Raw genomic sequence first — 57,671 nt, forward strand, 5'->3', positions numbered from 1 at the left:
TTTACGGGAAGGAGCGTCAGCGTACCTGCACGCTGAGGCTGCGCTGGGTGTTCAGGCTGGTAGTCACGCAGCGTCAACGGCAGCTTCAACAACCGGGCGCGTTCAAGTAATAGGGCCGGATCGGCACACACCACCAGTTCAACAGGCCAATCCTGCTGCGCCAGTGCTGCCACCAAATCCGGCCCAACCCCGGCAGGCTCGCCGGGGGTGATCACGATACGTTTACTGCTGTGCATTGCTGCCATCGAGGGTCTTCACGTAAGCAGCAGCACGTTGTTCCTGCATCCAGGTTTGCGCTTCTTCGGCAAACTTGCGGTTGAACAGCATGCGGTAAGCGCGATCTTTCTGCGCCGCATCGGTTTTATCCACCTGGCGGGTATCCAGCAACTGAATCAGATGCCAGCCGAAAGAAGAGTGAACCGGTTCGCTGACCTGGCCTTTTTGCAGCTTCAACAGCGCATCACGGAAAGCAGGATCGTACATGTCCGGTGAACCCCAGCCTAGATCGCCACCCTGCAGAGCAGAACCCGGATCCTGAGAAAGCTGTTTGGCTTCATCGGCAAATTTCGCGGTACCATTTTTAATGGCGGTAGCCACTTCCTGCAGTTTTGCTCGCGCCTGCTCGTCAGTCATCACCACGGAAGGCTTCAGCAAAATATGACGGGCATGTACTTCGGTGACTGAAATCGATTGATTGCCACCGCGCATGTCGTTCACTTTCAGAATGTGGAAGCCAACACCGGAGCGGATTGGGCCAACGACATCGCCTTTCTTGGCGCTGATCAGCCTTTCTGCAAACAGCGTAGGCATTTCCTGCAGTTTACCCCAGCCCATCTGGCCGCCTTTCAACGCCTGAGAATCGGCAGAGTAGGTGATCGCCAGTTTACCGAAATCAGCACCGCTGTTGATTTCGCCAACCAGGCGCTTGGTCAGCGCTTCGGCTTCATCAACCTGCTTCTGTGACGGGTTTTCCGGCAGAGGGATCAGGATGTGGCTGAGGTTGACTTCAGTATCCCCGCCGTTCTGCGTGCCAACCTGTTTAGCCAGAGCCTCTACTTCCTGCGGCAGAATGGTGATACGGCGGCGAACTTCGTTGTTACGCACTTCCGAGATCAGCATTTCTTTACGGATCTGGGCGCGATAGGTGTTGTAGTTCAACCCTTCCGCCGCCAGGCGAGTGCGCATCTGATCGAGGCTCATGCTGTTCTGAGCGGCGATATCGGTAATCGCTTTGTCGAGTTCGGCATCAGAAATGGTGATCCCCATTTTCTGCGCCATCTGCAACTGGATGTTATCCATGATCAAGCGTTCAAGGATCTGGTGACGCAAGGTTTTATCGTCTGGTAACTGCTGGCCAGCCTGTTGAGCATTGAGCTTTACCGATTGCATCAAGCCATTCACGTCGCTCTCAAGTACTACACCGTTATCCACGACGGCGGCGACTTTATCCACTTCTTGGGGTGCTGCGAACGCGGTATTGGCACAAACGACCAATCCGAGAAGAAGCGTTCTCCAGTTCTTCATACATTTCCCATTATCTAGTCCGCAAATGCGGGTGAAAGTTGTCGTTTTTCAAGGTGTTCAATTTACCCAGCTTAGCTGGGGTATACATCAGAATGCGCGTTGATAAGGCAAGATGCCTGAACGCAGCATATCTGTGGTGCCAAGACTGTGATCGTTGCTCAGGCCACGGAGTTCAATGTTGAATGAAACTTTGTTGTCATATTTACTGACTTGATTCACGTTATCCCAATCAGTGATTTTACGTTCATAGCCCAGGTTAACTGCCCAGCAGCAGGTGTTGTAACGCACACCGACCAACTGGTTTGCTGTCTGTTTCGCCCGGGTATCATAGTAATAAGCACCCACCACCGCCCAACGATCGGCGATCGGCCAACTGGCGGTCGTCCCAACCTGCGAAATACCGTCCTGATAGCCCGGGTTTTTTATACCCGGCAAGGTTGCTGCAATATACTCCGGGCTGGCATAACGGTAGTTCAACTGGATCATGCGATTTGCATCCCGGCGGTATTCAATAACTGAATCCCCTAACGCAACACTGTCAAGGCGAGTATCGTACTGCACACCGCCGCGCAAGCCCCAACGATCGTCGATTTTCCAATAGGTGTCACCAGCCCAGACGACGCTACCGGTTTCATCCTTGTTATCAAAGTTACTGCGTTTATCACCCGTCCGAGAACGGTTGAGGTAATAGATTTGACCAACAGAAGCGTTGAAACGTTCAACCAGGGCATCATCATAAATGCGTGATGTGACGCCGGTTGCCAGACGATTCTGCGAAGCGATGCGATCCAACCCGCTGTAGGAGCGATCGCGGAACAGACCAGAATAGTCAGTTTGCAGCAGGGTTGAGTCATAGATATAGATGTCGCTTTGATCGCGGTAAGGAACGTACAGATACTGCATCCGTGGCTCAATGGTTTGGGTATAGTCTTGCACCCACTCCATTGGGCGTTCAAACACCACTTTCCCGTCGGTTTTTAGCTGCGGTACAACGCGGTTAACCGAATCATGGAGATTGGGAGCGCTGTTACCGGTGCGGTTCGTATAATCTGCGGCAAAGCTATTCGGAATATCCTGTTGATAGTGCGTTGCCATGAGTTTGGCTTCGGTGTTCAGGCTACCCCAGTTATTGCCCAGCGGCAGGTTGAGCGCAGGTTCAACATGCCAACGGGTCGCTTCCGGGTTGTTTGGATTCACACTGGAGAATTTGGCAACTTGACCATAAGTGTGGAAATCAAACGGGCCGACATCGTTTTTATAATAGTTGAGATCCAACTGGGGCTGCGCGCGGTAAGCATTCTGGTTGCCCGTGCCGTTGAAAATCTGGAACTGTTTTGATGCCAGCGTGGCGTCCCAATTTTCATCGGCATAGCCCGCGCTGAATTTCTGTGTGGCATAGCCATCGGTTGTGGAACCGTATTTGGAATCCAGATCGGTGAAATAATAGGGATCGCTGACCTTGGTGTAGTCGATGTTAAAACGCCACACCTTATTCATGACGCCGCTGTGGCCCCAATAAAACAGCCAGCGTTTGCTGTCGTCCATTTCGCCGTGATCGTCGGCAAACTGGCTATCGCTGGGTAACCAGTCGAATGCCAACGTACCCATGCCCGGTTGCAGCAGGTAGCGGAATTCGTTCTGCCACTGCAGGCCACGCCGCGTCATATAATGTGGCGTGATAGTGGCATCAAAGTTTGGTGCGATGTTCCAGTAATACGGCAACATGAACTCAAAGCCGTTATTACTGCCATATTTTGCGTTCGGGATCAGGAAACCTGAACGGCGTTTGTTGCCCACCGGCAGTTGCATATAGGGGCTATAAAACACCGGTACACTGCCAATCTTGAAGCGGGCATTCCAGATCTCTGCCACTTCTTCTTCGCGATCGTGGATCACTTCAGAGCCGACGACGCTCCAACTGTTATCGCCCGGCAAGCAGGACGTAAATGAACCATTTTCCAGAATGGTGTAGCGGTTCTGGCCGCGCATCTTCATTTTATCGGCGTTACCACGGCCCTGACGGCCCACCATCAGATAGTCACCTTTATAGACGTCGGTGTCTTTGGTGTTGAGGTTTGACCAGGCTTTGGGGCCTTTCAGTCTGATCTGATTATCATCGTAATTCACATTACCTGTGGCGGTAACGGTGCGAACCGGTTCCGCTTGCCCCTCTTTCTGCGTCTGGTTCATTTCAACCTGCTCCGCAGTCAGTGTGCTGTTACCCTGTTGAATGTTGACGTTACCGCTAAACAGGGCACTGCTCGGATAATTGGACTCTGAGTCGTCAGCAAGGATGGTCACAGGGAGGCTGTTTGGATCGCCGATGATGACAGGTTTATTGTAAGTCGGTACGCCAAGCAGACATTGCTCGGCCAGATCGGCCATTGCATGCTGGCTGTAAATCGCCGTCCAAATCAGTGTGGCCAGCAGTGTTGGGAAACTTTTTTTCATACGTGGTTTTGGTGTTCCGTCATCAGAGGCTCATGTCCGGCAAACGGTCAGAGACTATATTACTCATCCGCGTTGCGCTAGTGTTAAATCCTGCTGTTTGGCTGCGTCGTCGTTAGGCGCAGAGATGAATGACAGGTATGATAATCGAAATTTTGGGAAAAAGCGCCTTAACCCTTGCGCTAAACGGAGGGGAATATGCGGTTTATGATTGATAATTGAGGGGCCTATGCAGTATTGGGGCAAACTGCTCGGAGTGATTGTTGCCATTTGGTCTGGCGCGGGATTCTGGGGTGTAGTGTTAGGGCTGATTGTCGGCCATATGATCGATACAGCGCGTAACAACAAGCGTAGCCGAGGTTTTTTTACTGACCAGCAAACGCGGCAAACGCTGTTTTTCCGCACCACTTTTCAGGTGATGGGCCATCTGACCAAATCGAAAGGGCGCGTTACCGAAGCTGATATTCAGATCGCCAGCCTGTTTATGGATCGTCTGCAACTGCACGGCGAGGCACGTATCGCCGCACAGCAGGCGTTCCGTGAAGGTAAGCAGAGCCAGTTTCCGCTGCGTGAAACACTGCAGCAGTTTCGCAGCACCTGTTTTGGGCGTTTTGATCTGATTCGGATGTTTCTGGAGATTCAGATCCAGGCGGCGTTTGCCGATGGTTCGCTGCACCCCAATGAACGGCAGGTGCTGTATGTGATTGCCGAAGAGTTAGGGATTTCACGCGCGCAGTTCGACCAATTCCTCAGCATGATGGAAGGTGGGCGCCAGTTTGGCGGTGGTAGCTGGCAGGGGCAGCAAGGGGGCCATTCCGGTTACCAGCAGGCGCAACGTGGCCCGACGCTGGAGGACGCCTGCAAAGTACTGGGGGTTAACAGCACTGATGATACGGCGGTTATTAAGAGAGCTTACCGTAAGCTGATGGGTGAACATCATCCAGATAAGCTGGTTGCGAAGGGGTTACCGCCGGAAATGATGGAAATGGCCAAGCAGAAAGCGCAAGAGATTCAGGCAGCTTATGATCTGATCAAACGCGAGAAAGGCTTCAAGTGAGATAAAAGGGGGCGCGGTTGATACATTAACCGGGCTCCTTTTTTATTGTGGTCAGAAATCAGGTTCAGCACGGAAATGCATCGGCTTATGAGATGCAGGATGTGTGATGTGCAACTCTTGTGCGTGTAATTGTAAGCGCGGTGCCATCGCTTTGGCTGCCGGATGTGCATAAAAACCATCCCCGAGGATCGGGTGCCCTAAGGCCAACATATGCACGCGTAACTGGTGCGAACGCCCAGTGATCGGTTTCAGTAATACCCGCGTACTGCCATCGGCATCGCGTGAAAGCACCTGATATTCTGTTTGTGCCGCTTTACCGGTTTCAAAGCAGACTTTTTGCAGTGGCCGGTTTGGCCAGTCGCAAATCAGCGGTAGATCCACCCGCCCTTCATCATGTTCCATATGCCCCCACACGCGGGCAATGTAGGATTTCTTTGGCTCACGCTCACGGAACTGGCGTTTCAGCTCGCGTTCTGCGGCTTTGTTCAGTGCGACCACCATCACTCCGCTGGTTGCCATATCCAGGCGATGCACCGATTCGGCGGCGGGAAAATCAGCCTGGATGCGCGTCATCACGCTGTCTTTGTTCTCTGGCGCACGGCCAGGGACGGAGAGCAGCCCGCTGGGTTTATTGACCACGATGATGTGCTCATCCTGATAAATTACTATCATAGGTACCTGTGGTTATCTGAGCTTGGTGGCCTTAATAAAGTAACTCATTTTATTCTTTCTGTTAAACGTATTGTAAGGTTACAAGTGGAAAGGCGGAGAGACTATTCGGGGTAAGAAAATCCCTATAGCATCGCAGGCCAGTTGTGCCGTCATCCGCGAGGACATCGACCAGCCGATGACGGCTCGTGACCACAGCTCAATCACCACCAAGTAAAGCCAGCCTTTATTTCAGGCGCTTCGCAAAGTGTGTCGCGGCCATTTTGGATAATGGCCAACTCTTCGGCCTGTTCTGCTAATTGGCGCTTGAGCCGGGAATTTTCGGTCACAAGTTCTTGCTCATGCTCGGAAGCTGACAGGCTCTGCTGTTGCTTTCTATGCTAAGTATATAAAGTTGCGATTCGTAGAGACCGAGTTCGCGTATGGCTATGCCAATGCATTGAGCTAGCTTAAGTGCTTCGTTCCGAAAGGCGGGCGTGTGTTGTATACGGGGGCTTGTTTTTCTTTGCTGATGGTTTAGTCATGAGTCACCTCTGGGTTAAGAGTTTATTCACTTAGTGCCGTGCCCACTCTTGCTGGGTAAGACTGTTTTGAAAAACCTTGTTTAAGGGAAAAGAAATTAGCAAAGAGGTGTCACTGACAATTCTCTGATACTGCACCATACTCATTTTGACCGATTTAGTTATTTTATTCCTCATGCTTCAGGTCGCCCCTGTATGAACGGGGGTTTTATCAGTCACATTGATGTAATGCGATGAGATATTGGAAAAATTTTGAGAGCCTCCTGCCTATGAGTAATTTTCATAAAGATGAAGTATTGGGGCGCTTACGTCGCCATCACTATCTGTTGATAAACGGTGGCGGCATAGTGATTACTTTGCTCATCTTGTTCGCCAGTGGATTGGAGATTTGGGCGAGTGTCCGTGGATATCTGGCTAAGGTTCAAGTTGAAACATCCTTAAATAACAATAAATTATCAAATCAAATAGTACGTTCGACGGCTAGGGCCAGCGTTAATAGGCATGATGTCGTAAGGTCGTTGAATACGATCCGTCCTGTAAGTCAGGACACTCTTTTGCAATTTAAGGCGAATGACGACAGTTTGCTTTTTTATAAATCCTTCGACGAACAGCCGATTCTGGTTATGGGGACTCAACCTTTAACAAGTGTGGATGAACCCTGGTTTTATATCTCTGTGGCGCAAAATATTTCTCAACAGGCTTCTGCTGCTAGAGGGCACAAGAGTGGGGAGTTCAATGCTTATATTTACAGCACGGATAAAAGATTCTTTCTATTCACCGCAGTTCCTTGGGAACCGACTATTGCACATCATGTATTGTCCCAACCGCGTTCTGTCTTGCTGGAACAGTTAAGCCATGAGATAGATCAAGGCATTGCGCCCTTCGACGAATTAAGTCGTCCGCCACAGCCAATTTTACATTGGTTGCCTCCTTCTGTAAGCCTGTTGAACCATAGGCCCGTATTCCGGGTGGTCTCTATCATGTGGAAATCCAATACTGAAAAGTTTGGTACATTGGTATTTGAGGTGCCTATTGAGAGATTTGCAGATACATTGCCTCCGTCCAGTTTTGGTGGCGATAGCCTGATCTTAGATCAAAGCGGACGGATAATGCTGCCCTACAACAACCTTTCCGAGGGGAGACTGCTTAAATTGGCCCAACTAGTGCAAAAAGAAGGGTTGGGTAAGTCTCACCGAAGTTATTATCAAGATGGTCAATTTATTTATAGCTTAGGGCCTAGCCGGAACGGCTGGACAATGATTTACGCTCTCTCGTTGCGGCAGATTATTGCTGATATCAGGCTGCAACTCCTTGTCCCTGTTGTTTTTGGCAGCATTACTATCTTGGTGACTTGGATTTTATTACTGTTAGTGAAGCGACGCGTTTTGATGCCAGCAATGCAACAGTCTGAGCGGATTTTTGAAAGTGAGCAGCTTAATCGCACTTTTATTGAGACTGCTCCTGTCGGATTAGGGTTGCTGGCGTTAGGAAATGGCACTCTTTTACTACGCAGCCAGGTTATGGTGCAAATGCAGGAGCGGTTTCAAAACGGTTACACCAGCCTGCCTGCTGCGTTGGTTGAGTGTTTTCACCAACAACAGAGTGTCTATCAAGAAGTGCTTGTGCGTCGGGAAATCACCTTCGATACGCATGACGGGCAGCAGGTCAACCTGTCTGTCAGCATGGCTTTGGGTCGTTACCGAGGAGAAGATGTTCTGGTAGTGGCCTTTGTGGATATCACCGATAAAAAACAGTTGGAACAGTATCTGATTGCCGCCAAGGAGTCTGCTGACAAAGCCAATGCAGCCAAATCTTCCTTCCTGGCGGTGATGAGCCATGAGATCCGTACTCCTCTTAATGCCATTCTTGGCAACCTTGAACTGTTATCTCATTTGCCATTGGACGAACAGAGCGATCGCCTTGATGTGATCCGCCATGCTTCAGACAGCCTACTGTCCACTATCAATGATGTACTGGATTTTACCAAGATTGAGGCCGGTGAGATGCACTTGGAGCATATCGAGTTTGATATTCTTGAGGTGGTAGCTCAGGTTCTAGATATCTTTTCCCCGATAGCACAGGCAAAGGGGCTTACGTTGCGGGGTGAGTTAGGGGAAACCAGCACGTTGCCGCTGTTGGGCGATCCGACCTGTATGAGACAGGTGATCAACAATCTGTTATCGAATGCGCTGAAATTTACCGAGAAGGGGCAAGTCATACTGCGTATTAACGTAGATATGCCTACCTCCCTCATTCTGGTCGAGGTGGAAGATACCGGTATTGGCATGTCAGCGTTACAGCAACAACAGATGTTCAATGCCTTCAAGCAGGCTGATGAGAGCATTAATCGGCGCTACGGTGGTAGTGGGCTGGGGTTGGCACTGTCTAAGCGACTGGCGGAGGCCATGGGCGGGAATTTGTCCGCCACCAGTGAGTTGGGTAAAGGGAGCGTTTTCCAACTGTCGTTACCTTTATCTCAGGCTGAAACGCAGCCTGATCGCCCATTATTTAGCGGGCAGCAAGTCAGCGTATTGGCAATAATGCCAGAGTGTCGGTCATATCTAACCAGGGTATTGACGGCGTGGGGGCTGGAAGTACAGAGCTATCAACACCCTGCTCAGATTGATGATTTGGCGTTAAGCACCTTGGAAACGTTGATACTTTGGGGGGATAGGAGCACTTGGCATCACAATGATGAAAATCGCTTGGTTGAAGAGGCTATCTGGGTGATTGATTGCAGCAATGAAGGGCCGCAGATACCCGTCGCGACCGGGCGGGTGTTGAGTACGTCGGTGTATGGACTAAAAGGATTGGCCTGTGCTTTGCGGCATAGCCTGCAGGGACAGGATCTGCCGATACGTGAACAGGGGGAACAGGTTTTGCCGCAGGCGCTGCATGTGCTGGTCGCAGAAGATAACCCTGTAAACCGGCATCTGATTGCGGAACAACTGCGGCTGTTGGGCTGCACCGTGTGTCTGGTTGAAGAGGGGGGACAGGCGCTGGGCCAGTTGCAGCAAGAACGGTTTGATATTCTTCTGACAGATTTATCTATGCCGGGGATGGACGGCTATACGCTGGCGCGGCGAGTACGAGAGGAATGGCCAACCATACCAGTGGTGGCGGTAACGGCAAGCGCGACCCAGCAGGAATACGCCGATTGCCAGGCGGCTGGTATGGCATGGGTCCTCACCAAACCATTGTTATTGAAAGAATTGAAAGAGATGCTACTGGTTGTGTGTGGCCTGGAAGCTATTTATCTCGAGGCGAAAAAGAAACCCGAGGTCGATACTCAACAATCTGGGTTGCTGGATGGTAATGCGCTACCGGGGAATATTCAGCTGCTTTTCCAGCAAACCTGCGCCAATTCGCTCGTGGTGCTGAGAGAAGCGAGCAAGACACAGGATACTCCTGCCATTTTGCATGAACTGCATTTCCTGAATGGTGCATTTGGTGTTTTTGACATGCAAGAACTGATTGAACAGGCTACAGCCTTGGAAGTTCTGATCAAAAATTCGGGGAGTGGGCCTGCCCAGATGTTACTAGCCTCATTCTGTGAGGCATTAGAGAAAATAGTATTGGCAATGCCGGTCAGTGCTGAATCTTTGGTTACCCGCATTATCACGCTGGCAGTATCCAGTCATGAGGAGAAAATCAGTGAAGAAATTGTGAGGTTAGGCAATGAATTGCTGGCTATCTTATCTGAGCGCCAATAAAGAGTAGAGGGCAGGCGAGTGAGCGGTAACGTGCTGGGTTTGTATAAGTAAAATGGCAGTTAGTCCATTTTTTGCTCTGACCTTATAGAGCAAAGTCCTGGCCTTACGACCAGGACTTTGTCATCAATCTAAAGAGTTACCTGTATCAGGTAACTCTTGCCGTTTACATTACGGTTACGTGGATATTCTGTTCTACCAGCAATTCTGTTGCACCAGCAACGTAGGTGTGGTAAATCACGCCACCAATTTCAGCATCACCGGCTGCCATCCACGACTCGGACTGCGTATCCAGAAGCTTCAGAGCGTTCGACTCGTCACCGTTGATCACCAACTGGTTCTTGCCGTCGGCCATAACCATATCGGTCTGCCCAAGCCCTTCGAGTGCGGAAGCACTTAAGCTCATGCTGTTGGCAGAACCCTGGCCAAGATCGATCTTCTCGATCCCGGTGATACAACCTACCAGCGCGTCAAGATCCAGCGCCATGTTTTTACCGTCCAACAACAGGGTATCGATACCGTCGCCACCATCGATGGAAGTGAATGACGTATTTTTAACACCAATAAGGTCATTGCCACTACCGCCTTGTACAGCCGACAATGATTCACCGCTCAGATACAGGCCAGAGGCTGAACCATCGTCGAGCAACATCCACAGGCTGTCAGATCCAGTGGTGTTTGATTCTGAAGGTGGTGACACTATGTTGGTATCTCTTGTTGTAACCAGCGCATCATTCAAGGTTGTATCCAAGTCAATCAGACGACCTTTAATGGAAGAGCCGCTACCCTCGCCTACCCCAGCGTCGGTCCAGGTCACATACAGACGTCCATCAGATAAGAAGGTGACGTCTGGTTCCTGTTGTGTCCCTGCTGTAATCTGGTTAACTCGCATCTCTTGACCGATACGATTACCATTTTCATCAAACGCTTGCAGGTAGATACCATAGGTACCTGCCCCTGGCACAGGGTCGATTGCCGATTGGTAAACAGCCACGAAGCCACCGTTAGGGTTTGCTTTGACTACGGGGGCAATTTGCTCGCTCGTTGTATTGCCGTTCAGCAAGAACTCGCCGCTCAGGCTCTGTCCTTCTGGAGAGAAAATCCGAGCATATACACCATAACCAGACTGGTCAAAGCCGCTATTGTCACTGCTCCTCCACGATACAACAAAATTCCCGTTTGCTAATGTCGTTATGCTGGATTCTGCTTGAATGCCAGCTACGGTCTCATTAGCAATGAACGCAGGTCCGTAAGTGTGAGTTACAGGATCGTATATCTGCACACGAACATCGTATCCATTACCGTAATTGGAGTAGGTGAGCGCAACTTTACCATCGTGCAACGTAGTACCTTCTAGAGCAAACGCTACTTGCTCCATTCTACCAGTACCGATGACCATTTCTCCGGTAACTGGCTTGCCTTCGGAATTATACTGGCGTGACATGCCTTGCCAGCCATCAACACCTTTTTGCCATGTAATCAAATATCCACCATCGTCTAATGCAATAACGGACGGGTTATACATGTCATTGGCATTTGATGCGGCATTGACGATCTGCTCTTCACCTATCTGTCTAGTCCCAATCACCTGGCCATTTTCATCATACGCATAGTCAAAACGAGCCATGCGGAGATTAATCTGGCCTGGTTCGTTACTTCTCCATACGGCAACAAAAGTGCCGTCGCTCAGGGTAGTCAATTCAGGCTGATATTGGGTGTACTTAGAGAACGCACTGCTAACCAATACTTCTGGACCGATTGGCATCCCAGTATCGTCAAACAGTTGTGACTTAATATCCCAGTTGCCTGCATCTCCAGATACCCACATGGTAACAAATCTGCCATCAGACAAGGCAGTAGTCTGTGGATCCTTCTGGTTGGCAGTAGTAACGCTATTGACTTGAAACTCTGAATAGAAGCCAGCATCAAGATCAATGGTGACACCTTCAATACCATATCCATCACGATCGATCACTTCACTGTGGAAGGTGACAAAAATATTACCGTCTTTCGTGAGCGTAGCATCAAGGATATGTGTCAGGTCAAGGTTATCCCAACCAGAACCTTGGTTACCCCAGGTTGTTGGATTAACGAGGAATTCATGACCAATTTTATGGCTATTGGCATCAAAACGTTGTGCAAAGATACCGGAACCGTATCCATCACCGGTCTCTGAGCCCCAAATCAGCATGTAGCCGCCATCATCCAGTGGCACACCTACAGGTTTGTACTGTTTGTTAGCGCGATATTCATTAGCGATAAAGTCGCCACCATCCAGTTTTGTCGCTGAACCCGTTTCAGGATCGAAACGATAGTGAGCGACGACGATATCACCTTGGCCATCAGCATGGGTGCTATCCCAGAATACAACGAAACTACCATCTTTCAGGCTAATGATGTCGGGATAGTTCTGATAACCTTTTTCAGCAGTGTTAATCTTTAAATCGACGCTTGCTGAACCATCCAGCTTTTGCAGCTTACCTTGAATACCGGTAGCGTAACTATCAGTCCCCGCCCATACAGTAGCATACCATCCAGAGTCGCCTAATAATGCCAACTCTGGGCCACCATAAACGGAGTTTGCGCCGCCGGCTTTAATGACTGTTTCGGTGCCAACACGATTGCTATGCTCATCATAACGCTGTTGCACAATTGATTCTTTATCTTGCGCACTGTACCAAGAGAGAATATAACCGCCGTCTGTTAAAGCTAGGCCACCGGGTTCACGTTGGGCTCCTGCTGTAGTGGTGTTAACCAAGAACTCACTGCCCTTCGGAACACCATTGGCATCATATTGGCGAGCCATAACACCATCAAGATTACTATCGGGCGCAGTATGGTAGGACTCATATACCACCACGAAACCACCGTCTACCAAGGCGATGACCTGTGGGCTGTCTTGGTTACTGGCGATACGTTGGTTAACCATTTGTTCAGAACCAATTTTCTTGGTCCCTGTAGGATCTAATACTTGTAGGTAAACATCATATCCTACATTCACCCCTTGCCAGACGACGACCAGATTGCCGTTAGCCAATTTGGTGACTTGCGGGTTATTCTGATGGCCTATTACAGTTGTATTGATCGGTCCACCTGATGTTTGGTTCAACGAACCGATAAGATCAAACCCACCGACGCTATCATTAGTGGTTATCGTCACACCGTAACCGGCACTCGGTTTTGTCGCATTACCTGCATCATCCACAGCAACAACCGTAAAAGTTTGTTTGCCGTAGTTTAATGTGCTAGTGACATCCAACTTCCAGAAGCCATTGTCTTCGACATGCGCCCGGCCGATTTCTCGTTGCCCTTTACTGTCAGTAACATAAATGATTACGTCTTCACCTGCAGGGCCTGTACCACTGATTGTTGGGTTGCGGTCATCGGTACGCCCCCCCTGACTAATGTAACCGGTGTTTGAGCCTACATCATCGTAAAACCCGATAATGCGCAGGTTTGTGGCATCAGGTGGTGTCAGATCTAGCACTATATCGAATGCAGCCGAAAGTTTGCTTGGTGAATGAATGGTATCAAACGCCTGCACTTCGAAAACATGCTTGCCTTCGGTCAAATCTTTGGCTTCATAGCTCCATTTGTTCGCACCATTAGCAATGGTTTCAGCGATCAGGATGCCATTATCGAAGATTTTTACCGTGTTACCCGCTTGCGCTGTGCCACGCAAAGTCGGGGTTGTATCATCGGTATGGGCACCATGCTCCAGCAGACCCGTAACGCTGCCTGCGTTGTCAGTTATGCTGTCGATAGTTGGAGTGGTGGTGCGGTCTTCACCCAGAATCAGCGTAAAGGTATCGCTCTCACCCTGGCTGGTGTTACCTGCCAGATCACGGGCCGAAGCGGTGAAACGGTGCTCGCCGTCCGAAAGTGTTGTTGGTTCGAAAGACCAGTCACCCTTGCCATCTGCCTTGGTCGTGCCCAGCAGATTACCTTTGTCATAGATAAATACCGTCACGTTTGCTTCTGCTTTGCCGGACAGCTGAGGGGTGCGGTCATCCGTCAAGTCACCGGAAGCCAGAGGACCCTGCTGTACACCAAAGTTGTCAGACGCCTCCAGAATGGTTGGCACTGCTGGTGGAATCGTGTCGATGGTTATAACGTAGTTGAGTGACCCTAACCCAGAGTTACCGGCAAAATCGACGGCCTTGGCGCTGATCGTGTATGAGTCATCTGGGAGGCGGAATGCTGGGGAGAACTCCCAGGCACCCGTCGCGTCTGCAAGAGCGGTCCCGATCATGTTTTTGCCATTATAGATACCCACCACGCTGAAAGCTTCAGCATGGCCTTTAATCAATGGCTGATTGTTATTGGTGTAACCATTTTTGGCGATCGTCGTACTGTCGTTGCCGATGCTGTCGATCACGGCCCGTGACGGGGCAACAGAGTCGATGATCAACGAGAAAGTGTCAGATGACACGCCACTGGTTTTGTCGCGAGCCACCAATACGTGCCCACTTTCACTGTATTTCTCTTGAGGCTCAAAGCTCCACTGTCCGGTGTTATCCACGAGGACTTCGCCGATCACCCGTCCATTATCAAAGATCTCTAATGTGGCGCCGGGAGTGCCGTTACCTTCTAATACTGACCATTGGTCATCAGTGACGTTACCTGATTTCAACGCACCTTGGCGCGCACCCAACTGGTCAATGGCGCGCGTGATGACAGGCGTCACGTCCTGCGTCACAGCGGCCATCTGCATCATAGCCATGGCCGGAGCTGCCTCGATACTCTCAGCTGACACGTTATTGCTCTCTGTAGCAGAGACTTCATGCAACATGCTCAGCACCATTTGCTGTGGTTGCTGTTCGACGTGGCCTAATGATTGGGCGTCAAATGTGACTTGCCCCTGCTGAGGGTTATCCTGAGCTGACAGGCTGAGAACAAACTCGCCGTTTTGTGTAATCTGGTGCAGTTGACCGTTGTGGGTGAAAAAGTTTTCGATAACCAGATGTGGTTGGCTGGTTTCCTGGTTTTTTAAAGTGACAATCAGATCTTCACCTGAACGTTCGGCAACTAATACATCTGCAATCGATGCAGCATCAACTTCTTGCAGCACATAAATATTACCCGGAATGTACGGGATATATTGTGTAGACGTGCTCAGAGCTGCGTCCAGATAACCGGTTTGTATTAGTTCTCCTTCAGTGATGACTGAGAAACGGATTGAGCTATCAGTAATATTTTTCATTTAAATTAAATCATCAGGTAATTAATGAGGGAGTTCTAAGAAAACAAGCACAAACCATGAGTTGCTCTATCAGCTATTTTCAGCGGTAGTACAACTGCCAGCATTAATACCAAGTAAAGATTTTGGTCTTCCCAAGCATGTGTTTATGCCGTAGTTACTTAGAAAATGTCGCGAATTAACGCGAGAGATAGAATAAGGGCAGAAAACAGAAATAAATACCTGACCAGTTCGAAATTCAGCCCCGAAATCCCCAGACACTTGAAGATTCGATGAAATTGGTGCAGCGTATGCAGTGTTGGAGTACAACTCTTGGTTGGTACTGTTTGAAGTTGTTATATCCCTTGAGCAAAAGAGTGTATGAGTTATCTTAACTTATTAAGTGCTTTCTACGAATTTTTACCCAGTTTTTATAGGGTTATTGTTTGATTTTTCTTACCTGCAGAATGTGGCAATCTGAACGTATCAGATTGTTTTTATTATTCTATTCAATGTTTTTTCAACTCTTTCGTACATGACTGCTCACAAAATCCAAGAATTCATACCAATCAGAAAGACTCTTTCATCATAAATCTGTTCAATATGCTTTCCAGGGGAAATAGGCATGCTTCAGATAAACTGCAACAGCCTCCCATGAATCATTATAGACACCATCAGGATTGTTACATTTCCTCTTTATTAAAGACGTTTATGTAACGGTTGTATTGTTAGAAAATTGAAATTAATTAGGAAGAATATATGGTAACTCGGCCAACAAAACTCGTATTGGTTGATGGAAAAGAAGTAAAGCAAGAAATCTCTCTACATGCCAAAAATGCGGGTTTACCTCAAAAGATAAAAGCTATTGCAAATGGTAAATTTATCTTAGTTGATAAAGAAACGGGTCTCGCCCCTGAAAACATTACGGTTAAACGCGTAGGTAAAGACCTGCATGTGAGCCTTGAAGGGGATTCACTCGAGCAGCCAACTGTCATTATTGAGGATTTTTTCCTGAATGATGCGCAGCTTATCGGTATGGCTGAAGACGGTGCTTACTATCCATATATCTCTTCCAATGGTGATGATGATAATGCCATTGCAGCGATTTTGCTCGATGGTGAAAGTTCACCGCTGGTTCTGGGCGGCGAGGCACTGTCTAGCAGCGAGAGTCACTCCATATTGGGAGCTCTTGGTATATTGGCACTCGGATTGGGTGCGATTGGTGCGATGGTGAGCCAGGGTAGACCAGGCAAGCACAGCGGCGGCGGTAATCATGAAGAGCAGCCAGTCGTGCCAGATGTCGTTCTCCCAACTCTGAACCAGGTTATTGATAATAAAGGGGCTCTGCAAGGAATCATTACTGCCGGTTCTGAGACTGATGATAATACCCCAACCTTTTCAGGTAGCAATGGCACGCCTGGAAACACCATTATCTTTTACGATAATGGCAAGAAACTGGGTGAGACAACGGTGGGCCAAGATGGCCGTTGGTCATTTACACCAGGTGAATCATTGGATGAGGGTTCTCACAGCATCACTCTGGTTGAACAGAACGCTAACGGTAAAACAAGCACCCCATCGGACGCATTCGAATTTGTTGTTGACACACTGGCACCTGCAGCACCAACCATTGTAAGCATTTTAGATGATGTTGGTAGCGAAACTGGTGCTCTGAAGTCTGGTGCTACTACCGACGACACGCAGCCGACTTTGACCGGTAAGGCCGAAGCAGGTGCGAAGATTGAGATTTACGATAACGGTAAAAAGATTGGTGAAACCACTGCCGACACAGAGGGTAACTGGGTATTTACGCCGAAAAACGAGCTGGCTGAAGGTAAGCACAGCTTTACCAGCCGTGCGTACGACGCAGCGGGCAACATATCTGTGTTCTCGCAACCGTGGGAAGTGCTGATCGACACCACCGCGCCAAACAAGCCGAGCATTGATGGCAATGGACCGGGCATCGGTGAAATCATTGACGACCAGGGTGCAGTACAGGGGCCAATCACTAATGGCGGTGCCACAGATGACACCCAACCAACTCTGAGCGGTAAGGGCGAACCAGGTGACACCATTATCATTACCGATAATGGCAACAAGATCGGTGAAACCACGGTTGACGAAAATGGCAATTGGGAGTTTACGCCGGAAAATAAACTGGATGAAGGCGAGCATGAGATCCGTGTGATCATCGAAGATCTAGCGGGTAACAAGTCTGAGCCGTCTGATCCTTGGGTAGTGATTGTGGATACCACACCACCGGCTGCGCCGAGCATTGGCAGCGTCTATGACGACGCGGGCAACCAAACCGGTGAATTGCAGCCGGGTGCAGCGACTGACGACACCACGCCAACCTTGAAAGGCCAGGCGGAAGCCGGTACTAATGTTGAGATCTTCGACAAGGGCACCAAGATTGGTGAAACCACTGCAGGTGCTGATGGTAAATGGGAATTTACGCCGAAAAGCGAATTGGCGGAAGGTGAGCACAGCTTTACCACCCGTGCAACCGACGCAGCGGGTAACGCTTCCGAGCTGTCCGAACCGTGGGTAGTGATTGTGGACTCTACGCCGCCTACTGCACCAAGCATTGGTAGCGTCTACGACAATGCAGGCAGCAAAACTGGTGCGATTCAACCGGGTGAGGTCATTGATGACAGCCGTCCAGTGATCGGTGGTAAAGCTGAAGCCGGTTCTAAGGTTGAGATCTATGACAATGGTACCAAGATCGGCGAAACCACTACTGATGAGGCGGGTAACTGGAGTTTCAAACCAGATTCAGTGCTCGAGCTGGGTAATCATGCGATCACGGTGAAAGCTGTCGATGCTGTAGGGAATGTGAGCGAGCCTTCATCGGCTTTCGATTTCTCACTGATTACCCCAAATGCCCCTAGCGCTCCGGCTATTGTCGCCGTACTTGATGATGTTGGTAGTATCCAGGGACCATTACAGAAGGATGCGGTGACTGATGATACTCGCCCTACCTTGGTCGGTACTTCAGAGCCAGGTACAACTGTTAGCATCTATAACAATGGTGAGTTGTTAGGCAGTGTGGCCACTGATGCTGAAGGGCAATGGCGTTTCACACCAGAAAGTGATCTGCCTGAGGGTGAAAATAAATTATCGGCTATTGCAAAAGATAAAGACGGTAATATCAGTCCGCAAACCGGTGATTATATCGTTGTCATCGATACAACCGCGCCAGCGCCGATCGAATCTGGTGAGTTAATGGATGATGTGGGCAAGATCCAAGGTGCGATTACTAACGGCACTGTTACCGATGACGCGCAACCTACCTTTAGTGGCAAGGCTGAAGTTGGTTCAACAGTGGTCATTTTTGACCAAGGTAAAGAAATCGGGCGAGTTGTCACTGATAGCAAAGGTGATTGGCACTTTACCCCAGATACGGCGTTAACTGATGGTGAGCATAGTCTGACTGCTCAGGTTATTGACCGAGCTGGAAACGAGAGTGAAGTCAGTGAAGCTATTACGTTTAACGTTGATACTCGACTGGTTGAAGTGTCTATTGACTCAGTTCAGGACGACTTTGGGGTTAAGCAAGGCCCAATCGCTATGAACGGAGTGACAGATGACGCCACTCCTACCTTTAGCGGCCGCGCGCTGCCTGACTCAACCGTTGTAATCTACGACAAAGGTGTTGAGCTGGGTTCAGTAACCAGTGATGCTTCTGGTAATTGGAGCTTTACGCCACAAACCCCTATGGCGGAAGGCAACCATGCAATCACAGCGACAGTGATCACTGCTGGTGCTGGTGAGAGTACGGCGACTCCGGTATTTGATTTTAATATCGATGTCACCAAGCCAAGTAAACCTGGTAACGACGGGGAAACAGGGATTGGCACCGTTATCGACGATGTGGGTTCTGTGCAGGGGCCAATCGCTAATGGCGGTACGACGGATGACACGACCCCGACCTTTAACGGTAAAGGTGAGCCGGGAGATACCATCCACATCTTTGACAAAGGTGTATTGTTGGGCAGCGTTGAGGTTAAAACTGACGGTAATTGGACGTTCACACCTCCGTCATTGACTGAGGGTAAACATGATATCACTCTGGTCATCGAAGATCCGGCCGGTAACCAGTCTGAGCCTTCTGACCCGTGGGTAGTGATTGTGGATACCACACCACCGGCTGTCCCGAGCATTGGCAGCATCTATGACGACGTGGGCAGTAAGACTGGTGAACTGCAACCTGGTGCCGAGACTGACGATACCACGCCGACCTTGAAAGGCCTGGCGGAAGCTGGTGCGAAGGTTGAGATCTTCGACAAGGGTACCAAGATTGGTGAAACCACGGCTAAGGAAGATGGTAGCTGGGAATTCACACCGGAAAGTGAACTGGCGGAAGGTAAGCACAGCTTTACCATTCGTGCAACTGACGTAGCGGGTAACGTTTCTGGGCTGTCTCAACCGTGGGCATTGGTGATTGACACCACCGCGCCAAACAAGCCGAGCATAGACGGCAACGGGGCGGGTATCAGTGAAGTCCTTGACGATCAGGGCACAGTAACGGGGCCGATCAGCAATGGCGGTACCACGGATGACACCAAGCCAACCCTGAACGGCAAGGGCGAACCGGGTGACACCATCATCATTACCGACAATGGTAACAAGATTGGTGAGGTCATCGTTGACAAAGATGGCAAATGGGAATTTACCCCGGAAACCGACCTGAGCGAAGGTGAGCACAAGATCAGCGTGATCATCCAGGACCCTGCGGGTAATCAGTCTAAGCCGTCCGACCCGTGGGTAGTGATTGTCGACACCACGCCACCGGCTACGCCGAGCATTGACAGCATCTATGATGACGCGGGCAGCAAGACAGGTGAACTGCAATCAGGTGCTACGACCGACGACACCACACCGACCCTGAAAGGCCAGGCGGAAGCTGGTGCGAAGGTTGAGATCTTTGATAACGGTACCAAGATCGGTGAAACCACGGCTAAGGAAGATGGTAGCTGGGAATTCACGCCGGAAAACGAACTGGCGGAAGGGGATCACAGCTTTACCATCCGTGCAACCGACGTCGCGGGCAACGTTTCTGGGCTGTCTCAACCGTGGGAACTGGTAATCGGCACAACTCCTATCGCGGAACCGAGTAAGCCAGTGATAGAGGCTGTGATTGACGATGTAGGCTCAGTAACGGGTGAATTAGTTTCTGGCGCAGTGACTGACGATCGTCAGCCGGAAATCTCAGGCCGCAGTGATGCATATGCTACAGTGATTGTTTATGACCGTGGTGTCGAAATTGGCCGCACCCAGGCGAATAAGGATGGAGTCTGGAGCTTTATGCCAGAAAACGACCTGCAAGATGGTACATACAATTTCACCGCAGTGGCTAAAAATGATGTGGGTAGTAAAAGCGTTACCTCTGATCCGTTTGAACTGATTGTTTATACCGGTAATGGTCCAACTCAGTTTGCACGAGTTTCGCAGATGGGCAAAGACTCCGGTTATGACGGCAATGACTTTGTGTCTGACAACGGTAATGCAGGGCGTCTGATGCACGGTACGCTGAGTGCAGAACTGGCAGCGGGTCAGACTCTGCAAGTGTCTACTGATGGTGGCAAGAATTGGTTTGATGCGCTGGTGGACGGCACTAAATGGGCCGCTCAGGACTTGAACGAGCATGGAACGAGCTGGAACATCCAGACCCGTGTTATGGATCAGTTCGGTAAGACTGGCGCAGTGATGTCACAGGCCGTGACTCTCGACGTTACTGCGCTGCAGGCGCCTGCGGCTGTTAGTCTGGAAGGAACCAACCTACGGGTTGAGCTTGGCCTGATGAATGTTGCTAATGTTGTTGTTGGCGAGCGTATTGCAGTCGTTGCCGACGGTGGGGCCCATCGCTTTGAGCATACGCTGACAGCGCAAGATATTGCAGCCGGGTCGGTAACTCTGGATGTTGGAACGGTAAATAATGCCAGCGTGGCTCTGGTCGATCTGGCGGGTAACTTGTCAGGCTTTACTACCACCAGTGGTTCTGCACCGGGTGTAAACATGACCGTCACTGGGGATGTGTCCGAGATCTACGGTCAGAATCGCGACAATATTTTCACTGTAGACGATGTCAACGTACTCAATAACGTCAAGGTGATTGAGGGTAACGGCGGTGTTGATACGCTGAAACTGACGGGTGCAGATCAGGTATTGGACTTGTCCACTTGGTCAGGGCGTCTGAGTTCGGTCGAGGTGATCGACATCACTGGCTCTGGTAATAACACGCTGAAGCTCTCCTTGGGTGATGTGTTAGATCAAGGGTTCCGTGGTGCATTTATCAACGACGAAAGTGTGCAGTTGGCAGTCAAAGGTAATGCAGGTGATGTGGTAATGCTGAACGATCTGCTGCCTAACGGTATGGATGTTGGCGATTGGGAAAACCTCGGGGAAGTGGTCTCTGCAGGTATTTCTTATGAAGTTTACCACCACACCGGGATGGAAGCTGAAATCCTGATACAACAGGGGGTTGATGTACAGTTCCACTAATTGTTCCAACAGACCTGAATAGATAGCTACGCTTGCTCGTGTTACAGGTTTGCATGATGTTGGTTAGCCGACCGTTGAGCGCAGAGGTGCGCGATACGGGCCTGGGGATGGGGTCATGGCGTATCGGCCCCACATCATCACCAAAGACATGATATGCACCTATTAGGTCAACAACAAAGTGGGCTTAACCATACAAGGTTAAAGCCCACTTTATCTTTAAATCACTATAGACACTGAATACTTCAAGTTGCTTGGGTTTTGGGTTGAGCTCTGATGTTCCGTTCACATAGTGCGCGACATGTTACAAGTGTTGCTCGCTTGCGAGCAACTCGAATTATTTAGGTATATATGAATAATAACGAAATAGAATTGATACTAGTCCTATCATGTTTAATTTAAATTCGAACATGCCTGACAGACCGAAAAGTCATTGTGGTTTAGGATAACGCTTAGAATAACAGGTATGCTGACTTGGTTAATTATCCATGTTCTAAGTTATTTAGTGATTTTTCTGGTGCAGTTAAAAGTGTTCTTTCGATAGTGCCATACGACGTTCTTTTCGATTAAAACCCTTAAGGAACTTTATAATCTAAACAATTAGAATTGCAGGGAAGTGCAAGCGCAGCACATGAAGCTTGGAGTCTGTCAAGTACAGATGCGTTGTTTTCAGGGGGGTAAAATCTGAATAATGGAAATTTACCCACACTTAACTTTAAATTCTATTGAAGCGAGCATTGCCCTGCAGGGGTGAAGCTGACTTTTCCTTTAAATACTATTTACGGATAATGACATAATGAATTTCGCTTTTTTAACTGATGAAGGTACTTTATCTTTCTATCCTATAGATAAAGTTGAGAGTCTATATATACCTATCCAATCGATAGAAGGGGCAAGTTATATCGTCACCGAGCAATATGGTGTTGATATTAATGAAACCCTTACAGCAGAACGTGTTAATGACGATCTTCATCTGAAGTTTTATGCGGATTCGCAGACTCCTTCTGCTATCGTTATCAAGGATTTTGCCTTGACGAATGGCAAAATTTTCAGCTTGGCTGACAATGGCGAATATCGCCAGCACCTCACCGTTGAAGATATGCCACTTCAAGGCCCTGTAACGTTAACCAACTTCTATCTTGGTACACAGCAGGAACAGCCAGAAGCGGTATCTCTGAAAGTGATCCAGCATGCTGCTACCCTGCAGACGTTCGAAACACTGGGCGAGTCGCTGAACCCGAGCAGTGATGTTTTTCCTGCACAACCGGAAGTTACCGCCTTTTCGGAAGAAAAGCCGCTGCTTGCTGCAAGCCTGGAGGCTAATACACCATTTAATGCAATACCTTCCATCACCAATGTTTTTGATCAGGTCGGTCTCCGTCAGGGAAATTTGGTAAGTGGTAGTGTTACTGACGATAAACAGCCAAAACTTGTAGGTACTGGGCGGCCAGGTGCGCAGTTGGAAATTTTCCAAAACGGCGAGCTTATCGGCTTGGCTCCTGTTGACAGTGCTACAGGCGCGTGGTCATTTATTCCTTCAGTGCCATTGCAGGAAGGTGGTCAGCTTTTCTACGTCCGCGATCCGCAGACTAATCAAACCTCGGCTAACATCGTATTGATCGTTGATACGGTGGCTCCTTCACGTTCTACAATTTCCAGCGTGGTTGCTGGTGATACTGATGCGACGACTGCAATTAGCCAAAATGGCTATACCAATGATAATACACCGACCCTATCGGGAAAAGGTGAAGCCAACTGTCTGATTGCCATCTACAACGGCAATGCGCTGGTAGGCACAACTTATGCCAACAATAGTGGTGAGTGGAGCTTTACGCCGATTTCTCCACTGCAGGATGGTAAATACGAATTTAAAGCTGCGGGTACTGATTTCTCCGGTAACGTCGGTTTGTCTTCCGCCAAGTTTATTTTTACCATTGATACTGTGCCACCAACTCAGCCTAAGATTACTGAACTTATTGATAACGTTGGTGCTGTAACGGGGCCAGTGCTCAATGGTGCCACCACGGATGATAATACGCCAACCCTGAAAGGCCTGGGGGAAGCGGGTAGAAAAGTTACCCTTTACGATAACGGTGAGAAGATTGGTGAAACCACCGTTGATAAAGATGGCAACTGGGAGTTTACCCCGGAAACCGCGCTGAGCGAAGATCAGCATGAGTTCAGTGTGATTATTGAAGACCTGGCGGGCAACAAGTCTAAGCCATCCGAACCGTGGGTGGTGGTTGTCGATACCATGTCTCCAGCAGCACCGAGTATTGTCAGCGTCTATGACAACGTGGGTAACATTACTGGTGAACTATTGCAATCGGGCAGTGCGACTGACGATACCACGCCGACCCTGAAAGGCCAGTCGGTAAAGGGCGCGAAGGTTGAGATCTTCGACAACGGTACCAAGATTGGTGAAACCACGGCTAAGGAAGATGGTAGCTGGGAATTCACACCGGAAAGCGAACTGGCGGAAGGTGAACACAGTTTTACCGCTCGTGCGACCAACGCATCTGGTAAAGTATCTGATCTGTCCCAACCGTGGGCACTGGTGATCGATACCACTGCGCCAGAGCAGCCAGGTATTGACGGCAACGGGGCGGGCATCAGCGAGGTCCTTGACGATCAGGGCACAGTAACGGGGCCGATCAGCAATGGCGGTACCACGGATGACACCAAGCCAACCCTGAACGGCAAGGGCGAACCGGGTGACACCATCATTATTACCGACAATGGTAACAAGATTGGTGAGGTCATCGTTGACAAAGATGGCAAATGGGAATTTACCCCGGAAACCGACCTGAACGAAGGTGAGCACAAGCTCAGCGTGATCATCCAAGACCCGGTGGGTAATCAGTCTAAGCCGTCCGACCCATGGGTAGTGATTGTCGACACCACGCCACCGGCTACGCCGAGCATTGGCAGTGTCTATGACAACGCAGGTAACATTACCGGTGATCTGAAACCGGGCGCGGCAACTGACGACACCACGCCGACCCTGAAAGGCCAGGCGGAAGCTGGTGCGAAGGTTGAGATCTTTGATAACGGTACCAAGATCGGTGAAACCACGGCTAAGGAAGATGGTAGCTGGGAATTCACGCCGGAAAACGAGCTGACAGAAGGGGATCACAGCTTTACCATCCGTGCAACCGACGTAGCGGGTAACGCTTCTGAACTGTCCGAACCATGGGCACTGGTGATCGATACCACTGCGCCAGAGCAGCCAGGTATTGATGGCAACGGGGCGGGTATCAGCGAAGTCCTTGACGATCAGGGCACAGTAACGGGGCCGATCAGCAATGGCGGTACCACGGATGACACCAAGCCAACCCTGAATGGCAAGGGTGAACCGGGTGACACCATCATTATTACCGACAATGGTAACAAGATTGGTGAGGTCATCGTTGACAAAGATGGCAAATGGGAGTTTACCCCGGAAACCGATCTGAGCGAAGGTGAGCACAAGCTCAGCGTGATCATCCAAGACCCGGTGGGTAATCAGTCTAAGCCGTCCGACCCGTGGGTAGTGATTGTCGACACCACGCCACCGGCTACGCCGAGCATTGGCAGTGTCTATGACAACGCAGGTAACATTACCGGTGACCTGAAACCGGGCGCGGCAACTGACGACACCACGCCGACCCTGAAAGGCCAGGCGGAAGCTGGTGCGAAGGTTGAGATCTTTGATAACGGTACCAAGATCGGTGAAACCACGGCTAAGGAAGATGGTAGCTGGGAATTCACGCCGGAAAACGAGCTGACAGAAGGGGATCACAGCTTTACCATTCGTGCAACCGACGTAGCGGGTAACGCTTCTGAACTGTCCGAACCATGGGCTCTGGTGATCGATACCACTGCGCCAGAGCAGCCAGGTATTGACGGCAACGGGGCGGGTATCAGCGAAGTCCTCGACGATCAGGGCACAGTAACGGGGCCGATCAGCAATGGCGGTACCACGGATGACACCAAGCCAACCCTGAACGGCAAGGGCGAACCGGGTGACACCATCATTATTACCGACAATGGTAACAAGATTGGTGAGGTCATCGTTGACAAAGATGGCAAATGGGAGTTTACCCCGGAAACCGATCTGAGCGAAGGCGAGCACAAGCTTAGCGTGATCATCCAAGACCCGGTGGGTAATCAGTCTAAGCCGTCCGACCCATGGGTAGTGATTGTCGACACCACACCACCGGTTGCGCCCACGATCGATAGCATTTATGACAACGCGGGCGAAAAGACAGGCTTTCTTACGCCTAATGACACCACTGATGATACGACACCGACTCTGAAAGGTCAGGCGGAGGCTGGTACTAAAGTTGAGATCTTCGATAAGGGTACCAAGATCGGTGAAACCACAGCTAAGGAAGATGGTAGCTGGGAATTCACGCCGGAAAACGAACTGGCGGAAGGGGCTCACAGCTTTACTGTAGAAGCAACTGACATAGCGGGTAATCGCTCCGATGCTTCGGAAGCATGGCCAGCTAGAATTATCGTTAAACTGCCGGAAACACCGGTTATTGAATCGGTGATGGATGATGCAGGCTCAGTAACGGGTAAATTAGCTTCTGGTGACTTGACCGATGATCGTCGCCCAGAAATCTCAGGCAGCGGTGAGGCGGATGTCACGGTGATTGTTTATGACCGTGGTATCGAAATTGGTCGCGCCAAAGCGGATGAGAATGGGGACTGGAGCTTTACACCGCAAAGCGATCTGAAAGATGGTGAATACAGCTTCACAGTAGTGGCTGAAAATAGTGTGGGTAGCAAAAGTGTTGCCTCCGACCCGTTTGAACTGATTGTTTATACCGGTAATGGTCCAACTCAGTTTGCACGAGTTTCGCAGATGGGCAAAGACTCCGGTTATGACGGCAATGACTTTGTGTCTGACAATGGTAATGCCGGACGTCTGATGTACGGTAAACTCAGTGCAGAACTGGCGGCGGGTCAGACTCTGCAAGTGTCTACCGACGGTGGCAAAAATTGGTTTGATGCACTGGTGGACGGCACTAAATGGGCCGCTCAGGACTTGAACGAGCATGCAGCGAGCTGGAACATCCAGACTCGTGTGGTGGATCAGCTTGGTAACCCTGGTTATGTGACGTCGCAGGCCGTAACTCTCGACATCGTTGCATCGCGAGCGCCTGCTTCAGTCAGTCTGCAAGGAACCAACCTGCTGGTTGGGTTTGACCCAGCGAATGTTGTTGTGGGTGAGCGTATTGCGGTTGTTGCTGATGGTGGCACTCATCGTTTTGAGCATACTCTGACAGAGCAGGATATCGCAGCCGGGTCGGTAACTCTGGATGTTGGAACGGTAAGCAATGCCAGTGTGGCTCTGGTCGATCTGGCGGGTAACTTGTCAAACTTTACTACCACCAGTGGTTCTGCACCGGGCGTAAACATGACTGTAACTGGGGATGTGTCCGAAATCTACGGTCAGAATCGTGACAACATTTTCACGGTAGCCGATGTCGATGTACTCAACAACGTCAAGGTGATTGAGGGTAACGGCGGTGTTGATGTGCTGAAACTGACGGGCGCAGATCAGGTGTTGGACTTGTCTGCCTGGTCAGGGCGTCTGAGTTCGGTCGAGGTGATCGACATTACTGGCTCTGGTAATAACACGCTGAAGCTCTCCTTGGGTGATGTGTTAGATCAAGGGTTCCGTGGTGCATTTATCAACGACGAAAGTGTGCAGTTGGCGGTCAAAGGTAATGCAGGTGATGTGGTAATGCTGAACGATCTGTTGCCTAACGGTATGGATGTTGGCGATTGGGAAAGCCTCGGGGAAGTGGTCTCTGCAGGTATTTCTTATGAAGTTTACCACCACACCGGGATGGAAGCAGAGCTCCTGGTACAACAGGGCGTTACCGTTCAGTTCTCGTAAAGTTAACTTGTGGGGCTGCGCATCAGCCCCTTCAAGATAATTCATCAATAGCTTACGCACTTCTTTAAGGTGCGTAAGCATAAATAAGAATACCAAGGAGTTTTTTAAAATGTATTGTAAGAAAATTAAAGTTGCTTTGACAGGGGTATTATTACTGCTGTTTACCCCTCATGCTTTTAGCCAAAAATCATCGAATATACCTAAATCAAGAGTGTTCGGTGAGCAGTATCATGAATTACCGACGAGTAAGTCTGACAGAACACGTGTGATTTATTATCGTACAGGTTATGAGGCGCAAAAATTATCTGGTGCTAATGTATATATTGATGGGCGTTATCATACTTCTTTATTACCTGGCGGCTTCTCTACTTTTTGTCTCGCCCCAGGCGAACATACATTAGGTGCCTATCAGGGTGATGCACCATTATATCGTGGTAAGACAGAGGAACTTTACCGAGTTAAACTTGAAGCTGGAAAAACCTATTTTATAAAAGTTGCTGATAGTGGTAGTGCAGCGCCTGTATCAGTAACACGTCCTGAAGCTGAGCAAGAATTAAAATATACTCGTGAACAAAAACATGCCGTTTCACGCGCGGCCGTTTTATCTTGTAAATGACTATTCGGATATAAGTATGTGCTCTTGATTTTTTTGAGTTGTAAGCAGCTAACGATGCAATGCCCCCAAATGAATGAAATCCATTGATGGTCAGAGTAACAAAGCCAATGTATATGCAACTTGAAATGTTATGAGTATAAAATATGTAGTTCAAGCGGTCACCAGTCATGTCATGGTGAAATACTCGTATTAGTTGTTAATAGCAGTATTGATACTGTTATTTTTTATAAGTAAAGGATATCAAACTAAGTGGTAATGCTCCCCATGATAAAACATGGTGGGCATGATTAAGTTTTCAATGGTTAAAGTTTCAATATTCATGGAGGAGGTATGTTGAGGGAGTATTTTGTGGTAACTAGTAATAGTTACTTTTATTTGGGTGTGTGCGGCCTGATTAAGGATTTATCTGGAGGTGAAGCTTCAAGATTATCACTTGATTCACTTTTTAATCAAAGGAATCGTAATCAATCTTGCCTGTTTATTGTTTACTTTGATGATATGATATCCAATTTGAAAGCACTGTTGTTTTTTGAAAACATGAACAGCAATGTTGTGTTCATTTCAAAGAATGAAAACATATCAAAACTTTGCTCAATATTTGGTTTTAATAGCATTAAGGTGGAGATGATTATGGGTGTCAACGCGATGTTTCGTAAAAGAAGTGAGTATGACATTAAGAGGACGGTATTATCAAACATGGAAAGAAAGGTCATCACACGTTTGCTTGATGGTGATTCTGCTATGAAGTTGGCAAGAAAAGAAAAATTGTCTGACAAAACGATATCTCATCATAAAAGAAGTGCATTGGTGAAAGTTGGAGTAGGTAATATCAACCTTCTTTTTGACAGTATAAATAAAGATATTTTCAGTTTGCTATAAATTACATTACTAACGCTTCGAATAAATGGAGTAGGTCTTTTTTAATCGATGCCATGATGATTTTTCAACGTCGCATTCCATGTCAATAGACAAAGGCAATGTAACTTATAAAGGTTTTCGCAAGACTTTAGTGAGGATAGGTGGGTAATCCCCCCCTTTTAACGGAGGTGATAAGTAGGATCAGGTCATACGTTGAATATGCTGCATTGGTGTAAAGCCATTTAACGCCATATTCGGTCTTTCGTGATTATAAAACCATTGCCACTGAGTGGCATAGTCCTGTAATTCATCCAGTGATGTAAACAGGTGTTGCCCCGAGGCTGTAATTTAAATTGTGTAATTGCTTGTTTTTGATATGTTCTTCCTGACAACGGAGACAGGCAAATTATGGACGAAAAGAAACTTAAGGCACTTGCTGCCGAACTGGCCAAAGGCCTTAAAACTGAAGCCGATCTCAATGCATTTTCTCGTATGCTGACCAAGCTCACCGTCGAAACAGCGTTGAATACCGAGCTTACCGAGCATCTCGGTCATGAAAAAAATGCCCCTAAAACAGGCTCAAATACCCGCAACGGTTACTCCTCAAAGACGCTGCTCACTGATGATCGCGAGTTCGAACTAAATACACCCCGTGACCGCGAAAACACTTTCGAACCTCAGTTAATCAAGAAAAATCAGACACGTATCACGCAGATGGATAGCCAGATTTTATCCTTGTATGCCAAAGGGATGACCACACGGGAAATCGCCGCTACGTTCAAGGAGATGTACGATGCTGATGTGTCACCCACGTTAATATCCAAAGTCACCGATGCCGTTAAAGAGCAGGTTACCGAGTGGCAAAACCGGCCACTGGACTCACTGTATCCCATTGTTTATCTTGACTGTATCGTAGTGAAGGTGCGTCATAATGGCAGCGTCATCAACAAAGCCGTGTTCCTGGCCCTGGGTATTAATACTGAGGGCCAGAAAGAGCTACTGGGTATGTGGCTGGCCGAGAATGAAGGGGCCAAGTTCTGGCTCAATGTCTTGACCGAGCTGAAAAATCGGGGGCTTCAAGACATCCTGATTGCCTGCGTAGACGGCCTGAAGGGCTTCCCCGATGCGATAAACAACATCTATCCGCAAACACACATTCAACTGTGCATTATCCACATGGTGCGTAACAGTCTGAAGTACGTGTCGTGGAAAGACTACAAGGCGGTCACCAGCGGGTTGAAGACGGTGTACCAGGCTCCGACAGAAGAAGCGGCTCTGATGGCGTTGGACAAGTTCGCAGGCGTCTGGGATGAGAAATACCCGCAAATCAGCAAAAGTTGGCGTAGTCACTGGGAAAATCTCAACACGTTCTTCGGTTATCCCGCAGATATCCGCAAAGCGATCTACACGACCAATGCTATCGAATCGCTGAACAGCGTTATCCGTCAGGCAATAAAGAAACGTAAAGTGTTCCCGACAGATGACTCGGTGAGAAAAGTGATTTATCTGGCCATCCAGTCGGCGTCGAAAAAATGGAGTATGCCGATCCAGAACTGGCGGTTGGCAATGAGTCGTTTTATTATCGAGTTCGGTGATCGCCTAAACGATCACCTTTAATAGGCGGGCAATTACACAGAATTACTGACAGACTCGTGAATTTCATCGTGTTCCCTGTTTTTGGTACTTATCACGTCTCAGGCCATGCGGTATTCCACAACCCCCGAACGGCTTGCAGCAATGTCTGTTCAATTTATATCTATGTTACACGTTCTCTGTTAACTGCCCGAGTATATTTGTATCCCGCGTTGTCCATACAGCTCCATGCAAGTCATAAACAAAAAGATATCCAGCCTTCTTTATGGCTAGATATCTTTTTGCGTGTTGGTCCTATACTGATTGACAATAACCAGATGGCATTATTTCAACGTCTGTAGTTTCGCGAAATCAAACGGACTTACCGGCTTCTCTCTATTAGCATCCAAATAATCCGCCCACCATTGCAACATCAACCTGCGTTCGTCCAGGTGCTCAGCCCTATGAATGTACGCAGCGCGAACGCCATTACGCTCCTGGTGACTCATCTGGCGCTCTACTGCATCTCGGGACCATAAGCCTGACTCAATCAGCGAACTACAAGCCATCGCCCTAAATCCGTGCCCGCATATATCCACTTTCGTATCGTACCCCATAAGTCGTAGTGCGTTATTCACGGTATTTTCACTCATGGGCTTCCAGGGATTGTGATCGCCAGTAAAGATCAGCTCGTATCCCCCACTGATATCGTGTATCTGACGCAGAAGCTCCAGTGCTTGGCGCGATAGTGGTACCAGATGCTCAGTACCCATTTTTGAGCCACGGTGTGAAAATTTGACACCTTCAATCGGTTTGCGCTCTGGTGGGATTGTCCACATGGATTTTTCAAAGTCGACCTCTGACCAACGGGCAAAGCGCAATTCGCTGGAGCGGATAAAGATCAGCAGCGTGAGCGTGGTTGCCAGCCGTGTAAGCGGTTGTCCTTTATACGCATCCAGTCGAGCCAACAGCTCAGGGGTACGGTTAAGAGCAAGGGCAGGGCGGTGTTGACGTTTAACCGTAGTCAGTGCGCCAGCCATATCTACGGCAGGGTTGTAATCAATTATCCCTGATTGCGAAGCGTAGCGCATCACGGCAGAAATGCGTTGTTGCAACCGGGCGGCTATTTCGTAGATCTCTTTTGCTTCCGCAGCTTTGACCGGGATCAGCAGGTCTGGCGTTTTAAGCGTGGTGATATCCCGTGAGCCAATATAGGGGAACACGTGGGACTCGAAGCTCTTCAAAATTTTAGCGCTGTGTGATTCGGACCATTTTTTGTTGCTTTTGTGCCACTGGAGAGTCACCGCTTCAAAGGCTAATGAAGTCTCAGGCACTGATTTCTTAACTCGCTTTTGTTCGCAGGGGTCAATGCCGTCCGCGATCAGTTTTCTGGCTTCATCACGTTTATCTCGTGCTTCAGATAATGAGATGTCAGGGTATAAACCAAGTGCCAGCGTTTTTTCCTTGCCTAGAAGTCGATAACGGAGTCGCCAGTATCTGGTGCCATTGGGATGAACGAGTAAAAACATATTGCCGCTGTCTGCGAGTTTATAGGGTTTATCTTGCGGTTTAGCTGCACGGATTTTAGCGTCAGTGAGTGCCCTAGCCTGGTTTCCTGATGGAAAAAGGGTACAAACATTATCGAATCAGACTATACCCTCAAATATACCCGCACAAGGGTGTTGATGCCGGGTAAGTTCGGTGGAGTCTGGTAGAGTGAAAGTCTTGTGGAAACGTTGATTCTGGCGGAGTATACAAACAAAAACGGACCTCCGTGGAGGTCCGTTGATATGAATTTGTGGTGCCCGGACTCGGAATCGAACCAAGGACACGGGGATTTTCAATCCCCTGCTCTACCGACTGAGCTATCCGGGCAACGGGGCGCATTAAACCGTATTGGCTCTATCTCGTCAATCGCTTTCTGTCACAAACACGATCGGTTGCTCTATTTTCATTCAGTGATGAGGGGTTTAGTTCAGGGCGCTTCGGCAGTCTTAAGCCAATAGATATGCAATAAAATCGTGTATTTATACCACTCACTCTTCTGGGTGGATGGTTTATATTAATATATTACAATGAGTTATAATAAACCCCATCCCAAGGCCAACCTCTTAATAGTTACTTGAACCTCATAAAAAAACGTGCAATCATTGCGCAAATTTTAGTGTCCATCTATCACATAATGGCGACCGCGCTCATCTAAATCAGAGGGTTACAGGCATGACTGGTTTTGTTACTCAAGCATTGCTATGCGCCAGACATCTGATGATGCCACTCTCTCGCCATTGTTATCACCGTACACCGTCCCTGCGTTTATCACTGAACACCATGCGGTAACGCCATCCGATGCTCGCTGTTAGGCATTATTAAAAATAGAGCTACCGCTCTGATTTTACTGATGTCTATCGGTCGCTGCCGATCCCAGCCCTCGATAGCTGCCTGATGTGAACCCACATCAGCTGACCCTGCTTGCGCCTCAGGCTGCAACACCGTGCATCACTTTGCCGGGATAATATTGGTTATCTCATTATGTGCCTTATGGCACGCCCTCATCCTTAACCGTTTGAGAGTCAGCACTATGAAAGAATTGAAAATAGCAACAAGCGCCAGCCTGGTCGGCAGTATTGAAACCTTGCGCCAGATTGTCCGCGTTGGGCAGACCGACTATACCGATGTGGCTGCGGTGGTGGTGTCCATTGAGGATGTGAATGCCGGTATTCTTGCGATGCTTGAGACGACCGGCTTTGGCATCCCGACGTTTGTTGCTGTTACAGGGGATGAACATCTTTCACCGGATTACCTGCCGTTGATTAGCGGGGTGTTTGCGCTGTCTGCGGCGACCAAAGCGTTTTATATGGCACAGTTAGAAGCGGCTGCCGATGCCTACGAGCAGGCACTGCTGCCACCGTTTTTCAAAACGCTGAAAACCTATGTGGAAATGGAAAACTCCACTTTCGCTTGCCCAGGGCATCAAGGCGGTGAGTTTTTCCGTAAACATCCGGCAGGGCGCAAGTTTTTTGAATTCTACGGGGAAACGATTTTCCGTTCCGATATGTGCAACGCCGATGTGAAACTGGGTGATTTGTTGATTCATGAAGGCTCGGCGAAAGACGCACAAAAACATGCCGCCAAAGTGTTTAATGCCGATAAAACCTACTTTGTACTGAACGGTACTTCGGCGGCGAATAAAGTGGTGACCAACGCGTTGCTGACGCGCGGCGATCTGGTGTTGTTCGATCGCAACAACCATAAGTCTAATCATCATGGTGCGTTGATCCAGGCGGGGGCGACGCCGGTCTATCTGGAAACTGCGCGCAACCCGTTTGGTTTTATTGGCGGGATCGACTCCCGCTGTTTTGATGAGCGCTATCTGCGCGAGCAAATCCGCGAGATCGCACCGGAAAAAGCCAGTGCTGCGCGGCCTCTCCGTTTAGCGATCATCCAGCTTGGCACCTATGACGGCACGATCTATAACGCCCGCCAAGTGATCGACACCATCGGCCATCTGTGTGATTACATCCTGTTCGATTCCGCCTGGGTGGGTTACGAAGGGTTTATCCCGATGCTGAAAGAGTGCTCGCCGCTGCTGCTGGAACTGGATGAGCTCGATCCTGGCATTTTTGTCACGCAGTCGGTGCATAAACAGCAGGCTGGGTTCTCGCAGACTTCGCAGATCCACAAGAAAGACGATCATATCAAAGGCCAAAAGCGCCACTGTAATCATAAGCATCTCAATAATGCGTTTATGCTGCATGCTTCTACCAGCCCGTTCTACCCGCTATTTGCCGCGCTGGACGTCAACGCCAAAATGCACGCCGGAGCTGCTGGCCGCCGCATGTGGATGGAGTGTGTCAAGTTGGGGATTGAAACGCGCAAACAGTTGTTGGCACGTTGCACGCTGCTCTTGCCCTTTATTCCGCAGCAGGTGGCGGGCAAAGACTGGCAGGATTACGAGACTGAGCTGATCGCCAACGATGCGCGTTTCTTTAACTTTGTACCGGGTGAGAAGTGGCACGGATTTGACGGTTATGCACAGGATCAGTATCTGGTGGATCCTTGCAAACTGCTGCTGACTACTCCGGGTATTGATGCAGCAACCGGGCAATACACCGAGTTTGGTGTTCCTGCTACCATTCTGGCCAACTTCCTGCGTGAGAATGGTATCGTACCGGAAAAATGCGATCTCAACTCGATCCTGTTCCTGCTGACCCCGGCAGAAAATCCGGCAAAAATGGACAACCTGGTAGATAGGCTGGTGCAGTTTGAACGTTACATTGAACAGGATGCACCGTTGAGCGAGGTTTTGCCGACGGTGTACCGCAAGAACGAACAGCGCTACCGGGGTTATACCATCCGCCAATTGTGCCAGGAGATGCACGATCTGTACGTTAGCTTCGACGTGAAACAACTGCAGAAAGAGATGTTCCGCCGGGAGCATTTCCCACCGGTAGTGATGAACCCGCAGGATGCCAATGTGGAGTTTATCCGCGACAACGTTGAACTGGTGCCTATCGGCCAAGCGGAAGGGCGTATTGCGGCAGAGGGTGCGCTGCCGTACCCGCCTGGCGTGCTATGCGTGGTACCGGGTGAAGTGTGGGGCGGGGCGGTTCAGCGTTATTTCTTGGCGCTGGAGGAGGGTATCAACCGCTTACCGGGTTTCTCCCCTGAATTGCAGGGGGTATATATTGAGAAGAAAGATCACGGCTGGAAGCGGATTTTCGGCTATATGATCAAGCAGTAAAACCGCAGGCCGATGAGAGGACTGACTCATCGGCCTGTTTCTACGTTACTTACGGCGATAACTCTTCTGCGCGTTATTCACCTTCACCAGATAGCGGCGTGATTCACTCGCCGGGTGTTTGGTGGTCAGGGTCTGATAAATATCACCGGGCTGCATGCCGTTGATAATCGTCACCGCTTTGGTTTTATCGCTGTGGAACACCCGCAGCACGCTGCCCGCTCCGCCGTTATAGGCGGTAATGACCGCATAGCGCCGCGAGGTCGGGTTCTGAATGCCGCCCAGATAGTTATTCTGCAGAATAGCCAGATAGGCTGTGCCGGTATCAATGTTGTTTTCCGGATCGAATAGATAACTGCGGCTTGGCGTCCCCCACTTGCCTTTCATCTGGAACACATCTTTCCCGGCGGTATGCTGCACGACCTGCATCAGGCCGAGTGCATCGGAACCGCTCACCGCATAGGGGTTAAAGCTGGATTCGGTCTGCATGATGGCCAGGATCAGCGACTCTTCAATACCGTATTTCTGGGAGGCTTTACGCACCATCGGCAGGTATTTGTGTGCGCGTTTATCCAGGTGGTTAGGCACCAATTGGATAGTGACCGAGGTGATTACATGCAGGCCTGAGGTGCGTTTTTGCAAACGGGTCTGCAGCAGGTAGTCGGCGAAATGTGCCGCACGCCATTCCCAACGGATCGGCTGGCCGTTGTTATCCAGCACCTGGCCGTACAGGAATGGCTCTTTACTGATCTGGATATCATTAACGTCGGAATAAAGGTCGATAGACCCCGGATCGTCACCCATCAGCAAGGTACTGATAATCGCCTGGCGCAGACGGGCGGCAGGATCGGTAGTGGCAATGGTCTCGATCGTGATAGTGCCCGCATCAAAGTTGATGTGGCTGCGGGTCTGATATTGGTCGGTATATTTAACGTAATCTTTGGGCCCGGCGATCAAGACTTCTTTCAGGCCCCAGATATTCTCAATATTGTGGGCAAACTGGCCCATTAAAATCTCGAACCCGTTGGTATCTTTGACCAAAGCCTCGTTGGCTTCTTCGCTTTTTTGGCCGGAACAGGAGATCAGCAAAGGCGCTATCACTAGCAAAGCTAAAATTTTCTTCATTTTAAAGCCGTCTACGAGATTAAAAGGGCCAGCGCTTGGCCCGGAAAATATTATTCGCTTGGCGGTGTGTAACCTTCGATATGAATGTCATGCCCTTCGAACAGGAAGCGGATCATCTCTGCTTCCAGTAACTTACGATCATCAACGTTCATCATGTTGAGTTTTTTCTCGTTGATCAGCATGGTTTGCTTTTTCATCCATTCACTCCAGGCTTCTTTGGAGATCTCGTTGAAAATACGCTTGCCGACGTCGCCTGGATAGAGCTGAAAGTCCTGCCCTTCGGCATCACGCTGCAGGAAGGTACAAAAAATGGTTCTGCTCATGCTAATTCCTCGTCAATGGCGCTGTTGCCCAGTAAATCTTGTTGGATCGGTGGCTGCTTTGCCAGTTGCTGCAACAGGCGTTCAACCGGTGCAGCCAGCCCGACCGATGGCGGCTGCGCTAAGTTATACCAGAGACCGGCACCCTCATCCATGGCGCTGGTGGCTTTGTCGATATTCAGCCACATTGGCACTATATCCAGGTGGAAATGGCTGAAGGTATGGCGGAAAGCGGTCAGTTGTTCCAGACGATGGCTTTTCAAACCGCGTTGCTGCAGCCAGAACTCCAGGTCGATGCGGGTACTGAACTGTGGGAAGCAGAACAGGCCACCCCACAGCCCGCTGCCGGGGCGCTGCTCCAGCCAGACACCGTCGCCCTGTTGCAGCAATAAAAAGTAGGCGGTTTTTTCCGGCAGCGTCTGTTTGGGTTTTTTGCCCGGATATTGCGCCCAACTGCTGTTGCCGTTGGCGAGGCAGCCGGTATTGAGCGGGCATAAATCGCATTTTGGTTTGGAACGGGTACAAACCATCGCCCCCAGATCCATCATCGCCTGGTTGAAGTGCCCTACGCCTTGTGCAGGCGTTACCTCTTCGCTGATCTGCCAGAGACGGTTTTCCACTTCTTTTTTACCCGGCCAGCCTTCAACGGCGTAACAGCGGGCGAGCACGCGTTTTACGTTACCATCGAGGATGGGGTAATGCTGCCCCAACGCCAAAGACAGAATCGCCCCGGCGGTTGAACGGCCTACGCCGGGCAGATCGACGATTTCTGCGAAGGTTGTCGGGAATTCACCGCCGTGCTGTGCGACAATAGTCTGAGCCGCTTTGTGCAGATTTCTGGCGCGGGCGTAGTAACCCAGCCCGGTCCATAAATGCAAGACTTCATCCAGTGGCGCTTCGGCGAGGGCGCGCACGTTGGGAAAACGTGCCATAAATCGCTGAAAATAAGGAATGACGGTGGCAACCTGAGTTTGTTGCAACATCACCTCAGAGAGCCATACTTGATAAGGTGTTTTATCGAGTTGCCATGGCAGCGTTTTGCGGCCATAGCGCTGGTACCAGTCAAGCACCATGTGCGAGAACTGTTGCGCTTGCATCATAAGCTGGTTTCGTTATTCGGCTGATATTTGATGCGCGATTCCAGCATAGTGTGAGGGTGCTGTAAACCGTAACTTTCCATAACAGCACACGATGAACGCTTGCTAAACCAAGGTATCTTTGCATAATGCGCCTTTCTACTCGTCATACTTCAAGTTGCATGTGCGTTGACTGCGTTCGCTTGTGACTCGAATTATTTAAAGTATCTCCTAACTGGCAGCCAAACAGACAGAAAGCACTATGATTAATGACGTCATCTCTCCGGAATTCGATGAGAACGGTCGCGCGATGCGCCGTATCCGCAGTTTTGTGCGCCGCCAAGGGCGGTTGACCAAAGGCCAGCAGCATGCGCTGGACCACTATTGGCCGGTGATGGGCGTGGAATATCAGGCTGAACCTGTCGATATCTCGACCCTGTTCGGGCGCAATGCGCCGACCGTGCTGGAGATTGGTTTTGGCATGGGCGCTTCGCTGGTCACCATGGCGGGCAATAACCCGCAGCAGAATTTCCTGGGGATTGAAGTGCATTCACCGGGCGTTGGGGCTTGTTTGGCAGACGCTCATGAAGCCGAATTGAGCAACCTGCGGATCATGTGCCATGACGCGGTCGAAGTGTTGCAGAACATGATTCCGAACGCTTCACTGGATATGGTGCAACTGTTCTTCCCGGATCCGTGGCATAAAGCGCGCCACAACAAACGCCGCATCGTGCAGACGCCGTTTGTTGAGTTGGTGCTGAGTAAATTAAAAGTGGGTGGTGTGTTTCATATGGCCACCGACTGGCAACCTTATGCGGAACACATGCTGGAAGTGATGAACGGCAGCGCAGGATATCGTAATCTTTCCGAGAGCAATGATTATGTGCCGCGCCCGGATTCACGCCCGGTGACGAAATTTGAATTACGTGGCCAGCGTCTGGGACATGGCGTTTGGGATCTGATGTTTGAGAGGGTGGAATAATGGCTAAGAACCGCAGTCGTCGTTTGCGTAAAAAGATGCACATTGAAGAGTTTCAGGAATTGGGTTTCTCCGTGGCTTGGCGTTTTGCCGAAGGCACTGATGTTGATGACATCGACAAAACGGTAGATGCGTTGATCGATGAAGTGATCGAACCAAACGGTTTGGCGTTTGACGGCAGTGGCTACCTGCAGTGGGAAGGCTTGATCTGCCTGCAGAAAATCGGTAATTGTACCGATGAACAGCGTGAGCTGGTTAAAAACTGGCTGGAAGCGCGTAAGCTGAGTGACGTGAAGGTCAGCGATCTGTTTGATATCTGGTGGGATTGATTCTTGCCTGATGAAGGTGCCTCAATGGCACCTTTTTTATACCCATGGTTATTCAAATCCCCCGAGCTGTGGTTTCCACGTCATCATCAGCTTCAATCCTAAAAAAACTTGCAGGTTAAGCCGAGCGTTGAGCCCCATTCAACGCTAAATTAGCGTAACTCGAAGCCTACAGGGTACATTCTGAAGTGGAATGTGTTGGGAACTGTAGCGCTGGAACTGTTGTCTCAACGCCTTAGCCGTTCGATTTTTTTAACTCCATCGCGGATGCGGGTGGAAGGGAGTCAGAAGAAATGATGTTCAAGAAAGCCGGGTTGGCCCTGTTGCTGTTAACTGCTTCGCAGGCGCATGCCGACTATCAGTGCAGCGTCAGGCCCCAGGACGATGTCATTATCAGCCCACAAACCGTAAAGGTTGTTGGAGCCAGCGGTAACCTGCTGATTACTCCCGATGGTGATGTTACTCGTAATGGCCAAGAGCTTAGCCTGAATGATACCCAGCGCCAGAAGGCGTTCAGCTATCAGAGTGCGTTGCGTAAAGATTTGCCCTGGATCGAGCAGGGCGCGCAACAACGTTTGGAAAAGGCACGTGTCTCGTTGGATAACATCATCGTGCAGCAACTGGGCAGCGGCAGTAATGTACGCAACCGCCTGACTACGCTTAATACGCAACTCAAGCAGCAGATGAACCGCATTATCGAGCAGCGCAGTGATGGCCTGACGTTCCACCATAAGGCCATCGCGCAGGTCGAGCAGGACGGGCGCAACCTGGTTCAGCAAAGTATGGGGGGCGTGCTGCAAGACAGCCTGAACGAAATGGGTATTAAACAGGCGGCAAACGCCAACGGTAATCCGTTACAGGCGCTGATGGGGAATCTGGGTGGCTTGCAACAGGCGATTCAGAGCGAATGGAGCAAGCAGGAACGCGACTTCCAGAGCTTCGGTAACGATGTGTGCAACCGCGTTACGGCACTGGAAACCCAGCGCAAGAATCTGATTAATTCGTTGAAGTAATAGGCAATATTTTTAATTGATAGCCCAATCACCACCTCCTGAGGAGGTGGTGATGATTATACCTATGGGGCTCTAGACTGAAGAAAACACACGCCAAAAAATACTAGCTTACTTACCACAAGTAAGAAGGCAATCACTGACATGAGCAACCATGGCGTTGCAAATACCACATGATTTGGATGTCAGAGTGTTTACAGTAATGGAGGTTTATCCTGATATGGGCTTCCAAAGAGTTCAATGTTTAAGCAACAGATACAGTCTGGAACCAGAACAAATCCCAGTATCCCTGCTCTGGTTCTCAGCGGTTATTTAACCACACACATAAATACAGGGGAATGAAGGTTTCCGATAACATAGGCATTCATAATCTTTCTCACAATCATATAACGTGGCTTCTGGTGTTTTGTACTAAAGAATACGCTCTCTATAAGAGAATCTGGAGTGTTATCTCTTGAGTTTTTAACCGTCTCAATATCGTAGAGCTTGTAGATGTCATGAGTTTCCTTTTCATATCTGAATCTTATCTCTCTAAATAAGATCATAGGTTTCCCTTGATAGAAGACGTTTCCAGAGAGGGCTATATATCCACTTTTGTTGGGATTCACAACGAGCGTTAATGTTTCTGTCGAAGAAAACCCTGTTGTAAATTCCTGCATTCTCAATACTGATACGCATGAATCATTCAGAATCGCTCCCCGGTCATATGAAAAGTATAAAATATTGCATAGAATGATAAAGATAATAAGTGCCGGCAAATAAAATACGGGCCTTTTGAGTTTACTCTTCATTAGTGTAGTTAACTCCATAGTAGTTATCGCAAGCAGCAAATTCACTTGGTTTTTCTTTATTATAAGTACAGCGCGACAAAAACACTCTTCCCGGATAACCATAGACTATAGCGTCTGAAGGTTGATAAAAAAGGCGGGTATGTTCAAGGCACTTCAGGTCTGTTTTTTTTATCAACTTCTCTGCAATTGAAAGTTGCACACTTGTCATGTCTATTGAGCTCTGTTGTAGTATGTATATCTCACACTTGTTAACATAACCTAATAAATATGAATTGCTTTGTTGGGGAGTGTGTACATCTAGAAGTTTAAGGTTAAGTATAATTTTGGATAGCATAATGGGAGATAAACCCAAAAATGCGATAGCAAAAGCAATAAGAATAAATTTTCTCTGTGGTTTTGATTTTTTATGATGATTAATTCCGAAATTACTCTTAGTAGAGATCAGAGACGGATGGTTGTAATCAACGCTGTTCTGTTCTTTCTTAACACTTATCTCCTTAGCAAACATGAATCCCACTTTAGGTACTGTAATAATGACCTCATCATCAAGCTCAAGGCTACTGAATATTTTGCGTAAATCAGCAATGTATTTATTTAGACTATTATTAGAAGAGCGCAGGCCATGGTCTGTCCAGACTGCGTTAAGGATGTCATCTCTGGTGGACACTTCACCATGATGATCAAGTAGGAATGACAGCAACCTGCTGGTCGTTACCGTCAGTGTTATTGATTCCGGTTCGGTTTCATCTCCCTTCCAGATTGCACCATCGGTATTCCTGAAGTGAATTTCACCGTTAATAATATAACGCACTATGAACCTCCTCGATGAAAAACCAGACGTTTTATAGGATTTTTTCCAGAACACAAGTGCGAAAAAAAACCTAGGTCACTTTAAGCGTTTTTCCAGTTCATACTTATTTAGTATAAAACTAAAAAATTAGAATTTAATTCTGTAAATTATGTTAAAAAAATTACTTATCAGAATTATATTCCTAATATAAACAATATTGCGATACTAATATCCATTTATTTTCCATGCGGTTACGATATGTCCCGTCTCCTGAACAACCTGAGTGAACCCGCAGCAGTAATCGTTCTGAAGAGCATTCAGGTATTCAGGTGAGTACTTAAACGACTAATAACCGACATATGTAGTTGAGGATTAAATGCAAAAAATTGTTTCACTGACCACTATTGCCATGCTGATGAGCTCTGCTTTCGCAGCTAACGCAGCAAGCACTGGGACCATTAACTTTAACGGTAAGGTGACTGACACTACCTGCGACGTGGCGATTAACGGTCAGGAAGGTGACGCTACTGTTACGCTACCAACCGTACCGGCAACTGAGCTGGCTTCAGCGGGTAAAACTACCGGTCTGACCAACTTCAACATGACCTTAAAGAATTGTGTACTGGGTAGCGAAGGTGAAAATACTGTTGCTGCGTTCTTCCAGACTGGTGCGACCGTTGATAATGAAAGTGGCCGTCTGAAACAGACTTCCGCAGCTGGTGCAGAAAATGTTTCCCTGCAGCTGCTTGATGGCACCAACGGCAATACCATTTTCGTGGGTAACCAGAACCAGGAAGGAACGAATTATTTCGCAAATGTTAAAGAAGGCGAAGCAATTAAACTTCCGTATTCTGTTCGTTACTATGCAGAAGACGCCGTTACCTCAGGTGTTGTAACCTCCAGCGTTGTTTACAACCTGCAGTATAAATAAGCACTGCTCAGTTTAAACCTGATATCTGGCACTCTGTGTCAGATATTCCTTGTGAGAAAAATGATGAAACCTGTTATGTCTTTTATCAGGAAAGTGACATTATTGTCGCTTGGCTTGGTATTGGCCTTAGATGCGTTAGCAAATGTTGTAGTTACCGGAACGCGTATAATTTATCCAGCAGATGAGAAGGAAATTTCTGTTAAGGTTAATAATAAAGGGAAAGGGCCAGTGTTGATTCAGTCATGGATTGACAACGGAGATATGAATGCTAGCCCGGACACGATCCGTGTGCCTTTTATTATTAATCCACCTATGAACCGCGTAGATGCAGAGAAAGGGCAGACGCTTCGTGTTTCATATACTGGCGGAACAACCTTACCATCGGATCGTGAAAGTGTTTTCTGGCTTAATGTGCTGGAAATTCCACCGAGTAACATGAAAGAGACCGATATTAATAAGCTTCAGGTCGCTTTTCGTTCACGTATTAAAATGTTCTATCGCCCTGCAGCATTAAAAGAGGACAGTACCAAAGCAGCAGAGTCCATGAAGTGGGAAATTAATGGTGGGAAGCTTACAGCAGTAAATCACTCGCCTTATTACGTTACTATGCTTGGCGTTAGAGCTGAAAACAGTAAAGCAGAGGGCGCTGGTGATATGGTTTCACCCTTTGGTCGATTAGAGATTAAAAACAAAAGTGGTCGCTTTGAGCATGGCCAGCATATTTCATGGCAGTACATCAATGACTGGGGAGCAATTAAAAAAGCTGATGCCACGCTTTAATAATTGAATATGATAGACGGGCTTAGAAAAATGAAACGCAATCCACAATTTCAACTGAATACGCTGACAGCATTTATTCTCTCTGTTTTTGTCGTCGTCCCGGCAACAGTCTGGGCAGATGAAACGGTTAGCACTACTGATAGCGTCACGTTTGACCCGATTTTTTTAAGTCCGGGGGCTGCTAAAAAAGCTAACCTCAAACGTTTTGAAAAAGGTGCTACGGCATTACCTGGTACCTATTCGGTCTCTATCTTCATCAATGATATGGGACTGGGGTATGAGGATGTGACCTTCAAGGAAGATGAACAAGGTAACGTCAATCTCTGTCTGCTACCGTCTATGTTGCGCAAAATGAATTTCAATACCAAAGAGTTGCCTGCCCAAACAGTCAGGCAGATCCAGCAAAAAAGTGATGAGTGCGTGGTACTGAAAACCCTTCTGCCGGATGCGTCCATTGATTATGACTCAGGAACGCAGCATCTGGACCTGGTCATTCCACAGGCGTATCTGCGCAATATGAATAACGCCTACGTCAGCCCGGAATACTGGGATGATGGGGTAAACGCATTGATGCTGGGTTACCAGAGTAACTTCTACTCCATGTTTTCTCATGGCAAGAGTACTGATTCCGCCTATGTTGGTCTGTCTGGCGGATTGAATATCGGAGCATGGAAACTGCGTCACAACGGTAATTACAATTGGATGCAGGGGAGTGGGGGGACCTATCAGCGTATTAACTCATATGTTGAGCGCGATATCTCAACCATCAGTGGAAGACTGATAGTGGGTGAAAACAATACCAGCGGTAACGTTTTTGACTCGGTAGCCTATCGTGGTGTTGAGCTAAAGGATGTGGAACGTATGCGTCCGCAGTCCGAGCGTGGTTATGCACCAGAAGTGCGCGGGATTGCCCGTACCAACGCTACTGTAACGGTTCGTCAGAATGGACAGATTATCCGTGAGACTACTGTTGCTCCGGGGGCGTTTAACATTGATGACCTTTATCCGAATGGTTACGGTGGTGATCTGGAGGTCACTGTGACGGAAGCGGATGGCAGTGTGCAGCACTTTAATGTTCCGTATGCCGCGGTAAGCCAGTTGCTGCGCCCAGGTAGCCATCACTACGATATGGTTATTGGTGAATTCAATGATACCCGAGCCTCTAAACGTCGTCTGCTCTATCAGGCAACCTACCAGCGCGGCCTAACCAACATGTTCACTGGTTACGGTGGGGTGCAGAGTAGCAAGAATGATTACTATACTCTGCAACTGGGGACAGCGATGAATACCTTTATTGGAGCACTGGCGTTTGATGTCAGCCAGTCAAAAACGAACTTTAGTGGTAATACGTCGAAAGGTGATTCTCTGGCTGGCCAGAGTTATCGCGTTAGCTATAGCAAGTTTGTTCCGGAAACGAAGTCTAACTTCTCCGTAGCGGCATACCGCTATTCCACTTCTGGCTATCTGAATTACCGCACTGCGATGCTGATGATTGATGAAGTAGAAAATGGTCGCAACCCGGAAAATATATACCGTCCGAAAAATCGCTTTACTACAACCCTGAACCAGGGACTACCGAGCGGTTATGGCCAGTTTTATGTCACAGGTTATACCCAGGACTACTGGAACAAAGGGACCGGTTCAGATTTGCAATATCAACTGGGATACAACAACAACTTTAAGTCGGTGGCGTACGGTCTAAATGCGGGGCGTTCCCGAAATGGTTTGGGGAATATGGAAACCATATTCATGTTCAACATGAGTATGCCGCTCGGCAGTCTCAGCGCTTTGAACACACCAAACATGACTGCATCATTCAGCCGTGACGGTAGCGGTAACTATGGCCAGCAGGTGGGGGTTTCCGGTACGGCAGGTAAGGAACACCAGTATAGCTATGGTGCTACGGCCTCGCATTACAACAATGGTACGGGCAACAGCAGCAACCTGAACGGACAATATCGTTCGTCATTTGCCAACCTGAACGCTGCAGTGAGTAAGGGGCTAAATTATCACAGTATGTCAGCGGGGGCGAGTGGTACGCTGCTTGCCTATTCTGGCGGTTTGGTGGCCACACCATATACCAGTGATACTTTTGCCATCGTTGAAGCTAAGGGTGCAACAGGGGCGACTGTGGGTAACTACACCGGTGTGAAAGTGGATAGCTTTGGTCACGCGGCTGTACCGTATCTGAACCCGTATGAAATGAATGAAGTGTCGCTTGATCCCAAAGGATCATCACAGACGATAGAACTGAAAAATACCAGTCAGCGCGTGGCACCATATGCCGGTTCAGTCGTTCATCTGAAATACGAAACTCGTAAGGGCTACCCACTGCTATTGCATCTGAATAAAGGCAATATCGCCATTCCGTTTGGGGCGGAAGTCACCGACACCAAAGGCAATGGCGTTGGTGTGGTTGGGCAGGGTGGTGAGGTGTATGCCCGCGTGGAAGCACGGAGCGATATTTTGCACGTGCAGTGGGGCTTTTCAGCCAGCGAACAGTGCAACATTCACTATGACCTGACAGATACGCAGGTGAACAGTGAAAATCTTATTCAGCTATCTGCTATGTGTACCAACTAATTTTACATATCCTATGTGGCGAGCTATGAGGAACGTAATGAAGAATACAGTCAAGATTATAGGGTTATTATTAGCCTTGTTGACATCAATAAATGCATATGCAGATATTCAGTGTGGATTGGATTATAGATATCCTTACCGAGAGTTGACCGTTCCTCTGAGTGGTTCCGTTTATGCCGGAAATGAGCTACCAGTTGGAGCTACGTTGTATAAATTCAGAGTTACTGGCTCAGATAATAAAGTAGCGTTGAGATGTGAGACTACGGAATCTTGGATTGCTAATGTTTACTATAAAGTTGTTTCAGAACCGATAGGTCCTGCCTTTAATTTCGCTGGAAATACATATAATGGAGCAGTTTATCCAACTAATATAAATGGAATTGGTATAGCTATATACACCTACAACGTAAATGCTAATCCAACGATAACAATGGCTACACCAATGTACGAGCCGATGAACTATCAATCGGATGGTTCTTCGATTGGAACTTCATCAGGACTGAAGATTAATCCAGCTATTTATATAGCGCTTGTAAAAACAGGAGCAATTGCAAGTGGTTCATCTGTTTTAGGAAGCACTATCCCCCCCTTAAGTATAACAGCAGAACTAACACCAGGTTTATCTGGGCTGCCGCTTGATTTATTAAAAATAAACTTCTCTGGTTCAGTTATTGTACGGACATCAACTTGCCAAACTAAAAGCAGAACAGTAATTCTAGGTGAGCATGAACTCAGGAGTACCTTCAAAGGAAAAGGCTCAGTAACACCTTGGATTGATTCATCGATTGAGTTAACAGATTGTCCAACATTTGAGGGATATTACCCTGGTGGTTATCAAACATCTTTTGACGGAGCAACACCTACGGGGGGGACGCCAACCCCAAATGCTTTGCTTGTCTCGATAACCGCAAATACTGGTGTGATTGATGCCGCTGCAGGACTTATTTCTATTAATAAGACTCAGTCAGGTTCGGCATCAGGTTTAGGGATTCAGTTAGGATGGGGTGATAAATCCAAACCATCAGTTTGGAATCTTTCTGAGCAAAAAAAATTCACCCTACCAAATAACGGAGTGAAAAATATTACAATACCTATGGCTGCAAGGTATTACCAGACTGAAAATGTAGTGACTCCAGGTCGAGCTGATGGGCAGGTTATGTTTACGATTAACTATAATTAAACTCTAGATGATTTTATATATCGTAATGTTTTTATTGTCGATCTCTACTGAGCGAAGGCAGTGGCTTTCGCTACCACTGAAGCCGGATTGGATGTTTATTCTGATTAATCAAATACCAATAAAAGCGCTGAGCTTTCAGCGCTCTCTTGTTATTCCTCCGGCAGAAACAGCTCCAGCAGCGAGTTGAGGAACAGCTTGCCTTTCTCGGTGATCTGCCAGTATTCCGCCGTCTCTTCCAGGTAACCTTGAACTAATGCCTCGTCCAACTGTGTGCGAATCACACTTTCATCCAACCCGGTATAGCGGGCGAATTCGGCACGCGGGGCGGCTTCCAGCAGGCGGAAACGATTCATAAAGAACTCGAAGGGCCGGTCATGCTCAGCCACTTCATGCAGCTTGTCGCGGTATTCACCGCGCATAAAGCCGCGTGGATGCTTGGTTTTGCTGGTGCGCAGAATACGGCCATCGGCAAAAGTCAGTTTACCGTGTGCGCCGCAGCCAATCCCCAGATAGTCGCCAAAGCGCCAGTAGTTGAGGTTGTGTTGGCATTGATAGCCCGGTTTGGCATAGGCGGATGTTTCGTACTGCTGGTAACCGGCAGCGCTTAGCAGCTCATGCCCTTGCTGATAGATGTCCCACAGTGCGTCATCGTCTGGCAGCACTGGCGGGCGCGAACTGAACAGGGTGTTCGGCTCAATGGTGAGCTGATACCACGACAAATGCGGTGGGTTCAGGGCAATTGCCTGGCGCAGATCGTCCAAGGCTTCTGCCAGCGATTGATCCGGCAGACCGTGCATCAGATCGAGGTTGAAACTGCGCAGACCCAGACCGGTGGCCAGATGCGCCGCGCGCTTAGCCTCATCCGGCCCGTGGATCCGCCCCAGACGCGTTAACTTCTCGGCGCTGAAACTCTGCACGCCAATCGAAATTCGGTTCACCCCGGCACGCTGATAGCCGCTGAAGCGGTCAGCCTCCACGGTGCCGGGGTTGGCTTCCATGGTGATCTCTGCATCGGCAGCGACATGAATACGTGCGCGCACCCCGTCCAGCAATGCCTGCATCGCTTCGGCACTCAACAGGCTTGGCGTGCCACCGCCGATGAAAATGGTGCTGATTGCACGGCCACTGGTGAGCGGCAGATCGGCATCCAGATCGGCCAGCAGATGCTCGACGTATTCCTGGTGTGGAACGTCACCCTTTAAAGCGTGCGAATTGAAATCGCAGTATGGGCATTTTTGTACGCACCAGGGAATATGGATGTACAGGCTGAGCGGCGGCAATTGCACGGGGTTAACTGGCATGACGCAGGGCTTCCAACATCAGTTTCAAGGCCTGACCACGGTGTGAGATGGCACTTTTCTTCTCGTGCGACAGTTCAGCGGCCGTACAGCCCAGTTCAGGCACATAGAAAATAGGATCGTAGCCAAAGCCGCCTTTGCCTGCGGATGCAAAGGTCACTTCACCGGCCCAGGTACCGTGGAACACCAACGGGGTGGGATCTTCCGCATGGCGCATATAAACCAGCACGCAATGGAACTGCGCTGCGCGTTGGCCCGCAGGCACGTCTTTCAGCGTCACCAGCAGTTTATCCAGATTCTGCTGATCGCTGGCATCCACACCGGCGTAGCGGGCGGAATAAATCCCCGGTGCGCCGCCCAGTACGTCCACGGCCAGTCCAGAATCATCGGCAATCGCCGGTAGGCCAGTGATTTGCGCGGCATGGCGGGCCTTGAGGATGGCGTTTTCAATAAACGTCAGACCGGTTTCTTCGGCGGAGTCTACGCCCAGTTCGGTTTGAGCCACCACATCCAGGCCGAAATCGGCGAGCAGGCTGGCGAGTTCACGCACTTTTCCGGGGTTTCCGGTAGCAAGAACGACTTTTTGCATGATGATTACCTTGAAAATTAGCTGATAAGCGCGGCGATCGCGGCAGGGATCTGTTGCGGGTTGATAATGCGTAACTGCTTATGCCGCCCTAATTCACCCTTCTCAATAATAACGTTGCTTTTCGCCACCCTGAACTGTTTGGCGATAAATTTGATCAAATGGGCGTTGGCTTGACCATCAACCGGTGGAGCCGTGATGGCGACTTTTACCTCGTCGCCATGCAGGCCAATAATCTGGTCACGGCTGGCTTTCGGCTGAATATAAAGCCTGATAGCCAGCCCATCGCTCAACTGGGTGACTGTACTCACAGCAGGAACCAGAGCTCGCCGAACAGATCCATTCCCAAATAGTTGATGAGATACAGGATCAGGATCACTACCATGGCGGAGAAATCGATGCCGCCCATCGCTGGGATCACACGACGGATCGGTGCCATCAGCGGTTCGGTGAGCTGATACATCACATAATCAATCGGGCTACGGCCTTGGCTGATCCAGCTCATCAATGCACGGATAATCATCACCCAGAAGATCAGATAACCGGCTGATTTGACCAGTGAAATCAGGCCAAACAGCAGGTTATACAGGCTGAACGACATGGCACCGCCCTGAATCAACAGCAACAGTGGATACTTGATGGTCATCAACAGGAAGGCCAGTAACAGCGAGGCGCTGTCAATCGGCCCCAGCGAAGGGAGAATGCGGCGTAGTGGGCCGACGATCGGTTGGGTGATTTTCACCACGAACTGCGAGAACGGGTTATAAAAATCGGTGCGCGTCAATTGCATCCAAATGCGTAGCAACAGCACCATCACGTAAATATCAACAACGGTTTTGACCAGGAAAGTCAGCGTTAGCATGTGAGTTACCCTTCTCCTTAACTCTTGATTATCCCTATTGTCTTTCGGGCAGTAATAGCCTGAAATTCAGCAGGTAGCGTTAAAATAGCTTTTCCATTTCCTGCGCGCGGGAAACGGCTGCCTGCATCGCTTTGGCGACGGTCTCCGGCAGTTGTTGTTCGTTGAACACCCGCAGGGCTTCTGCGGTGGTTCCCCCTTTAGATGTCACCTGCTCGCGCAGCGTCGACAAAGGAATTTCCGGATTGGCTGCGGCCAGCGCTGCTGCGCCGATGGCGGCCTGCTGCACCAGTTCACGTGCCGCTGTGCTGCTAAAGCCCATGCGTTCGGCCTCCTGCTGCATTGCATCCATAAACAGGAAGAAATAAGCCGGTGCGCTGCCTGCAGCGGCAATTACTCCGTTAATCCCATTTTCATCGTCAACCCAGCATACTTTGCCGACCGAACTCATCAGGTCGCGGGTGTAATGGCGATCCTGCTGGCTAACCTGCGGAGCAGCATACAGCCCGCTCATGCCTTGCCCTACCAGAGAAGGGGTGTTGGGCATAATACGCACGATATTCAATGATTCCCCCAGCATCTGATAGAAACGGCTGACCTGAATACCGGCAGCAATGGAGAGTACCAGTTTGCCAGAGAAATTAACCTGTTCCTGCAATGGTTTGCATACTTCTGCCATCATTTGCGGTTTTACCGCCAGCACCACCACTTCGGCTGCTTGCGCGCAACTGACGTTGTCGGCACTGCTGATAACGCCATAATCGGCGGCCAGCGCATCACGGTTTTTGGGCGAAGGAGCGCACACGTTGATGGCGGTTGCCGGATATCCTCCCGCAACCAGGCCAGCAATAATAGCGCGTGCCATATTACCGGCACCAATAAAGGTAATTTTGCGATGTTGCATCCAATCCCTCATTCATTCAGTTGTGCCATCAGGCCTTAGAATAATCACGGGCACCAAAAATTGCGGTGCCAATACGCACCAACGTGCTGCCAGCAGCGATCGCAGCGGCCATATCGTCGGTCATGCCCATCGACAGGGTATCCACCTGCGGATAGCGCTGTTTGAGGGCCAGGAAAGCCTCGTTCATCTGGCTAAAAACCGCCAGTTGGCGCTGATAGTCAGCCTCAGGAGCGGGAATTGCCATCAGGCCACGTAAGCTGAGGTTAGGCAATGCGACAACCGCTTCGGCTAACGCTGGCAACTCATCCAATACAATGCCAGATTTGCTCTGTTCATCGCTGATATTTATTTGAATCAACACATTTAGCGGCGGCATTCCCGTTGGGCGCTGATCGTTCAGGCGTTGGGCGATGCGCAGGCGATCAAGGGTATGACACCAGGCGAAATGTTCTGCCACCAGCTTGCTTTTGTTGGATTGCAGCGGGCCGATAAAGTGCCATTCCAACCCGGTTCCTTCTGGCAATAAGGCAAAATGCTGGATCTTGTCCACGCCTTCCTGCACGTAATTCTCGCCGAAGGCGTGCTGGCCTGCGGCGATGGCTTCTGCGATCGCTGCCACAGGTTTGGTTTTACTGACTGCAAGCAACTTAACTTCTTCTGGAGTGCGTGCGCAGCGTTGAGCTGCGGCATCAATACGGCTCCTGACATCCTGCAGATTCTGTTGGATAGTGCTCATTGTTGACCCAGGAGATTGATATGGATATCGATGAATTCGTGGCCCTTAGTGTAAAGCATAACGCATCCGATCTGCACCTCTGTACCGGTCATCGGCCAATGTTACGTGTTGATGGTGAACTCCAGGCGGTGGAAGAGGCTGAAAATGTCGCGCCATCGCAGATGGCAAGCTGGTGCGAAACCTGGTTGAACCAGGAACAGCAGCAGCGGTTACAACAGCAGGGGCAGCTCGATCTGGCGTTGGCATTAGCGGGTGGCGTTCGCCTGCGTGCTAATTTCTTCCGGCAAAATAGTGGGTTTTCGGTGGCGTTACGGCGGATTGCTAGCCAATGCCCGACCTTGGCCGAACTGCATACTCCCGAGATCGTTCCGGCGCTGGTACAGCGGGAAGACGGCCTGATTCTGGTCACTGGCGCTACTGGCAGCGGTAAGTCCACCACGTTGGCGGCAATGATCGATTTTATCAATCAGCGTCAGCGCCGCCACATCCTGACGCTGGAAGATCCGATCGAATTTATCCATCACAGCCGATTATCCTTGATCCAGCAGCGTGAATTGGGGCGCGATACTCACAGCTTTGACGATGCGCTGCGGGCGGCATTGCGGGAAGATCCTGACGTGATCCTGTTGGGGGAGTTGCGTGATACCACCACGATCCGGCTGGCGCTGACTGCGGCAGAAACCGGCCATCTGGTTCTGGCAACGTTGCATACCCGCAGCGCGCCGCAGGCGGTAGAACGGCTGGTGGATGTGTTCCCGGCGGAAGAGAAACCTTATGTCCGCGCCCAACTGGCCAGCAGCTTACAGGCGGTGATTGCGCAAAAACTGTTGAGCAAACCCGGGGGCGGGCGGGTGGCAGTCTATGAGATCCTTACCGCTACCGCCGCTGTGAGCAGCATGATCCGCGAAGGTAAAACGCACCAGCTCGCCAGCGTATTACAAACCGGCGCGCAATCAGGCATGCAGACTTTTGAACAGGGGGTGCAGCAGCGTATTCAGGCCGGGTTACTCAGTGGGGCCGCTTAAATGAGAGGGGTAATTCAACTCAATTGTTGTTCAAACCAGCTTTCCAGAATAACCACGGCGGAAGCGGAATCGACGCTGCCTTTGTCCAAGGCGCGGAAACCGCCGCGATCAAACAGATGGGCGCGAGCTTCAACGGTGCTCAGGCGTTCATCGTGCAGGGCGATCTGCACACCAAACCGGCCATGTAAGCGGTTGGCAAATTTACGGGCACGTTCGGTCAACGGCTGTTCGGTGCCGTCCATGTTCAGCGGCAGGCCGACCACCACCAGATCTGGCTGCCACTCTTTCAGCAACCGCTCAATCTTCTGCCAGTCTGGCGTGCCGTCTTGTGCTTTAAAGGCTGCCAAGGCTCGTGCCGTGCCGGTAATTTCCTGGCCGATGGCGGCTCCGATGCTTTTGGTGCCGAAGTCAAAAGCAATAATGGTACGGTTGGTCATCAGGCGTGTCCTGCTTGATTGGCAATGCTGCGGATATCAATGCCAAGGCGGTTTGCCGCCTCGCGCCAGCGGCTGGCGATTGGCGTATGAAACAAAATATCGTTGTCGGCTTCGATGGTCAGCCAGGCATTTTCCAAAACCTCCTGTTCCAACTGCCCTTGCTCCCAACCGGCATAACCGAGGGCCACTAATACCTCTGTCGGCTGATCTGGGGTACCGAGGGTTTCCAGCACGTCTTTGGAGGTGGTGATCATCGTGTGTGGTGATATCTGAATGCTCGAAGCGAATCCTTCACGCGGGGAGTGCAGAATAAAACCACGATCGTCGGCCAGTGGCCCACCGGCAAACACCGGCTTGTCCAAGCTGATAGCAGGATCGCGTGGTGAAGGCTCAATTTGGAGTTTGCTCAAGACCGACTCTACCGTGAATTGTTCCACGGGTTTATTGATGACTAACCCCATGGCACCGTTTTCATTATGCTCACAAACGTATATCACCGAACGTTTGAAGCGCGGATCTTGCATTCCTGGCATGGCAATAAGGAAGTGGTGCTGTAAATTCATGTCGTTATACAAGGTGTTATCGATGAGAGAATAAACAGCCGCCAGTATGCGGTTATACAATGCATACTTCAAGCGGCGTGATCGAGGCTGTTAATGAGCCCCAGGCAGGGGCTCAGAAGAGGGGGGATAGACGCTGCTTATTTTGCGGCAAGGCGCTTTTCAATGGCGTCCATCAGCATGCCGGTGACAGAAACCGGGAAGGCGGCTTCAATTTCACGGGCACAGGTCGGGCTGGTGACGTTGATCTCGGTGAGACGATCGCCGATCACGTCCAGGCCAACGAAAATCAGCCCCTTTTCTTTCAGCGTTGGCGCGACCGCACGAGCAATTTTCCAGTCGCTTTCGCTCAGCGGGCGAGGTTCACCCCGGCCACCGGCAGCCAGATTGCCACGAGTTTCTCCTTGGGCTGGAATACGCGCCAGGCAATAAGGCACTGGTTCGCCATCCACCACCAGAATACGTTTATCACCGTCCTTGATGGCTGGCAGGAAATTTTGCGCCATACAGAAGCGGCTACCGTGTTCGGTCAGGGTTTCGATAATCACCGACAGGTTAGGGTCATCCTGTTTTACACGGAAGATCGAGGCTCCACCCATACCGTCCAACGGCTTGAGGATGATGTCGCCATGCTGCTGGTGGAACTTGCGGATATGTTCTGCGCTACGGCTGACCAGCGTGTCTGGCGTCAGCTCTGGGAACCAGGCGGTGAACAATTTCTCGTTGCAGTCGCGCAGGCTTTGCGGTTTGTTGACCACCAGCGTGCCTTTCACTTCAGCGCGTTCCAGAATATAGGTGGCGTAGATATATTCGGTATCGAAAGGTGGATCTTTACGCATCAGAATCACATCCAGATCCTGCAGCGCCAGATCCTGTTCGGCAGTGAAGCTGAACCAGTTTTCTTTATCTTCTTTCACGTTTAACAGGCGCGTGCGGGCGCGGCTATCACCGGCATGCAGGTAAAGATCGTTCATCTCCATATAATGCAGTTCCCAACCACGGCGCTGCGCTTCGAGCAGCATGGCGAAGCTGGTGTCTTTCTTGATATTGATGGAGGTAATAGGGTCCATCACGATGCCGAGCTTAATCATCTTCTCTCCTTACGAGCCGGTTTGAACGGGCTCTTAGCCCAGGTCGCCGAAGCGGACCTGCAAAGCGGTAATTGCGGTAAGCGCTGTGGTTTCTGTACGCAAAACGCGTGGCCCCAGCAGAATATCAGTAAATCCGTAGCCTGTGGTCATGGTGATTTCTTCGGCAGATAACCCGCCTTCTGGACCAATCAGCAGACGTACATGGTCTACTGGCAGCGGTAATGTATTGATGCTTTGGTTAGCTCGCGGGTGTAGGTTCAGCTTCAGGCTGCCGTCCTGCTCGGCGCACCAGGCTTCTAGCTGCATTGCTTCGCGGATCTCTGGGATGCGGTTACGGCCACATTGCTCACAGGCGGCGATAGCAATTTTTTGCCACTGCTGCAGTTTCTTCGCCATGCGTTCGCCATCCAGCTTAACGCCGCAGCGCTCGGAAAATAGCGGAGTAATCACGTTGACGCCCAGCTCTATGGATTTCTGAATGGTGAACTCCATCTTTTCGCCGCGCGAGATCACTTGGCCAAGATGCAGATTAAGCGGCGACTCGCGATCTTCAAGCTGCCCGGCGCTGACGTGAACCAGAACATTCTTTTTATTCACCTGGGTGATTTCAGCATCGAACACCTGATTACTGCCATCGAAAAGTTGCAATGCCTGCCCGGTGTTCATGCGCAGTACACGGCCAACATGGTTGGCCGCATCCTCGCTTAACGCGATTTCTGCATTAGTGCGCAAAAGGTCTGGATGGTAAATGCGGGGTATACGCATAGTGATTATCAGATCCTGGCTCGATGAAACGGCGCTGCCAGCGGGCAGCGCGAAAGCATTATAGTAGGTCAGCCTTTTCGCTGCTGACAAGCTTGTTGAATATAAGAGTTATGGTTGCCCTGGATCTGTGCGATGCGTGCTTCTCGCGTACATTCCCAGCTAGTTACAGGATATTGACGGTCCCAGGCTTCAAATAATTGGGTCTGTTGACGTGAAAGCTGTAACTGATAGCGATCGCGCATATAAAAGTAGGTACGGGCAATGGCCCCACGGGCGTGTGCCGGTGGTTCAGCCTGTTTATTTTTGAAATCAACTTTCATTGGGCACTGACCATACTGGCCTTCACCACCGCGCCATTGGCTGTACATGAAGTTGTTGCGATCGCCATTCACTTCACCAATGGCTGGTTGCAGATTGTGCAGGTCAGTTTCTATCTGGCGGTACAGCGGGTTTTGGTTGCAGTTTTTCCGCCCGCCGTCTTGCCAACATTGCAACTGGTGGCCGAACTGCCAGGCTGGTACTACGTGTTCCCATTCGATACGTTCGGCGCGCTGGACGCTTTTACGCACCTGATAGCCACAACTGTTGAGATCGGGAATGCCTTTCTTGCCCTGCCAGTCGATCTTACAGCCACAATAGAAACTACCGGGTGCATCCTGGTTGATCTTGACCGCTGCGGCTTTGGCCTGAGTAAAGTTATTGATTTGCGCCAGCACGCTACCCGAGGGGAGTAAAACTACCATCAACAAAAATTTGCGAAGCATATTCCAAAATAACCCAGAAACGGAAAAGCGGGCAGGGTAGCGGAAGTGACCTGTGGGTGCAAATGGTGATCGTTGCCTGTCTCAGGGCGGTATTAGGCTGTTACTTAACGGTTTTCGTTCAGTAAAGCGCGCAGTTTTTCACCGCATTGGCGGCAGCGATATTCACTCTCGCCGCGTAACACGCGATTGTGGCGGCGCACGGTGAGCTGGTGCTGCTGACAGGCACATTGGTAGGGGAAGGTTTTGCTCTGTACTGAGCTGATTGCAAATTGATGAGTACGGCTGGCGGGCACCTGCAGTACGCTTTCCATCATCCAGCGCCATTCATTACCATGCGGCGGCACGCGGCCAAATTGGCGGAATACCAACAGATGAGCCAGTTCATGGGGAACCACTTCGTCGATAAACGGTTGCTGGTTTTCCAGTAGCAATACCGGGTTTAAACGGATTTCCCAGGCTTGCAGCCAGGCAGTACCCGCGCTGGTGCCGCGTTGCTGGTAGACGATCTTTGGCTCTGGGAATTCAACGGCAAAATGTTGGCGGGCCAACTGCAGTTTTGCTCGCAGGCAGCGCATTACCGCTTGTTGCAGTGCAATAGGGATTCTGATTCTGTTCATCGCGATTAGCTTAAGCAATGGTGCAGCGGCTGGCAACAGGTAACACCTGCTGCTGTTGCTGGTGGTTATTTCCCGACAATGATAACCCGATCGCCCCGGGTGGATTGTAATCAATGTGTTAACTGCGGGATAATAAAGCGTGCATGATGAGTCTGTACCCGCAGTGCTCACCGGATAAGATCAGAAAAGCGTCCACACAGGCAGCTTGAAGTATGGCGGCGATAGCGGTGGTTTTGCGATTTGGCGCAATAACTGGCTACCTAAAAATAAGTAAGGTGTGGGGACGTTTTTTTGACGCAGCGCGCCCGATTGCGCTGAGTGAGTGTGAATTTAACGCAGCCGATGTTGCAAGTGAGAGATGAATGTCGAATAAACCGTTCCATTATCAAGATCCGTTCCCGCTGAAAGAAGACGATACCGAATATTATCTGCTAAGCCGTGAGCACGTTTCTGTCGGCGAGTTTGAAGGCCAGGAAATCCTCAAAGTTGCCCCGCAAGCCCTGACCCTCCTTGCCCAGCACGCTTTCCACGACGCTTCATTTATGCTGCGCCCTGTACACCAGCAGCAAGTGGCCGATATCCTGAGCGATCCTGAAGCCAGTGAAAACGACAGATACGTGGCGCTGCAATTTTTGCGTAACTCAGAAATCGCCGCCAAGGGGATTTTGCCAACCTGCCAGGATACCGGGACTGCAATCATCGTCGGCAAAAAAGGCCAGCGTGTCTGGACCGGCGGTGGCGATGAAGCCGCCCTGTCGCGCGGGGTGTACAACACCTTTATCGAAGACAACCTGCGTTATTCGCAAAACGCTGCGCTGGATATGTATAAAGAGGTCAATACCGGCAGCAACC

General features: G+C 49.7%; 38 protein-coding genes, 1 tRNA gene and 4 pseudogenes (2 of these 43 cut by a window edge). 17 read left to right on the top strand and 26 right to left on the bottom strand.

The window, feature by feature from the left end; all coding sequences use genetic code 11:
• The 3 genes from pdxA to lptD all read right to left on the bottom strand — a co-directional run.
• Window positions 1-236: the 5' end (the start) of a 4-hydroxythreonine-4-phosphate dehydrogenase PdxA gene (gene pdxA / locus IV04_RS16660; protein WP_037398710.1), read on the bottom strand. It extends 757 nt beyond the left edge of the window; the window shows 236 of its 993 coding nt (coding positions 1-236); it begins with the start codon at window positions 234-236; its stop codon lies beyond the left edge, outside the window.
• Window positions 223-1,524, bottom strand: coding sequence for a peptidylprolyl isomerase SurA (gene surA, locus IV04_RS16665; RefSeq protein ID WP_037398469.1), 1,302 nt, complete (start codon window positions 1,522-1,524; stop codon window positions 223-225). The genes pdxA and surA overlap by 14 nt, the downstream gene beginning before the upstream one ends.
• A gap of 87 nt (window positions 1,525-1,611) precedes the next feature.
• Complete coding sequence (gene lptD / locus IV04_RS16670; protein WP_037398465.1) at window positions 1,612-3,975, bottom strand: LPS assembly protein LptD; 2,364 nt, start codon at window positions 3,973-3,975, stop codon at window positions 1,612-1,614.
• A gap of 226 nt (window positions 3,976-4,201) precedes the next feature.
• Here lptD and djlA point away from each other — a divergent pair, with 226 nt between their 5' ends.
• Complete coding sequence (gene djlA / locus IV04_RS16675) at window positions 4,202-5,029, top strand: co-chaperone DjlA (RefSeq protein ID WP_037398462.1); 828 nt, start codon at window positions 4,202-4,204, stop codon at window positions 5,027-5,029.
• Window positions 5,030-5,080: 51 nt separating this feature from the next.
• Here the strand turns inward: djlA and rluA are convergent, their stop codons facing one another.
• The 3 genes and pseudogenes from rluA to IV04_RS25360 form a co-directional block, all read right to left on the bottom strand.
• On the bottom strand, window positions 5,081-5,701 hold the full coding sequence (gene rluA, locus IV04_RS16680) for a bifunctional tRNA pseudouridine(32) synthase/23S rRNA pseudouridine(746) synthase RluA (protein WP_037398459.1): 621 nt from the start codon (window positions 5,699-5,701) through the stop codon (window positions 5,081-5,083).
• 105 nt (window positions 5,702-5,806) lie between these two features.
• A pseudogene (locus IV04_RS26840) lies at window positions 5,807-5,929 on the bottom strand (IS3 family transposase); the annotation flags it as partial.
• Window positions 5,914-6,222, bottom strand: a pseudogene (locus IV04_RS25360) (IS3 family transposase); the annotation flags it as partial. The pseudogenes IV04_RS25360 and IV04_RS26840, both read right to left, overlap by 16 nt.
• Window positions 6,223-6,488: 266 nt before the next feature.
• On the opposite strand from IV04_RS25360, the gene IV04_RS16685 reads away from it, so the two are divergent.
• Window positions 6,489-9,932: a hybrid sensor histidine kinase/response regulator gene (locus IV04_RS16685; RefSeq protein ID WP_161782101.1), complete on the top strand. Its 3,444-nt coding sequence runs from the start codon at window positions 6,489-6,491 to the stop codon at window positions 9,930-9,932.
• A gap of 163 nt (window positions 9,933-10,095) precedes the next feature.
• Here the strand turns inward: IV04_RS16685 and IV04_RS16690 are convergent, their stop codons facing one another.
• Window positions 10,096-15,132 carry an Ig-like domain-containing protein gene (locus IV04_RS16690; RefSeq protein ID WP_037398457.1) on the bottom strand — a complete coding sequence of 1,679 codons (5,037 nt, stop codon included), beginning with the start codon at window positions 15,130-15,132 and terminating at the stop codon, window positions 10,096-10,098.
• A 930-nt stretch (window positions 15,133-16,062) separates the two neighbouring features.
• Here IV04_RS16690 and IV04_RS16695 point away from each other — a divergent pair.
• The 4 genes from IV04_RS16695 (at window position 16,063) to IV04_RS16705 (ending at window position 28,997) form a co-directional block, all read left to right on the top strand.
• A complete protein-coding gene (locus IV04_RS16695) occupies window positions 16,063-21,612 on the top strand; it encodes an Ig-like domain-containing protein (protein WP_161782102.1) in 5,550 nt (1,849 codons plus the stop codon).
• Between the two features lie 793 nt (window positions 21,613-22,405).
• Window positions 22,406-27,502, top strand: a complete 5,097-nt coding sequence (locus IV04_RS16700; protein ID WP_037398451.1) for an Ig-like domain repeat protein — start codon at window positions 22,406-22,408, stop codon at window positions 27,500-27,502.
• Window positions 27,503-27,611: 109 nt separating this feature from the next.
• Window positions 27,612-28,118 (top strand): hypothetical protein, encoded by a 507-nt coding sequence (locus tag IV04_RS26175; protein WP_152562901.1) that lies wholly within the window; start codon window positions 27,612-27,614, stop codon window positions 28,116-28,118.
• Between the two features lie 348 nt (window positions 28,119-28,466).
• Window positions 28,467-28,997: a LuxR C-terminal-related transcriptional regulator gene (locus IV04_RS16705; RefSeq protein WP_161782103.1), complete on the top strand. Its 531-nt coding sequence runs from the start codon at window positions 28,467-28,469 to the stop codon at window positions 28,995-28,997.
• 180 nt (window positions 28,998-29,177) lie between these two features.
• Here IV04_RS16705 and IV04_RS25365 read toward each other — a convergent pair.
• Window positions 29,178-29,312, bottom strand: a pseudogene (locus IV04_RS25365) (integrase core domain-containing protein); the annotation flags it as partial.
• Between the two features lie 72 nt (window positions 29,313-29,384).
• Here IV04_RS25365 and IV04_RS16710 point away from each other — a divergent pair.
• Window positions 29,385-30,593, top strand: a complete 1,209-nt coding sequence (locus tag IV04_RS16710; protein WP_037398444.1) for an IS256 family transposase — start codon at window positions 29,385-29,387, stop codon at window positions 30,591-30,593.
• Between the two features lie 299 nt (window positions 30,594-30,892).
• On the opposite strand, the pseudogene IV04_RS16715 reads toward IV04_RS16710, so the two are convergent.
• Window positions 30,893-32,149 (bottom strand): annotated as a pseudogene (locus IV04_RS16715) (tyrosine-type recombinase/integrase); the annotation flags it as partial.
• A gap of 198 nt (window positions 32,150-32,347) precedes the next feature.
• Window positions 32,348-32,423, bottom strand: a tRNA-Phe gene (locus tag IV04_RS16720).
• Window positions 32,424-33,126: 703 nt separating this feature from the next.
• On the opposite strand from IV04_RS16720, the gene speF reads away from it, so the two are divergent.
• Window positions 33,127-35,289 carry an ornithine decarboxylase SpeF gene (speF, locus tag IV04_RS16725; RefSeq protein WP_037441148.1) on the top strand — a complete coding sequence of 721 codons (2,163 nt, stop codon included), beginning with the start codon at window positions 33,127-33,129 and terminating at the stop codon, window positions 35,287-35,289.
• A gap of 45 nt (window positions 35,290-35,334) precedes the next feature.
• Here the strand turns inward: speF and mltC are convergent, their stop codons facing one another.
• Genes mltC through mutY form a run of 3 tightly spaced genes read right to left on the bottom strand, consistent with a single transcriptional unit; the run spans window position 35,335 to window position 37,831 of the window.
• The gene (gene mltC, locus IV04_RS16730) at window positions 35,335-36,411 is read right to left on the bottom strand and encodes a membrane-bound lytic murein transglycosylase MltC (protein ID WP_037401758.1); all 1,077 of its coding nucleotides are present in this window, start codon (window positions 36,409-36,411) and stop codon (window positions 35,335-35,337) included.
• A 50-nt stretch (window positions 36,412-36,461) separates the two neighbouring features.
• Window positions 36,462-36,734, bottom strand: a complete 273-nt coding sequence (locus tag IV04_RS16735) for an oxidative damage protection protein (protein ID WP_037401761.1) — start codon at window positions 36,732-36,734, stop codon at window positions 36,462-36,464.
• Window positions 36,731-37,831, bottom strand: coding sequence for an A/G-specific adenine glycosylase (gene mutY / locus IV04_RS16740; RefSeq protein ID WP_037401763.1), 1,101 nt, complete (start codon window positions 37,829-37,831; stop codon window positions 36,731-36,733). Before mutY ends, IV04_RS16735 begins: the two co-directional genes overlap by 4 nt.
• 238 nt (window positions 37,832-38,069) lie before the next feature.
• Here mutY and trmB point away from each other — a divergent pair, with 238 nt between their 5' ends.
• The 3 genes from trmB to IV04_RS16755 all read left to right on the top strand — a co-directional run bounded on the left by trmB (window position 38,070) and on the right by IV04_RS16755 (window position 40,125).
• Window positions 38,070-38,789, top strand: a complete 720-nt coding sequence (gene trmB, locus IV04_RS16745) for a tRNA (guanosine(46)-N7)-methyltransferase TrmB (RefSeq protein WP_037401765.1) — start codon at window positions 38,070-38,072, stop codon at window positions 38,787-38,789.
• Window positions 38,789-39,115, top strand: coding sequence for a YggL family protein (locus IV04_RS16750; protein WP_037401767.1), 327 nt, complete (start codon window positions 38,789-38,791; stop codon window positions 39,113-39,115). Before trmB ends, IV04_RS16750 begins: the two co-directional genes overlap by 1 nt.
• A 293-nt stretch (window positions 39,116-39,408) precedes the next feature.
• The gene (locus IV04_RS16755) at window positions 39,409-40,125 is read left to right on the top strand and encodes a DUF2884 domain-containing protein (RefSeq protein WP_037401934.1); all 717 of its coding nucleotides are present in this window, start codon (window positions 39,409-39,411) and stop codon (window positions 40,123-40,125) included.
• Between the two features lie 777 nt (window positions 40,126-40,902).
• Here the strand turns inward: IV04_RS16755 and IV04_RS16765 are convergent.
• Window positions 40,903-41,724, bottom strand: coding sequence for a helix-turn-helix domain-containing protein (locus tag IV04_RS16765; RefSeq protein ID WP_037401772.1), 822 nt, complete (start codon window positions 41,722-41,724; stop codon window positions 40,903-40,905).
• Window positions 41,725-42,079: 355 nt separating this feature from the next.
• Between IV04_RS16765 and IV04_RS16770 the strand changes: the two genes are divergently transcribed.
• Genes IV04_RS16770 through IV04_RS25370 form a run of 4 tightly spaced genes read left to right on the top strand, consistent with a single transcriptional unit; the run spans window position 42,080 to window position 47,177 of the window.
• Window positions 42,080-42,634, top strand: coding sequence for a fimbrial protein (locus IV04_RS16770; RefSeq protein ID WP_037401775.1), 555 nt, complete (start codon window positions 42,080-42,082; stop codon window positions 42,632-42,634).
• Window positions 42,635-42,694: 60 nt separating this feature from the next.
• Entirely contained in the window at window positions 42,695-43,414 is a 720-nt protein-coding gene (locus IV04_RS16775; protein WP_231566298.1) for a molecular chaperone, read from the top strand.
• Between the two features lie 30 nt (window positions 43,415-43,444).
• Window positions 43,445-45,997: a fimbria/pilus outer membrane usher protein gene (locus tag IV04_RS16780; RefSeq protein ID WP_051916841.1), complete on the top strand. Its 2,553-nt coding sequence runs from the start codon at window positions 43,445-43,447 to the stop codon at window positions 45,995-45,997.
• Between the two features lie 37 nt (window positions 45,998-46,034).
• Window positions 46,035-47,177 carry a fimbrial protein gene (locus IV04_RS25370; protein ID WP_072010911.1) on the top strand — a complete coding sequence of 381 codons (1,143 nt, stop codon included), beginning with the start codon at window positions 46,035-46,037 and terminating at the stop codon, window positions 47,175-47,177.
• Window positions 47,178-47,326: 149 nt separating this feature from the next.
• Here IV04_RS25370 and hemW read toward each other — a convergent pair whose 3' ends face one another.
• The 6 genes from hemW to IV04_RS16810 form a co-directional block, all read right to left on the bottom strand.
• Window positions 47,327-48,478: a radical SAM family heme chaperone HemW gene (hemW, locus tag IV04_RS16785; RefSeq protein ID WP_037401778.1), complete on the bottom strand. Its 1,152-nt coding sequence runs from the start codon at window positions 48,476-48,478 to the stop codon at window positions 47,327-47,329.
• The gene (gene rdgB, locus IV04_RS16790) at window positions 48,468-49,064 is read right to left on the bottom strand and encodes an RdgB/HAM1 family non-canonical purine NTP pyrophosphatase (protein WP_037401780.1); all 597 of its coding nucleotides are present in this window, start codon (window positions 49,062-49,064) and stop codon (window positions 48,468-48,470) included. Before rdgB ends, hemW begins: the two co-directional genes overlap by 11 nt.
• A gap of 17 nt (window positions 49,065-49,081) precedes the next feature.
• Window positions 49,082-49,372, bottom strand: a complete 291-nt coding sequence (gene yggU, locus IV04_RS16795; protein ID WP_037401783.1) for a DUF167 family protein YggU — start codon at window positions 49,370-49,372, stop codon at window positions 49,082-49,084.
• Window positions 49,369-49,923, bottom strand: coding sequence for a YggT family protein (locus tag IV04_RS16800; protein ID WP_037401787.1), 555 nt, complete (start codon window positions 49,921-49,923; stop codon window positions 49,369-49,371). The genes yggU and IV04_RS16800 overlap by 4 nt, the downstream gene beginning before the upstream one ends.
• A 79-nt stretch (window positions 49,924-50,002) precedes the next feature.
• Window positions 50,003-50,824 carry a pyrroline-5-carboxylate reductase gene (gene proC / locus IV04_RS16805; protein WP_037401791.1) on the bottom strand — a complete coding sequence of 274 codons (822 nt, stop codon included), beginning with the start codon at window positions 50,822-50,824 and terminating at the stop codon, window positions 50,003-50,005.
• A 28-nt stretch (window positions 50,825-50,852) separates the two neighbouring features.
• Window positions 50,853-51,560, bottom strand: coding sequence for a YggS family pyridoxal phosphate-dependent enzyme (locus IV04_RS16810; RefSeq protein WP_037401794.1), 708 nt, complete (start codon window positions 51,558-51,560; stop codon window positions 50,853-50,855).
• 20 nt (window positions 51,561-51,580) lie between these two features.
• Between IV04_RS16810 and IV04_RS16815 the strand changes: the two genes are divergently transcribed.
• Window positions 51,581-52,585 (top strand): type IV pilus twitching motility protein PilT, encoded by a 1,005-nt coding sequence (locus tag IV04_RS16815; RefSeq protein ID WP_037401797.1) that lies wholly within the window; start codon window positions 51,581-51,583, stop codon window positions 52,583-52,585.
• Window positions 52,586-52,599: 14 nt separating this feature from the next.
• On the opposite strand, the gene ruvX is transcribed toward IV04_RS16815, so the two are convergent.
• The 6 genes from ruvX to IV04_RS16845 all read right to left on the bottom strand — a co-directional run bounded on the left by ruvX (window position 52,600) and on the right by IV04_RS16845 (window position 56,819).
• On the bottom strand, window positions 52,600-53,022 hold the full coding sequence (ruvX, locus tag IV04_RS16820) for a Holliday junction resolvase RuvX (RefSeq protein WP_037401799.1): 423 nt from the start codon (window positions 53,020-53,022) through the stop codon (window positions 52,600-52,602).
• Window positions 53,022-53,585 carry a YqgE/AlgH family protein gene (locus IV04_RS16825; protein WP_037401942.1) on the bottom strand — a complete coding sequence of 188 codons (564 nt, stop codon included), beginning with the start codon at window positions 53,583-53,585 and terminating at the stop codon, window positions 53,022-53,024. Before IV04_RS16825 ends, ruvX begins: the two co-directional genes overlap by 1 nt.
• Window positions 53,586-53,722: 137 nt before the next feature.
• Entirely contained in the window at window positions 53,723-54,673 is a 951-nt protein-coding gene (gshB, locus tag IV04_RS16830) for a glutathione synthase (protein ID WP_037401801.1), read from the bottom strand.
• Window positions 54,674-54,706: 33 nt separating this feature from the next.
• Window positions 54,707-55,438 (bottom strand): 16S rRNA (uracil(1498)-N(3))-methyltransferase, encoded by a 732-nt coding sequence (gene rsmE, locus IV04_RS16835; protein ID WP_037401803.1) that lies wholly within the window; start codon window positions 55,436-55,438, stop codon window positions 54,707-54,709.
• A 68-nt stretch (window positions 55,439-55,506) separates the two neighbouring features.
• The gene (gene endA / locus IV04_RS16840; RefSeq protein WP_037401805.1) at window positions 55,507-56,202 is read right to left on the bottom strand and encodes a deoxyribonuclease I; all 696 of its coding nucleotides are present in this window, start codon (window positions 56,200-56,202) and stop codon (window positions 55,507-55,509) included.
• A 104-nt stretch (window positions 56,203-56,306) separates the two neighbouring features.
• Window positions 56,307-56,819 carry a SprT family zinc-dependent metalloprotease gene (locus IV04_RS16845; RefSeq protein ID WP_037401807.1) on the bottom strand — a complete coding sequence of 171 codons (513 nt, stop codon included), beginning with the start codon at window positions 56,817-56,819 and terminating at the stop codon, window positions 56,307-56,309.
• 362 nt (window positions 56,820-57,181) lie between these two features.
• On the opposite strand from IV04_RS16845, the gene fumA reads away from it, so the two are divergent.
• On the top strand, window positions 57,182-57,671 hold the 5' portion of the coding sequence (gene fumA, locus IV04_RS16850; protein WP_037401809.1) for a class I fumarate hydratase FumA. Its footprint extends 1,157 nt past the window's final position; only the first 490 of its 1,647 coding nucleotides appear in the window; its start codon is at window positions 57,182-57,184; its stop codon lies beyond the right edge, outside the window.

The sequence above is a fragment of the Serratia sp. Ag1 genome, from assembly GCF_000743355.1.
GTDB lineage: Bacteria > Pseudomonadota > Gammaproteobacteria > Enterobacterales > Enterobacteriaceae > Chania.

Excerpts from the sequence above, each read along its gene's own strand:
- IV04_RS16780 (WP_051916841.1), top strand. The coding sequence starts at position 43,445 with ATGAAACGCAATCCACAATTTCAACTGAATACGCTGACAGCATTTATT.
- IV04_RS16755 (WP_037401934.1), top strand. The coding sequence starts at position 39,409 with ATGTTCAAGAAAGCCGGGTTGGCCCTGTTGCTGTTAACTGCTTCGCAG.
- rluA (WP_037398459.1), bottom strand. The coding sequence starts at position 5,701 with ATGATAGTAATTTATCAGGATGAGCACATCATCGTGGTCAATAAACCC.
- speF (WP_037441148.1), top strand. The coding sequence starts at position 33,127 with ATGAAAGAATTGAAAATAGCAACAAGCGCCAGCCTGGTCGGCAGTATT.
- mltC (WP_037401758.1), bottom strand. The coding sequence starts at position 36,411 with ATGAAGAAAATTTTAGCTTTGCTAGTGATAGCGCCTTTGCTGATCTCC.
- IV04_RS16735 (WP_037401761.1), bottom strand. The coding sequence starts at position 36,734 with ATGAGCAGAACCATTTTTTGTACCTTCCTGCAGCGTGATGCCGAAGGG.
- IV04_RS16685 (WP_161782101.1), top strand. The coding sequence starts at position 6,489 with ATGAGTAATTTTCATAAAGATGAAGTATTGGGGCGCTTACGTCGCCAT.
- hemW (WP_037401778.1), bottom strand. The coding sequence starts at position 48,478 with ATGCCAGTTAACCCCGTGCAATTGCCGCCGCTCAGCCTGTACATCCAT.
- gshB (WP_037401801.1), bottom strand. The coding sequence starts at position 54,673 with ATGATTAAGCTCGGCATCGTGATGGACCCTATTACCTCCATCAATATC.
- IV04_RS26175 (WP_152562901.1), top strand. The coding sequence starts at position 27,612 with ATGTATTGTAAGAAAATTAAAGTTGCTTTGACAGGGGTATTATTACTG.
- endA (WP_037401805.1), bottom strand. The coding sequence starts at position 56,202 with ATGCTTCGCAAATTTTTGTTGATGGTAGTTTTACTCCCCTCGGGTAGC.
- IV04_RS16690 (WP_037398457.1), bottom strand. The coding sequence starts at position 15,132 with ATGAAAAATATTACTGATAGCTCAATCCGTTTCTCAGTCATCACTGAA.
- IV04_RS16815 (WP_037401797.1), top strand. The coding sequence starts at position 51,581 with ATGGATATCGATGAATTCGTGGCCCTTAGTGTAAAGCATAACGCATCC.
- mutY (WP_037401763.1), bottom strand. The coding sequence starts at position 37,831 with ATGATGCAAGCGCAACAGTTCTCGCACATGGTGCTTGACTGGTACCAG.
- IV04_RS16775 (WP_231566298.1), top strand. The coding sequence starts at position 42,695 with ATGATGAAACCTGTTATGTCTTTTATCAGGAAAGTGACATTATTGTCG.
- IV04_RS16770 (WP_037401775.1), top strand. The coding sequence starts at position 42,080 with ATGCAAAAAATTGTTTCACTGACCACTATTGCCATGCTGATGAGCTCT.
- IV04_RS16845 (WP_037401807.1), bottom strand. The coding sequence starts at position 56,819 with ATGAACAGAATCAGAATCCCTATTGCACTGCAACAAGCGGTAATGCGC.
- IV04_RS16810 (WP_037401794.1), bottom strand. The coding sequence starts at position 51,560 with ATGAGCACTATCCAACAGAATCTGCAGGATGTCAGGAGCCGTATTGAT.
- ruvX (WP_037401799.1), bottom strand. The coding sequence starts at position 53,022 with ATGACCAACCGTACCATTATTGCTTTTGACTTCGGCACCAAAAGCATC.
- IV04_RS16800 (WP_037401787.1), bottom strand. The coding sequence starts at position 49,923 with ATGCTAACGCTGACTTTCCTGGTCAAAACCGTTGTTGATATTTACGTG.
- surA (WP_037398469.1), bottom strand. The coding sequence starts at position 1,524 with ATGAAGAACTGGAGAACGCTTCTTCTCGGATTGGTCGTTTGTGCCAAT.
- rsmE (WP_037401803.1), bottom strand. The coding sequence starts at position 55,438 with ATGCGTATACCCCGCATTTACCATCCAGACCTTTTGCGCACTAATGCA.
- IV04_RS16700 (WP_037398451.1), top strand. The coding sequence starts at position 22,406 with ATGAATTTCGCTTTTTTAACTGATGAAGGTACTTTATCTTTCTATCCT.
- lptD (WP_037398465.1), bottom strand. The coding sequence starts at position 3,975 with ATGAAAAAAAGTTTCCCAACACTGCTGGCCACACTGATTTGGACGGCG.
- IV04_RS16825 (WP_037401942.1), bottom strand. The coding sequence starts at position 53,585 with ATGAATTTACAGCACCACTTCCTTATTGCCATGCCAGGAATGCAAGAT.
- IV04_RS25370 (WP_072010911.1), top strand. The coding sequence starts at position 46,035 with ATGAAGAATACAGTCAAGATTATAGGGTTATTATTAGCCTTGTTGACA.
- djlA (WP_037398462.1), top strand. The coding sequence starts at position 4,202 with ATGCAGTATTGGGGCAAACTGCTCGGAGTGATTGTTGCCATTTGGTCT.
- proC (WP_037401791.1), bottom strand. The coding sequence starts at position 50,824 with ATGCAACATCGCAAAATTACCTTTATTGGTGCCGGTAATATGGCACGC.
- IV04_RS16750 (WP_037401767.1), top strand. The coding sequence starts at position 38,789 with ATGGCTAAGAACCGCAGTCGTCGTTTGCGTAAAAAGATGCACATTGAA.
- trmB (WP_037401765.1), top strand. The coding sequence starts at position 38,070 with ATGATTAATGACGTCATCTCTCCGGAATTCGATGAGAACGGTCGCGCG.
- IV04_RS16710 (WP_037398444.1), top strand. The coding sequence starts at position 29,385 with ATGGACGAAAAGAAACTTAAGGCACTTGCTGCCGAACTGGCCAAAGGC.
- rdgB (WP_037401780.1), bottom strand. The coding sequence starts at position 49,064 with ATGCAAAAAGTCGTTCTTGCTACCGGAAACCCCGGAAAAGTGCGTGAA.